General features: G+C 30.2%; 32 protein-coding genes and 1 pseudogene (2 of these 33 running past the window's edge). 15 read left to right on the plus strand and 18 right to left on the minus strand.

Going from position 1 to position 57671, the window contains the following annotated elements:
* Together KI686_RS11130 and KI686_RS11135 are read left to right on the plus strand one after the other, a co-directional pair.
* A protein-coding gene (locus KI686_RS11130; protein WP_237589364.1) for a hypothetical protein crosses the window boundary here: on the plus strand, window positions 1-778 show its 3' portion. Its footprint begins 614 nt before the window's first position; only the last 778 of its 1392 coding nucleotides appear in the window; its start codon lies beyond the left edge, outside the window; it ends in the stop codon at window positions 776-778.
* A gap of 133 nt (window positions 779-911) precedes the next feature.
* Window positions 912-2732 (plus strand): DEAD/DEAH box helicase, encoded by a 1821-nt coding sequence (locus KI686_RS11135; protein ID WP_237589365.1) that lies wholly within the window; start codon window positions 912-914, stop codon window positions 2730-2732.
* Between the two features lie 87 nt (window positions 2733-2819).
* Here KI686_RS11135 and KI686_RS11140 read toward each other — a convergent pair whose 3' ends face one another.
* Together KI686_RS11140 and KI686_RS11145 are read right to left on the minus strand one after the other, a co-directional pair.
* Window positions 2820-3635 (minus strand): lysophospholipid acyltransferase family protein, encoded by an 816-nt coding sequence (locus tag KI686_RS11140; protein WP_237589366.1) that lies wholly within the window; start codon window positions 3633-3635, stop codon window positions 2820-2822.
* A 52-nt stretch (window positions 3636-3687) separates the two neighbouring features.
* The gene (locus KI686_RS11145; protein WP_237589367.1) at window positions 3688-4317 is read right to left on the minus strand and encodes an NUDIX hydrolase; all 630 of its coding nucleotides are present in this window, start codon (window positions 4315-4317) and stop codon (window positions 3688-3690) included.
* A gap of 92 nt (window positions 4318-4409) precedes the next feature.
* Here KI686_RS11145 and KI686_RS11150 point away from each other — a divergent pair, with 92 nt between their 5' ends.
* Entirely contained in the window at window positions 4410-4691 is a 282-nt protein-coding gene (locus KI686_RS11150) for a hypothetical protein (RefSeq protein ID WP_237589368.1), read from the plus strand.
* Here KI686_RS11150 and KI686_RS11155 read toward each other — a convergent pair.
* The 8 genes from KI686_RS11155 to KI686_RS11190 form a co-directional block, all read right to left on the minus strand.
* Window positions 4688-4999, minus strand: coding sequence for a DUF6787 family protein (locus KI686_RS11155; protein WP_237589369.1), 312 nt, complete (start codon window positions 4997-4999; stop codon window positions 4688-4690). The genes KI686_RS11150 and KI686_RS11155 overlap by 4 nt on opposite strands.
* A 40-nt stretch (window positions 5000-5039) precedes the next feature.
* Window positions 5040-8810 (minus strand): DUF8693 domain-containing protein, encoded by a 3771-nt coding sequence (locus tag KI686_RS11160; RefSeq protein ID WP_237589370.1) that lies wholly within the window; start codon window positions 8808-8810, stop codon window positions 5040-5042.
* Window positions 8811-8904: 94 nt separating this feature from the next.
* Window positions 8905-9726 (minus strand): prolipoprotein diacylglyceryl transferase, encoded by an 822-nt coding sequence (lgt, locus tag KI686_RS11165; protein WP_237589371.1) that lies wholly within the window; start codon window positions 9724-9726, stop codon window positions 8905-8907.
* Window positions 9727-9833: 107 nt separating this feature from the next.
* Window positions 9834-10067 carry a membrane protein insertion efficiency factor YidD gene (yidD, locus tag KI686_RS11170; RefSeq protein ID WP_237589372.1) on the minus strand — a complete coding sequence of 78 codons (234 nt, stop codon included), beginning with the start codon at window positions 10065-10067 and terminating at the stop codon, window positions 9834-9836.
* Between the two features lies 1 nt (window position 10068).
* Window positions 10069-11547, minus strand: coding sequence for a cysteine--tRNA ligase (gene cysS / locus KI686_RS11175; RefSeq protein WP_237589373.1), 1479 nt, complete (start codon window positions 11545-11547; stop codon window positions 10069-10071).
* Window positions 11548-11648: 101 nt separating this feature from the next.
* Window positions 11649-13055 (minus strand): hypothetical protein, encoded by a 1407-nt coding sequence (locus KI686_RS11180; protein ID WP_237589374.1) that lies wholly within the window; start codon window positions 13053-13055, stop codon window positions 11649-11651.
* The gene (locus tag KI686_RS11185) at window positions 13036-13608 is read right to left on the minus strand and encodes a hypothetical protein (protein ID WP_237589375.1); all 573 of its coding nucleotides are present in this window, start codon (window positions 13606-13608) and stop codon (window positions 13036-13038) included. Before KI686_RS11185 ends, KI686_RS11180 begins: the two co-directional genes overlap by 20 nt.
* Window positions 13592-14080: an RNA polymerase sigma factor gene (locus tag KI686_RS11190; RefSeq protein WP_237589376.1), complete on the minus strand. Its 489-nt coding sequence runs from the start codon at window positions 14078-14080 to the stop codon at window positions 13592-13594. The genes KI686_RS11185 and KI686_RS11190 overlap by 17 nt, the downstream gene beginning before the upstream one ends.
* Before the next feature lie 224 nt (window positions 14081-14304).
* On the opposite strand from KI686_RS11190, the gene KI686_RS11195 reads away from it, so the two are divergent.
* Complete coding sequence (locus tag KI686_RS11195) at window positions 14305-15456, plus strand: MFS transporter (RefSeq protein WP_438617008.1); 1152 nt, start codon at window positions 14305-14307, stop codon at window positions 15454-15456.
* 102 nt (window positions 15457-15558) lie between these two features.
* Here the strand turns inward: KI686_RS11195 and KI686_RS11200 are convergent.
* Window positions 15559-16446, minus strand: a pseudogene (locus KI686_RS11200) (NAD(P)-dependent oxidoreductase); the annotation flags it as partial.
* 445 nt (window positions 16447-16891) lie between these two features.
* Between KI686_RS11200 and KI686_RS11205 the strand changes: the two are divergent.
* The 4 genes from KI686_RS11205 (at window position 16892) to KI686_RS11220 (ending at window position 23243) form a co-directional block, all read left to right on the plus strand.
* The gene (locus KI686_RS11205) at window positions 16892-17314 is read left to right on the plus strand and encodes a hypothetical protein (RefSeq protein WP_237589379.1); all 423 of its coding nucleotides are present in this window, start codon (window positions 16892-16894) and stop codon (window positions 17312-17314) included.
* A gap of 161 nt (window positions 17315-17475) precedes the next feature.
* On the plus strand, window positions 17476-18552 hold the full coding sequence (locus KI686_RS11210) for an efflux RND transporter periplasmic adaptor subunit (RefSeq protein WP_237589380.1): 1077 nt from the start codon (window positions 17476-17478) through the stop codon (window positions 18550-18552).
* Window positions 18553-18574: 22 nt separating this feature from the next.
* Window positions 18575-21814, plus strand: a complete 3240-nt coding sequence (locus KI686_RS11215; protein WP_237589381.1) for an efflux RND transporter permease subunit — start codon at window positions 18575-18577, stop codon at window positions 21812-21814.
* Window positions 21807-23243, plus strand: coding sequence for a TolC family protein (locus KI686_RS11220; protein ID WP_237589382.1), 1437 nt, complete (start codon window positions 21807-21809; stop codon window positions 23241-23243). The genes KI686_RS11215 and KI686_RS11220 overlap by 8 nt, the downstream gene beginning before the upstream one ends.
* 60 nt (window positions 23244-23303) lie before the next feature.
* Here KI686_RS11220 and recG read toward each other — a convergent pair whose 3' ends face one another.
* Window positions 23304-25400, minus strand: a complete 2097-nt coding sequence (gene recG / locus KI686_RS11225) for an ATP-dependent DNA helicase RecG (protein WP_237589383.1) — start codon at window positions 25398-25400, stop codon at window positions 23304-23306.
* Window positions 25401-25805: 405 nt separating this feature from the next.
* Here recG and KI686_RS11230 point away from each other — a divergent pair, with 405 nt between their 5' ends.
* Complete coding sequence (locus KI686_RS11230; protein ID WP_237589384.1) at window positions 25806-26084, plus strand: hypothetical protein; 279 nt, start codon at window positions 25806-25808, stop codon at window positions 26082-26084.
* 986 nt (window positions 26085-27070) lie between these two features.
* Complete coding sequence (locus KI686_RS11235) at window positions 27071-34072, plus strand: T9SS type A sorting domain-containing protein (protein WP_237589385.1); 7002 nt, start codon at window positions 27071-27073, stop codon at window positions 34070-34072.
* Between the two features lie 81 nt (window positions 34073-34153).
* On the opposite strand, the gene KI686_RS11240 is transcribed toward KI686_RS11235, so the two are convergent.
* The 3 genes from KI686_RS11240 to KI686_RS11250 form a co-directional block, all read right to left on the minus strand.
* The gene (locus tag KI686_RS11240) at window positions 34154-35062 is read right to left on the minus strand and encodes a retropepsin-like aspartic protease (protein ID WP_237589386.1); all 909 of its coding nucleotides are present in this window, start codon (window positions 35060-35062) and stop codon (window positions 34154-34156) included.
* Window positions 35063-35087: 25 nt separating this feature from the next.
* Window positions 35088-35321, minus strand: coding sequence for a hypothetical protein (locus KI686_RS11245; protein ID WP_237589387.1), 234 nt, complete (start codon window positions 35319-35321; stop codon window positions 35088-35090).
* Between the two features lie 206 nt (window positions 35322-35527).
* Complete coding sequence (locus KI686_RS11250; protein WP_237589388.1) at window positions 35528-44818, minus strand: DUF8693 domain-containing protein; 9291 nt, start codon at window positions 44816-44818, stop codon at window positions 35528-35530.
* A 367-nt stretch (window positions 44819-45185) separates the two neighbouring features.
* Here KI686_RS11250 and KI686_RS11255 point away from each other — a divergent pair, with 367 nt between their 5' ends.
* The 5 genes from KI686_RS11255 (at window position 45186) to KI686_RS11275 (ending at window position 55944) form a co-directional block, all read left to right on the plus strand.
* A complete protein-coding gene (locus KI686_RS11255) occupies window positions 45186-46397 on the plus strand; it encodes an RsmB/NOP family class I SAM-dependent RNA methyltransferase (RefSeq protein WP_237589389.1) in 1212 nt (403 codons plus the stop codon).
* Window positions 46398-46451: 54 nt separating this feature from the next.
* Window positions 46452-48641: an endonuclease gene (locus KI686_RS11260; protein ID WP_237589390.1), complete on the plus strand. Its 2190-nt coding sequence runs from the start codon at window positions 46452-46454 to the stop codon at window positions 48639-48641.
* Window positions 48642-48704: 63 nt separating this feature from the next.
* Entirely contained in the window at window positions 48705-50789 is a 2085-nt protein-coding gene (locus tag KI686_RS11265) for an endonuclease (RefSeq protein ID WP_237589391.1), read from the plus strand.
* 161 nt (window positions 50790-50950) lie between these two features.
* On the plus strand, window positions 50951-54628 hold the full coding sequence (gene purL / locus KI686_RS11270; protein ID WP_237589392.1) for a phosphoribosylformylglycinamidine synthase: 3678 nt from the start codon (window positions 50951-50953) through the stop codon (window positions 54626-54628).
* A gap of 92 nt (window positions 54629-54720) precedes the next feature.
* On the plus strand, window positions 54721-55944 hold the full coding sequence (locus KI686_RS11275) for a threonine/serine exporter family protein (RefSeq protein WP_237589393.1): 1224 nt from the start codon (window positions 54721-54723) through the stop codon (window positions 55942-55944).
* A 121-nt stretch (window positions 55945-56065) separates the two neighbouring features.
* On the opposite strand, the gene KI686_RS11280 is transcribed toward KI686_RS11275, so the two are convergent.
* The 3 genes from KI686_RS11280 to KI686_RS11290 form a co-directional block, all read right to left on the minus strand.
* A complete protein-coding gene (locus KI686_RS11280) occupies window positions 56066-56812 on the minus strand; it encodes a head GIN domain-containing protein (protein ID WP_237589394.1) in 747 nt (248 codons plus the stop codon).
* An 84-nt stretch (window positions 56813-56896) separates the two neighbouring features.
* Window positions 56897-57358: a hypothetical protein gene (locus tag KI686_RS11285; RefSeq protein WP_237589397.1), complete on the minus strand. Its 462-nt coding sequence runs from the start codon at window positions 57356-57358 to the stop codon at window positions 56897-56899.
* Window positions 57349-57671 carry the 3' portion of a hypothetical protein gene (locus tag KI686_RS11290; RefSeq protein WP_237589398.1) on the minus strand. Its footprint extends 241 nt past the window's final position, so the window shows 323 of its 564 coding nt (coding positions 242-564); the start codon falls outside the window, past its right edge; the stop codon is at window positions 57349-57351. The genes KI686_RS11285 and KI686_RS11290 overlap by 10 nt, the downstream gene beginning before the upstream one ends.

The following is a 57671-nucleotide window of genomic DNA, read 5'->3' on the forward strand; positions in this document are numbered from 1 at the left end:
ATTTCCTAAAACAAATAAAGACTTTTATAAGCACAGAAAAATTGTTGATATTAATAATGATACTTTAATGTATTATTACCCTTACTCTAAATATATAAGTAATTTTTTATACAATACCACCTACTCTCTAGGACACAAACCTATGGATAATGAGTATTCTTCTAAATTTACTATAGATTTATTAAACACTACCAGCAATAAAATTAATTCTTCTGTTTCTAGAGATGCTATTTTAAAACAAACGGTTTTAGAGCATTTTTATAAAAGATCTAACTGTGATTTGTATGATGATGTTTTTAATGAATTTTTTAAATTATCTGAAAACGAACAAGATAAAGAACATCTTACAAAGCTTTTAAACGACAGTAAATCTGTTCTTAAAAATGAAAAAATAGTAGATTTTGTAATTACTGATTTTAATAAAAAAGAACATTCTATTAAAAATATTATTAGAGGTAAAAACTCTTTTCTATTTTTTTGGAATCCAGAATATTCTTCTCCTATATATATATCTTCTAGAATTAATTATTTGAGTAGAAAATTTCCTGAAGTTAAATTTGTTATTATAAGATCTGGCGAAAATAGCAACAAAAAGATTAAGAAATTAAATATTAAAACGCAGTACTACATAAATGAAGAAAGCAAAGCTAACAACTTCTTAACTAGTAAAATGCCACGTGCAATAATAATCAATAAAAAAGGAATTGTTACCAACGGATATGCCTCTATTTCTTCTAACAAAATATTTAAACAATTAAAAGAATTAGCTAAAAACTAATACTTCGCTACCAATCAATAAATTTATTGTATATTTGCACGATTTTTATTTTGAGTATAACTCATTAATAATCAGGTCGAATTTATAATCGGGTTTGCAGGTCGGCGTTCTGTGAATCCAAAAAAACACAGTAATGTCAACATTTTTAGAATTAGGTTTAAAAGAACCGATTAACAGAGCACTAACGGATTTAGGTTACGAAAAACCAACCGTTATTCAAGAAAAAGCAATCCCGCAAATTATTTCTTCAACAGACGATTTAAAAGCATTTGCACAAACAGGAACAGGAAAAACAGCAGCTTTTAGTTTACCAATATTAGAGCTTTTAGATCCTACAAACAGCAATGTACAAGCAATTATTTTATCACCAACTAGAGAACTTGCTGTTCAAATTGGTAATAACATTAAAGATTTTTGTAAATATATTAAAGACATAAAAGTAACTACTGTTTATGGTGGTTCTAGTATGGAAGATCAAATAAGATCTTTAAAAAGAGGCTCTCAAATTGTAGTTGGTACTCCAGGTAGAACTGTAGATTTAATTAACAGAAGAGCTTTAAAATTAGGTAACGTTCAATGGTTAGTCTTAGACGAGGCCGATGAAATGTTAAATATGGGTTTTAAAGATGAATTAGATAATGTTTTAGATGCTACGCCAGACTCTAAACAAACTTTATTATTCTCTGCAACATTTCCTAGAGAAGTAGAAGCTATTGCAAAAAACTACATGACAAAACCAGTAGAAATTACTTCTGGTGAAAAAAATCAAGGTTCAGACAATGTAAGTCATGAGTATTATTCTGTAACAGAAAGAACTCGTTACCCTGCTTTAAAAAGAATTGCAGATTTAAACCCTGATATTTATGCTATTATCTTTTGTAGAACTCGTAGAGAAACACAAGAAGTTGCAGATAATTTAATTAAAGACGGATACAATGCAGATGCTTTACACGGAGATTTATCTCAAGCTCAAAGAGATTCTGTTATGGGTAAATTCCGTAAGAAAACAATTCAAATTTTAGTTGCAACAGATGTTGCCGCTCGTGGATTAGATGTAACTGAATTAACACATGTTATAAACCATAAATTACCAGATCAAATAGAAAACTACAACCACAGAAGTGGTAGAACAGGTAGAGCTGGTAATAAAGGTATTTCTATTGTTTTAGTTAACGGAAAAGAAAAAGGGAAGTTAAGACCAATAGAAAGAATTATTAAAAAGAAATTTATTGAAACAAAAGTGCCTTCTGGTAAAGAAATTTGTCAGAATCAATTAATGCACTTAATAGATAAAGTTCAAAATATAGAGGTTAACGAATCTCAAATAAATGAGTTTTTACCTAATATTTACGAAAAATTAGAAGCTTTAGATAGAGAAGAACTAATTAAAAAGTTTGTTTCATTAGAGTTTAATACTATGTTATCATATTATGAAAATGCTAAAGATTTAAACGATTTATCTTCTAGAGACAACTCTAGAGCAAGAACTGTTAATGAAAACATGACACGTTTCTTTATCAATATTGGTAGAAAAGACAGTTTAAACCCTGCTAAATTAATTGGTTTAATTAACGACCAAAATATAGGTGATAAAATAGAAATTGGTGCTATAGATATTCTAGATACTTTTTCTTTCTTTGAACTTGACAAAAATTTTGAAGACAAAACATTAGAAGCTTTTTCTAGTAACAGACCAGATTTTGATGGTAGATCTGTAAATATAGAAATTACTAAGAAAGAACGCTCTGGTGGTTCTGGTGGACGAAGAAGAGGTGGAAAAAAACCTTTTGGTAAAAAAGATGGAGGATTTGGAAGACGTAGAAGTTCTGAAGGATCATCTAAAAGAAGTGATGATAGCGGTAGAAGATCTGAAAGACGTTCTTCTGATAGACCAAAAAGTACAGGAGGAGATAGAAAATCTAGCGGATTTGGAAGAAGACGTAGAGAACGTTAATTCTTACCTTAATTATAATAAAAAAGCCTTATCAAATTTGATAAGGCTTTTTTATTATTTATATATTTTTTAAAGATACTTTATAAACTAACTCCAAAAAGCTCTCTTTTTATTTAACTCTTCTTCTTCTTTAGTTAACTCTTCTAATTCTTTTACAGATAAAACCTTTAAAAAAGAAGGATGTTGCTCTATTGCATATTCTATCATATTAACAATATCAGAAATATCATCATTTTCATAATCAATTTTTAAAGGCTCTTTAATTACCATAGATTGCAAAACATTACGTTTTTTAATACGTAATCCTTTTTTATCAAAAGAACGTCTAAAACCATCAATAACAATAGGCACAACTATTGGCTTAAAAGTTTTAATTAAATGAGCAGTACCTCTTCTAATTGGTTTAAAAGGTGTTGTTGTACCTTGCGGAAATGTAATTACCCAACCATCTTTAATAGCTTTACCTATATTAGAAATATCAGAATTTTTTACTTGTCTTTTAACATCTTTACCAGCACTTCTCCATGTTCTTTCTATAGATACAGAACCTGCATAAGCAAAAATTTTAGGTAAAAGACCCGCTCGCATAGTTTCTCCTGCAGCAACAAAATAAATATTCAATTTAGGATTCCAAATATATCCTACATTTTTAATAGAATCATCTCTACCACTTAAAGAAGCGTTAAAAACATGAAACATTGCAGCTACATCTGCAAAATAAGTTTGATGATTTGATATGAATAAAACCCCAGAGTCTGGTAAGTTCCTTAAGTGTTCTGAACCTTCTATCTGTAAATCATTAAATTTACGATATCGTCCGTGAGAAATAATTCCAAAAATTCTAATTAGCCATTTTTTTACTAACAAAATATGACCAAATGGATTCCTTTTTAATAAAGGCATTCTAAATTTGTTTTATACTAGTTTATACAAATTTACAAAAACATTTAAGAAGTTACTCTTTTAGAAGTTCTTTAATTTCAGACAACATCATAGCGGTTGCACCCCAAACTACATAATCATTTAATTTAAAGCATGGTACTTCTATATTTTTCATATAAGATGTGTTCATTTTAACAGAACTAAGACTCGTATCGCTTAATAAATCACTTAATAAAACTTCAATTATTGTATCTACTTCATAATTTAAGTTAAAATTTGGTCTTTGATTTACAAAACCTAAAAACGGACTTACTAAAAAATTACTTGGTGGTATATAAACATCGGTTAACTCTCTAACTAAATTAACAGAAGATTCTAAAACACCTACTTCTTCATAAGTTTCTCTTAAAGCAGTATTTTTAAGACTTTTATCTAAAACATCTAATTTACCACCAGGAAAACTTATTTGTGAAGAATGTTTGCCATTATAACTAGCTCTTTTTGTTAAAAGAATACAAGCTTCTTTGTTTTTATTAGGATAAATTAAAGCTAAAACCGCTGCTTTTCTTGGATTGTTTTTTGCTATTTGTTCGTCATTATATTTTAAACGAAGTTTTGGTGCCATTTTAAATTGTGCTTCTAAACCACCTAATTCTTCTTTTTTTAGTTTATCAATTTTTAATTGAAATTTTTTAAAACTCATTTTTTATAATTACTTTAAACAAACTTATCATTTTCTAAAATCAATAAATATTTTTTGGCAAGAATTTTGATATCTTAAACATAAATAAAACTATGAATAAAAAATACAAAAAATTAATTTTAAGCATTATTTTAGACGTTATTGGTTACTTAACCATTATACCTATTGATATTGTATGGGCACCTATTTCTGGTTATTTAATGACTAAAATGTACAAAGGTAGCAAAGGAAAAATTGCAGGTATTGTTAGTTTTCTAGAAGAGATTATTCCTTTTTCTGATGTAATACCAACTTTTACAATTATGTGGTTTTACACCTATGTTTTTAATAAGGATAAAGAAGAATCAGAAAAAATTGATGTACTTAAAAATTAACTTTTTTCTTTAAACAGAAAACCAAGTCCTAATCTACTTAAAAACTTTTTTTCAAACGTCCAAAAGAATTTAAACTGTCCAAACAACCAACCAACAATTGGTAGTGTAAGCTGATATATAGGAAATATTAAAAGGATTCTTAATGGCCAATAAATTATAGGGTGAATCGTTTCTGAAGATAATCCTAAAAAACTTGTTACTGGTTTTGCTACCCAAGCTGCAAATGAGCCATTAATTGCAAAAACAATAAAAATAGCCACTATAGACCAGTTATTCTCTATTCCCCAACGTTCTTTTAGTTTTTTCATGATGTAACAAATTTACAATTAGAAAAGCATAAAATAAAATCTAGTTGATAATTATTTTCTTACTAACAGTCCCTTTATCTGTTTCTATTTTTACAATATAAATTCCTGCAATTAAATTATCTCTTATAAGTTTTAATTTTAGAGATTTATCTGTATTTATTTTACTTTTTATTTCTTTTCCTAACAGATTAAAGATAATTACTTTACTTATCAATAGAGAAGAAGACTGAATTGTTATTTCTTTTTTGTCATTAAAAATTAAAATCTCATCAGAAATAAAATCATCAATATTACTTAACCTATCATTTTTAAAAGTGATAAAAAAACGATCGTTATAATCTCCTTGTATTAAATTTAATGTTTTAGGTTCTGTTGATAAGTTAAAATACAGATCTAAAACGGCATCGTATAGATAAACATTTTCATCTAAATCAAATGAATCAACCTTAAAAGTTACCTCTCTATTTGTATTTGCTCTTACTTTTAAAGGGATAATTATAGATGGATTAAAATCTTCTATACCTGTTATAACAAACGGATTATTATTATTGTTATCTATTTTTAAAGCTAAATCTGTAGGATTATAATCCCACATTTCTGCCTCATAACCATTTTCATAATTATTAGTAAGTCCTCTAAAACCAACTGCTACATTTCTATGATATTTATTTTCATCAATAAATGTTTCAAAACCTAATCTTAAAATAGGGAAACTATTTTTCTCTTTTGTTTTATTTTCTTTGCTAAAAAAATTGGTATCAGTCTCTAAAACATCAAACACTCTTTGTGCATTATTAAAAGTAATAGCGCCTCCCGTTGCAGATGCTTTTACAAAAAAGCCTTGAGCAATATCTATGTTTTGTCCTGGTACTTTTCCTGAACCATTAAATTCTGCTGCTGCTGTGCCAAGGCCAATAACTCTTGTTGCATAACCTCCTGCGTAATCGCTAGATTTGTGTGAAGTTGATGCAGATTGATAAAAATAAAGAGTACCTTCTATGCTTTGTGCAGATAAAGCATTATCTGTAATAAAAAGATCTGCATCTATTGGTGACGGATAAGGATTACCGAGTAAACTATATGTTCCGCTACCATAAGCATCTATACTATGTATATAATCTCCATCGTTTGGTTTCCCTACAAAAGTATAATTTTGACCATTTGAGTTACCTGTACTTTTAAAATTAAATCCAACTCCTGGGTTTATCAATTCTGTTGATGGATCAATTCCTTGATTCCATGAAAAAGTATTTATATATGTAGATAACCAGTATTTACTTATGCTTATTGGTGTTGTTGTATAACTGCCATCATAACCATTTACAAATGAAATATTTAAAAGAGAACTTATTTCAGATAAAGGTATACTTCCATCTTTTAAAACTCCGTTTATGTTATATGTTTCTCCGTTAGTGGTAACTGGTGATGATAAATAACCAGAATCATATATAGAACTTAAATTACTTTTTACATCTTTAAACAAATATCCATCTCCAGAAACATTTTTAACGCCACTATGTGTTTGTTTTAATTGGGAACTACCTAAAAGTCTTAAATCTCCTATTAACTCTAAAGATCCAGAAACATTTAATTCTAAACCTGTTGCTACGGATAAAGTGTTTCCTGCTTCTACATTTAAGCAGAAACAATCTACATTTTCTATTAAAGTAACATCTGTTTGAACAAGAACTCCTTTAGCTGCATCTGCTATTGTCGGTTCCCCATTAGTTCCGCTTCCTCCAGACCAATTTCCGTTGTAAATTATATCGTCATAACAATTTATAAAGTTTACACCAACAAAATCTGAAAAACCTACTGCATTATTTACAGTTACTGCTGTAGATGAAGAAAAAGCTGCATCTGTAAAATTAAATACCAAATCGGCTACATCATCTATTTCTAAGTGAGATTTAGCAACTCCATCAAAAGAAAGTGTTGCTATTGTGTTTCCATTAGATAAAGTAAAAACAGGTATCAGACCTTCTGGTAAATTTGTAATAGAAAATTGAGTAACTTCATCAAGCAAGTTATCTCTATTGTTATCTGCAAAAGTATCTCCCGTTACGGTTACAACTAATTGGTTAGAAGTACTTATTGAACCATTATTTGTGGTTGACACTTCATGAAGAAACCCTTTCTTTAAATTAAATTCTTTTACATTATCATTTTCTAAACCCACTATATATAATTTAGAACCTATATCATCAAAAGTAATTCCTGTTATCCTTGATTCATGTGAAGAGATTAAGTATTCGTTTGTTAAAATGGGTGTTCTTGTTAAAAGATCAAAAGGTGTAATGAGTGTATATTCATAAACTTTATCATTTTCATCTCCGGTTACAAAAAATTTAGTACCATCATTTTTAAATGCCAAACCTGTAGGAGCATTATCATCAATATCAACAGAAAAACTACCTATGGGACCAGATGTAATGCTAGACAAATCGTAATTTGTAGAAAGTGAGTATACAATAATTCTATTTGTATTATTTCCTAAAAGAAATAACAAACTACCATCATTATTAAAGGTAAAACTTGATGGATTGGAGTCTTCTGAGTTTATATTATAACTACCTAAATGACTAACACTAGACGATAGATCGAAAGGTGTTGAAACTGAATATTCTTCAATATTATCAGACTGAGAACCAACAATATAAAATCTATCTCCAACATTATTAAATTGTATGCCTCTTATAAAGGTTTCTTGACTTCCTATAAATAATGCATCCTCGAATTCTATTGTAGAAATATCATAAGGAGTAGGTAAATTAAATTGTGAAACCGAATTTAAAGCATCTCCTGCAACGTACATTTTGGATCCATCCGTATTAAAAAGGACATCATGTATTGTAATTTCAATGGTTTCTAATTTATAACTATTTATATAAGTTACAGTGGATGTAAAATCAAAATTAGAAAATAAAGTATATTCATCTACATCCAAACCATCTGTTCCAATAACGTAAAATTTAGAACCTACATCATTAAAAATAACTTCTTGTGGTTCTGTTTCATTATCTTTTATAGAATATTTTGATGAATAAGTGGCAGAAGCTAAATTGTATTCATTACCAGATGAAAAAGTATAGATATTTATATCATCACCATTCATACCAATAACATATAATTCGCTTCCATCATTATTAAATGCAATTCCTCTTGGATTAGACTCTTGACTAGAAACATCTAACTCTGCAACAACTCCTGTAGTTGCAGAAGAAACATCATAAGCTGGGCTCAGATTAAATTCGTAAACCTTATCAGTATCTCTTTCTATGATGTATAGTTTAGAGCCATCATTATTAAAAGTTATACCATTAGGTCTTGTTGCCGAAGATCCATCATAAGAAAATATAGCTAAAGAAATATCAAAAGAATCGTTAACTACAGCAGAAGATACATCCCAATTTACAGGTAAATCGAACTCTATAATATGATCACCAAAGTCTCCAGTAATATACATTTTAGACCCAGATGAATTAAAAGTAATATCTTGGGCTAGTCTTTCTACAGCAGAAGATAAGTAATAATATTTATCTAAATGAGACATTGTTGATAAATCATAAGGAGTACTTAAGTTAAACTGACTTATAAAATCTCCACTTTGACCAACAGTATAAAATTTTGATCCAGAATCTCCAAATGCCATTCCATTTGGAGTTCTTTCATAAGAAGTAATGCCATTTGTTAAACCTACTAACTCTAATTCTGAAATATCAAAATAATTAGGTCCACTATACTCTAAACTTTGAGCATTAATAAAGAAGCGTAAAAAAATAAATATCGATAATGCAGTTCTTTTTTTCATAGCTTGTTAATTTAAGCATGAGAAAAAAGCTTACAATTACCTTATAAATATACTTTTTTTTTATTTAAGAATCAATTTAACTCTCTACGTCCGTTTATTTTTTCTTTCTAAACATTAGCCAAATTCCTATTAAAACTAACGGAATACTTAAAACTTGCCCCGTATTTAAAGAGTTAAAAACCCAATCTTCTCTACCATCTACTTGTGCCTCTTTCAAGAATTCTATAAAAAACCTTAAAGACCAAAGTACTACCATAAAAAGACCAAATAGAAAACCTGTTTGTTCTTTTTTATCTGTTTTCCAAAATAAGTACCACATTACAAAAAATAGTGATAAATAACTAAATGCTTCGTATAATTGTGTTGGATGTCTTGGCACAGTTTCTCCTGCAGCAGTAAAAATAACACCAAAGTTAGAACCTGTTTCTTTACCGTAAATTTCTGAATTAAAGAAGTTACCAAAACGGATGAAAAAACCTGCTAAAGCAACCATAATTGCCAATCTATCTAAAATAAATAACCAAGGTTTTTGTAAATGTTTTTTAGCATAAAAATACATTGCTATAGGTATTGCTATTGCTGCACCATGACTTGCAAAACCTGTAAAACCTGTAAATTTCCAAGAGCCATTTACTTGCTTAAATGGTAAAATAATTTCTAGCAAATGATCTTGATAATAATCCCAACTATAAAAGAAAACGTCTCCTAAACGCATCCCTATTAACATAGATACAAATGTGTACATAAACAAAGTATCTAATTTTTCTGTTGGCGTTCCGTCTTTAATGTATATCTTTTTCATTAAATGTAACCCCAATAGAAAAGCGGTTACAAACATTAAACTATACCAACGTACTACAAAAAAACCTAAATCTATTCCTAATGATGGGTTCCACTCTATTGCTAAAAAACTCATATTTTTAATTCTAATTGTATGTCTGGTCGAGCGCAGTCGAGACCTAATTAATATCAATAATTTATAATAAAACCTCTCGACTGCGCTCGAGGTGACAATTTTTAATTTTATTCTTTTTTATCCGGTACAGGATCATAACCACTTCCACCCCATGGATGACAACTAAATATTCTTTTTAAAGCCAACCATCCGCCAGAAAATAAACCATGTTTTTGTAATGCTTCTATTGTATAATTAGAACATGTTGGGCTATATCTACAAGTTGCAGGTGTATAAGGTGAAATTGCCGTTTGATAAAAACGAACCAATAATATAAATGGGTATGATAGTATTTTTTTCAAACTAATTTATTGAAAAAGTTGTTCCTTCTTTTCCGTCTTTTAACTGAATTCCTAACTGAATTAATTCGTCTCTAATTTGATCTGATAAAGCCCAATCTTTGTTTTCTCTTGCTTCTTTTCTTAACTTGATTAATAGCTCTACAACGCCATTTATTTTTTCTGAATTGTCTTGAGAGTTTTCACTCATCAACCCTAAAACATCAAAAACAAAAGCATTAATAGTTGCTTTAAAATCTGCTAAATCTTCTGCTGTTAAACTTGCTTTATTTTCTTTAATTTGATTAATAACTTTTACTGCATCAAATAAATGTGCTATTAAAATTGGTGTATTAAAATCGTCATTCATTGCTGCATAACAATTCTCTTTCCACTCTAATACGTTAAAAGTAGATGTTTTCTTTGCTTCTATCTTTTCTAAAAAGTTTACGGCTTCCATTAACTTAGAATGTCCTTTTTCCGATGCCTCTAAAGCTTCTCCAGAAAAATCTAAAATACTTCTATAATTGGCCTGCATATTAAAGAAACGAACAACACTTGCAGAAAATGCTTTAGGTAAAATTTCATTTTCTCCTGATAAAATTTCATTCGGTAAAATAAAATTTCCTGTAGATTTAGACATTCTTTGGCTGTTTAAAAGCAGCATATTTGTATGCATCCAATAATTTACAGGTGTTACACCACTACAAGTTTTAGATTGTGCAATTTCACATTCGTGATGCGGAAATTTTAAATCCATTCCACCACCATGAATATCAAAAGTTTCTCCTAAGTATTTTGTACTCATTACAGAACACTCTAAATGCCAACCCGGAAAACCATCTGACCAAGGAGAAGGCCAACGCATTATATGCTTTTCGTCTGCTTTTTTCCAAAGAGCAAAATCTTGTGGGTTTTTCTTATCAGACTGTCCGTCTAAAGTTCTTGTATTGTGTATTAAATCTTCTACTTTTCTACCAGAAAGAATTCCGTAATTTTCTTTTTTATTGTACTCGTGCACATCAAAATAAACAGAACCATTTACTTCATAAGCAAAACCTTTTTCTATGATTTCTTTAATCATTTCTATTTGCTCTACAATATGCCCTGTTGCTGTTGGCTCTATACTTGGTGGTAAAAAATTATAATTTTTTAAAACATCATGAAAATCTACAGTATAACGCTGTACAACTTCCATTGGTTCTATTTGCTCTAAACGAGCTTTAATTGCTATTTTGTCTTCACCTTCATCTGCATCATTTTCTAAATGACCAGCATCTGTAATATTACGTACATAACGGACTTTATAGCCTAAATGAAGAAAGTATCTATAAACAACATCAAAAAACATAAAGGTTCTTAAATTACCTAAATGCGCATTGCTATAAACGGTTGGTCCACAAACGTACATACCTACGTATCCGTCTGTTATAGATTTAAAACTCTCTTTTTTCTTAGTTAAAGAGTTGTATACTTTAAGTTGATTTTCTTTGTACAGTTCCATTAAAAAATTGCCTATTTACAACCGATAAAGATAGACACTTTAAAAAGAATAACGAAATGGAATTTGTTAGAAATTTTGTAAAAAATTAAGTAGTTTTTTTGCTATAGAATTTCTCTTTCAATTGTTAGTTTACTATTTTTTCCGTTGATAATAAAAGATTTATTAGTTTCTAATGTTTGTATTGATCCATTAAACACTGATGTTTTTTTGTTAGAAGATGTATTTTTTGGCAAATAAACATTACTTGCTCTTAATTTAAACGTATCATTGGCTGCAGATAGGTGTAAAAATGCATTAGAATTATTTAAAATTAATTGAAACATTTTGTGTTTTGGTATGATGTTTAGAATATTTAATTCGCCAAACTTATTTACAATCTTAACATTCTCATTTATGTTTGCTATTTTTAATTCTGATGAATTATTAGATAATTCTGTATTTGTAATTGATGCTATTTTAGCATCAATTACATTGTTTAAAAATAAAGTACAGCCATTTAAAGTGTTAATGGTAACTTTAGAAAAATCTATATTTAACCTTCCTCCTGTTAAATTATCTATATCAAAAGAACCATATTTTATATTCCCAGAAGCTACTGTTTTTGGTAATTTTATTTTAGAATGACGTGTATTTAAATTAAAAGTAGCCTCTTTTGGTACTTTAATTTCTAGACGTTTTTTTATGTTTATTTTCTTTCCGTTTATAATTAAATCATCTGAGTTAGATTTAAAATCCATTCTCATTTCCATAATTTGTTTTTTAGCTTCGGCTAAACTCTTTTTAATTTCTTCTTTATCAATTTTTTGAAACTCAATTTTTGCTTTTTCTAAATCTTCTTTTATTTTTATTCTAGACTTTTTAAGTTCTTCTTTTAACTTTTTCTTGTTAAAAGTCATCTTTTCTTTTAGCTCTTTATACTTTTTAGTTTTCTTAAAAGCTTCCCAATCTTCTTTAGATTTAATCCATATTTTTTCTCCATCGTGTTCCCACTTAAAAGAAAAGTCATTATCTCTATACATATCTTCTTCAAGATCATCAAAATTAAAATCGAAGTCAAAATCAAAGTCAAAATCGAAATCAAAGTCAAAATCAAAATCCATATCAGGAATTATAATTGAATCAAAATCTGGTAATTGAATATCTGGCATTTCAAAATCTATATTTTCATGAAAAATAAAATCGTTTCTTAATCCAGAAAAACCTTTTTCTAAAGAGGTAATTTTCACTTTTGTTTTATTACCTAAAGCTTCAAAATTCCAATTTTTAAAATATTTTTCTGCTTCTTCTTTAGACATTCCTTCTACTTCTATAAAAGCGTCTATTTGCACTTCATTTTTATCCCAATTTGTTACGTTAATTTCTGTGTTAGATGCATTTATTACAACCTCTACATCTTTATTAACAGTAAATTTTTCGGTAAACTTTTTATCATATTTTTGTGCAAATGTGGTTCCTAAAAAACCAATAGCAAAAAACATTATTAAACCTTTATATAACTTGTATTTCATTTTGTTTTGTGTTTAAATTTTTAAGTTGTTTTATTTGCTTTTTCAAGCGTTTTAACAGCTGTAAACGTAATTGTAAATTACTAATCAATGCATCTATTGTTACATCATTAATACCATTTATATTGAGCTCTTTGGTTAATGATTTGTATTCTTTGGTAAGTTCTGCTACTTTTAATAAATAGTCATCAACAATATCTTTGTTTTCTTCTGATAAATCTAACTGACTAATTTCTAAATTAATGCTATTTACATAATAACTTTCTATTGTTTGAAACTCTGGAGAAATACTACCTAAACTTATTTCTTTTTGTACGGGTTTACTTTCTATTTTTATAGGTGTTTCTATATTTTTAGAAGGATAAAACTTAACAGCCAAACTAATTAATAACACAACCGAAGCGGCTATTGAAAGCCATTTATAATTTTTCTTTTTTTGTTTTGGTTGATGCATTTCTTGTTGTAATAATGCCTCAAACTTTTTGGTATGATTAGTAGATAACTCTACACCTTCTTCTTTATATTCTTTTACTAAATCTCTAATATCCTTCTGCATAACTCATATTTTTTAACTGCTCTTTTACTAATTTTTTACCTCGTAACAAATGGGTTCTAGAAGTGTTTTCAGTAATATTTAATACTTGTGATATTTCTTGATGATCATAACCTTCTAATAAATATAAAGTTAAAACCAATCTATATTTTTCTTTTAGATTATTAATAACTGTAATAATTTCATCAACAGAGATTGTACTTTCTACTTGCCAATCATCTTTTTCTATTTTTGTAACTACCTCTTGGTCTATCTGTATTAATTCTAATTTATTTTTCTTTAAATAATCTATACTTTGGTTGATCACAATCCGCTTTAACCAAGCACCAAATGCTACTTCATTTTTATATTTTTTAATATTCTTAAACGCTTTTATAAATGCTTCTTGCATTACATCTTCTGCTAAAAACCGATCTTTAACATATCTAAAAGCTACTAAAAACATAGCTTTACAATACAAATTATATAACTGCATTTGCGATTTTTGGCAGTTATCTTTGCATTGGTCAATGATTGGCTGGTGTAGTTGTTTTGTTGATTTCATTGAAACTGTCTTACCTTAAAGACGAGTGTTTTTTAGCGTTGTTGCAAAATTGACAAATATTTATCGATTTTAAATAAATCTTTACACTTAGATTTTATTTAAAAACATTACAAACAGTACTTTTGCGCAACCAAAAGATAATTAAAAACTTTATGATTAAGAAAAATTTATTATCATTAGCTCTAGGAACATTTGCTATTGGAATGACAGAGTTTACAATGATGGGTATTTTACCAGACATTGCAAAAGACTTAAATATTGATATTCCTTCTGCTGGTCATTTAATCTCTTTATACGCATTAGGTGTTGTTATTGGTTCTCCTATCTTAGTGCTTTTTACGGCAAAATACTCACCAAGAAAAGTATTAATTTTTCTAATGTTATTGTTTGCTGTATTTAATGGTTTATTTGCTATTTCTCCTATATATAGTGTTTTACTAATTTCTAGATTTATGGCTGGTTTACCTCACGGAGCATTTTTTGGTGTAGGCTCTGTAGTGGCTGCTAGTTTTGCAGAAGAGGGAAAAAAAGCACAAGCAATTGCTATTATGGTTACTGGTATGACAGTTGCTAATCTTATAGGAGTTCCTTTGGGTACTTATGTTGGTCATCATTTTTCTTGGAGATATACTTATTTACTAATAAGTCTTTTTGGTTTATTATCTATGCTTTCTATTTACTTCTGGATTCCTAAAATGCAACCGCTTACAGAAGTTAGTAAAAAAAGTCAGTTGGCTTATTTTAAAACTAAAAAAGCTTGGGTAATTATTGCTATTATTTCTATTGGTACAGGTGGTTTATTTGCTTGGTTAAGTTATATAGCTCCTTTAATGACAGAAATTACAAAAGTTAGTGAAGATGGAATACCATTTATCATGGTTTTAGTTGGTTTAGGTATGATTATAGGAAATCTATTAGGTGGTAAATTAGCAGACATTATTACGCCCCAAAAAACAGTAATTGTTTGTTTTATTTTTATGTTGCTTTGTTTATTGGTGGTTTATTTTACAGCTCATATTCCTTTTATGAGTTACTTAATGGCTTTTACAACAGGTATTGCTGGTTTTAGTTGTTCTTCTCCTATACAAATGCTTTTAATAGATTCTGCAAAAGGTTCAGAAAGTATGGCTGCAGCTGGTGGTCAATCTAGTTTTAATTTAGGTAATACAATGGGCGCGTTTTTTGGAGGATTACCTATAACTTACGGATTTGCCTACAACTCTCCGCTATTAATTGGAGTTGCAATGGTAACTATTGGTATTTGTTTTTCTTTTTATTATTTAGTTTTACTTAAAAAAACAAACTAATTACAGATTTAAAATTAAACAATAAAAAACACAAGCACTTTATAGTACTTGTGTTTTTATAATATCTATTTTTAGCTTTTTTATAAAAACTAAAAAAATTAATTATTTTTTTAACTCTGTAAAATAATCAAAAATTTCTGGTACGTTAGCTTGTCCCATACCTGCATCTAAAGCAGTTTGTAAATTGCTAGATGTCGCTTTTGCAATATCAGAAACAGTACCTAAATCATCCATCATTTGTACAAAATACCCTAAATCTTTATTTGCATTTGCAATTGAAAAACCTAAATCACTTACGTTATCTACAGCGTAATGCTTACAAAATTTCATAAATGGAGAGTTTGATGGACCTGAAGACATGATATCAAAAAGTTGCTGACCATCTACACCTGCTAATTTTGCAGCTGCAAAAGCTTGAGACATTGCTACAACAGTAGTCATTCCCATAAAGTTATTAATTAACTTTGTTGTGTGTCCTGCTCCTAAACCTCCTAAATAAAATACATTTTCTCCTTGCTCGTCAAGAACTGGTTTTACTTTTTCAAAAGTTTCTTTGTCACCAGCAGCCATTATATTAAGTAATCCATCTTTTGCGTGAGCTGGTGTACGCCCTAATGGTGCATCAATCATACCTGCTCCTTTTTCTGCAAGATCTTTACCTATCTTTTTAGTAGATTCTGGTATAGATGTTCCAAAATCTATTACAACAGCACCTTCTTTAATACCTGCTAAAATACCTTCTTCTCCGTAAACGATCTTTTCTACAACAGCAGAAGTAGTTAAGCAAAACATAACAATATCGCTTTTTTCAGCTAATTCTTTAGGTGAAGCTGCTTCTGTAGCATTACCACGAGCAATAACAGTTGCAACTGCATCTTTATTAAGATCCATTACTGATAATTCGTAACCTCTTTTTTGTAGGTTTTCAACCATATTTGCTCCCATAAGGCCAAGACCGATAAATCCGATAGTAGGTTTTTTCATTTTTGATTTATTTTTTAATTTTTTATTATTTGTACAAAGATATGCATCTGTTACTTAAAATAAAGTTTCACACAGAAAAAAACAAAATTCTAACAAATAAATAGGGATATTTAACATAATCCTTACATTTTACCTGTCTGTAAAATTTAAATAAGTGAAACAGATAAAGAACATAACTTTTAAGTTTGATATAAATAAATTATAACCTCAAAAAATGATTTAAAATCGAGTAGTATTTGTTTTTAATTAATAATTTAAGTACTTAAAATAGCATATTTTTAAATTTAAGTCAATCAATTTACTTGAAAGTTGATAACAAAAATTATACAAATTTATTATTTCTCTTTTTTTTATATTAAAAAAATACATTATTTGTAAACTAACCTATTATACAAACTTAAAAATGAAGTTTGTTTGGTAAAATTATAGAATTGATATAGTTTTGCCTCCGATGAGGAGTAAATTTTATAAACATTTGTTTTTAGCATGGGTAATTCTATTAAGTAGTATTGTCCATTTATATGCTGGTACAACAAACAACACTCATTTTTCTCCGTCTAACACCACTACCAAGAGTAGTATTTATGCTTCTTTTACTCAATTTAACAAAACTATCTTTAAACCTACTTCTAATTCTAGAAAAGAGATTTTAGTTATTGAAGAAATTAGTCTTGAAAATGAAGAAGAAAATGAACCAAATTCTATCAAACATAAAAATAAATCTCTTTTTGGTAATTTTATAAATACTCTTTCCTACAAAAATCTTCTTGAAAACGTTTTTTTCAAAACCAAAGAATTAGCATCTTATCAAAATTTTAATAGAAGAAACACTTCTTTAAACTTGTACATAAAATTTGAAGTATTTAGAATCTGATTTCTAAATAAAAACAGACACACTTACTTACTAATGTCTGTTAAAAAAATTCACTAACAACCACTATTATTTAATTGTAGAAGGTAATCCTCTGTCTTTTTTTTGAGGGTATTTTCTATGCTAATTTATTTTTAAAAACCAATATTTATATTATGAAAACTATGAAAAAAATTTTCATTGTGCTGTTTATTGCCTTAATTTACGTAAGCTGTAAACACAAAGAAGAAGAAAAACACGAAGAATTTAAATACCTTATAACAACCCCAATAACAAAAGACACCATAATCACAAAAGATTATGTAAGTCAAATTCATTCATTTAAACACATAGAAATTAGAGCCTTAGAAAAAGGCTATTTAAAAACAATTTCTGTTGATGAAGGTCAACATCTTAAAAAAGGTCAAAAAATGTTTAACATCATGCCAAACATTTACAGATCTGAACTTAACAAAGCTAAAGCTGAAGAAAAAGTTGCCGAAATAGAATATTTAAACACAAAACTTTTGGCAGATGAAAATGTAGTTTCTGAAAATGAATTGGCAATGTCTAAAGCTAATTTTGATAAAGCAAAAGCAGAAGTTTCTTTAGCTCAAACTCATTTAGATTTTACAGATATAAGAGCCCCTTTTAATGGTATTATGGATCATTTACATGTTAGAGAAGGTAGCTTATTAGATGAAGGAGAATTACTTACAACTTTATCTGACAATAGTAAAATGTGGGTATATTTTAATGTGCCAGAAGCAGAGTATTTAGATTACATAACAAGTACAAAAAAAGATAAAAAGCCAGAAGTTAGTTTGCAAATGGCTAATAACAAACTTTTTAATCAAACAGGAATTGTAGAAACCATAGAAGGAGATTTTAATAGCGAAACAGGTAATATTGCTTTTAGAGCTACTTTTCCTAATCCTAATGGAATTTTAAGACACGGAGAAACAGGTAATATTATTATGAACATCCCTTTTAAAGACGCTATTATTATTCCTCAAAAAACCACTTTCGAAATTTTAGATAAAAAATATGTTTTTGTTGTTGATGAAAACAATGTTTTAAGACAACAAGAAATTGAAGTAAGTGCAGAATTAGAAAACATTTTTATAGTAAGTAAAGGGCTTACAAAAAATGATAAAATTTTATTAGAAGGTTTAAGAAAAGTTAAAAATAACGAAACCATCCATAGTGAATTTGTAGCACCAGATTCAGTTTTATCAAACTTAGCACTTTACGCAGAGTAATACGAATTTAAACTACAAAAAAATGTTTAGTAAATTTATAAAAAGACCCGTTTTGGCCATTGTCATTTCTGTGATAATCGTTTTTACTGGCTTGCTTTCCATAAAGCAATTACCAATTTCTCAATTTCCACAAATTGCACCAACTACTGTAAATATTTTTATTGCATATCCTGGTTCTAGTGCAGATGTTTTAGTTAATTCTACTTTAATTCCATTAGAAACTGCCATAAACGGTGTGCAAGGAATGCGTTATATAGCTTCGGATGCAACAAGTGCTGGTGAAGGTACTTTGCGTGTAATATTTGAACCTGGTACAGACCCTAATCAAGCTGTAGTTAGGGTAAAGACCAGAGTAGACCAAGTAATGCCTTTATTACCAGAATTGGTGCAAAGAGAAGGTGTTATTATTACACCTGTACAACCTAGTATGTTAATGTATGTAAACCTTTTTAGTAAAGAAAAAAACAACGACGAAAAGTTTTTATACAACTACGCATACACCAAAATAATACCAGAAATACAACGTATAGATGGTATTGCTAGTGCAAAAATTTTAGGAAGTAGAAAATATGCAATGAGAGTTTGGTTAAAGCCAGATAGAATGAGAGCATATAATATTTCTGCGGAAGAAGTTTTAGAAGCTATGGAAGACCAAAGTATTTTGGCAAGACCTGGTAGATTGGGTAGAAGTTCTGGTAAAAAATCACAGTCTTTGGAATATGTACTTACGTATGAAAATAGATATAATAAACCAGATCAATACCAAGAAATCATAATTCGTGCTAACGAAGAAGGAGAAATTATAAAATTAGAAGATATTGCTGATGTAGAATTAGGAAGTGAGTTTTTTGATATTTATTCTAATTTAGACGGAAACCCATCTGCATCTATAGTTTTAAAACAAACTTTTGGTAGTAATGGTAGTGATGTTATAGAGGCTGTAAAAGAAAAATTAACCGAGTTAGAAGAAGAACTTCCTGCTGGTACAGAGTTTCAAATTAGTTACGATGTTTCTAACTTTTTAGATGCTTCTATAGAACAAGTAATAGACACTTTAAGAGATGCTTTCATCTTAGTAGCTTTTGTAGTTTTCTTGTTTTTAGGAGATTTACGTTCTACATTAATACCAATTATTGCTGTTCCGGTTTCTTTAATAGGTGCTTTTTTTATCATGCAATTATTTGGTTTATCTATCAACCTAATTACCCTTTTTGCATTAGTTTTAGCTATTGGTATTGTGGTAGATGATGCTATTGTAGTGGTAGAAGCTGTCCATGTAAAAATGGAAGAAAAAAATCTTACTCCTTACAAAGCGTCTTACGAAGTTTTAGGAGAAATTGGTGGAGCAATTATAGCTATTACTTTAGTAATGGTTTCTGTGTTTATTCCTATTTCTTTTATGTCTGGTCCTGTTGGGGTTTTCTATCGTCAATTTTCTATAACAATGGCAGGCTCTATAGTTATATCTGCAATTGTAGCCTTAACATTAACACCTGTACTTTGCGCCATGATGTTAAAAAACAATCATGGCAAACCTAAAAAGAAATCTCCAATAGATAAATTTATAGATTGGTTTAACAGAGGTTTTGAAAAACTGACTGGTAAATATGTAAAGGTTATCAATAAAATTGTTGCTAGAAGAGTAATTACTTTTGGAGTTTTAGTAGCTTTTTGTGCAGGTATATTTTTTACAAGTAAAGTTTTACCTGCTGGTTTTATACCTAATGAAGATCAAGGGATGATTTATGCCATCATCCAAACTCCTCCTGGTGCAACTTTAGAAAGAACAAATGAAATTGCAAAACAATTGCAAAAAATTTGTGAAGAAAACGAAGGTGTTGCTTCTGTAACTTCTTTAGCGGGTTACGAAATTATGACTGAAGGTAGAGGATCTAATGCTGGTACTTGCTTAATTAACTTAAAACCTTGGTCTGATCGTGAGCATTCTGTACATGAAATTATGGAGGAATTAGAAGAGGAAACCAAAGATTTAGGTGCTATTATAGAGTATTTTGAACCACCTGCTGTTCCTGGTTTTGGTTCTTCTGGTGGATTTTCTATGCGTTTATTAGACAAAACAAACTCTACCGATTATCATGAATTTGAAAGAATTAATAACGAATTTATTGAAGCTTTAAGTAAACGCGAAGAACTAACAGGTTTATTTACCTTCTTCTCTGCAAACTATCCGCAATTTAAATTAAAGATAGATAATAAAAAAGCAATGCAAAAAGGGGTTACTATTGGTAAGGCAATAGAAAACCTTAATATTTTAATTGGTAGTACTTACGAGCAAGGTTTTATTCGTTTTGGTCGATTTTTTAAAGTATACACACAAGCTGCACCAGAATACAGAAAATTACCTACAGATTTAGAAAAACTATATGTTAAAAATGAAGAAGGAGAAATGGTACCTTATTCTGCATTTATGTCGATAAAAAAAGAATTAGGGCCTAATGAAATTACTCGTTATAATTTATATAATTCTGCAGCTATTAGAGGCTTACCTGCAAATGGATTTACAAGTGATGACGCAATAAATGCTATAAAAGAAGTTGCAGCTAAAGAATTACCAAGAGGTTATGATATTGCTTGGGAAGGCTTAAGTTTTGATGAAGCTAAAAGAGGTAATGAATCTTTATATATTTTTATTGTTGTACTAATTTTCGTATACTTAGTTCTAGCTGCTCAATACGAAAGTTTCCTACTTCCGTTTGCGGTAATTTTATCACTACCAATAGGTATTTTTGGCTCTTTAGCCTTGTTAAAACTAATGGGACTTGCCAATGATGTCTATGCCCAAATTGGTATAATTATGCTAGTTGGTTTACTAAGTAAAAATGCTGTTTTAATTATAGAATTTGCTGTACAAAAACGTAGACAAGGTGCTACCATTTTAGAGTCGGCTATAGAAGGTGCTAAAGCAAGATTTAGACCAATTTTAATGACTTCTTTTGCTTTTATTGCAGGATTAATTCCTTTAATTATTGCCTCTGGGGCAGGTGCTATTGCCAATAAAACAATTGGTGGTTCTGCATTAGGTGGTATGTTAATTGGTACTTTATTTGGTGTTTTTATCATACCTGGATTGTATTTTATTTTCGCTAAAATGATAGATGGTAAAAGCTTAATTAAAGACGAAGCTACTTTGCCTTTATCCGAAGAAATAATGGAGAATTTTGACGACGCAGATCAAGAAACAAAACTTAAAAGAATTACAAATCTTTTAAAAAAATTAACCAAAAGAAAAAACAATGAATAATATAAAAATAAATGATTTAAAATACTTTGTGGCTGCATGCATAGGAATACTTTTGTATTCCTGTGTACCTACACAAAAGGTTAGAGAAGAAAACAAAACAGTACCTAAAACCTATGCAAATAACAACGTAGATACTCTAAATACAGCAAAAACAAATTGGAAAAACTTTTTCTCTGATATTAATTTAATTTCTTTGATTGATACCGCATTGGTTAACAATCAAGAAATGAACATAATGCTTTTAAAAGTTGATATGTTTAAAAATAAAATTAAAGCTAAAAAAGGAGAATATTTACCTTTTGTTAATTTTTATGGAGGTGCAGAAACAGAAAAAGTTGGCGCATATACAAGAAACGGCTCTGTAGAAGAACAATTAAAAATTGATGATGAAGAATTTCCAGACCCTCTGTCTAATTATTCTTTAGGCATTTCTGCTTCTTGGGAATTAGATATTTGGAAAAAGTTAAGAAACGAAAAGAAAGCTGCAGTTTTCGAATATCTTTCTTCTGTAGAAGGTAAAAAATTTATGACCACAAATTTAGTTGCAGAAATTGCCGATACTTATTACGAATTATTGGCTTTAGACAATCAATTAGATATTGTAAACCAAAATTTAGAGATTCAAAAAAATGCTTTAAAAATTGTAAAACTACAAAAGCAAGCCGCTAAAACAACAGAGTTAGCAGTTAGAAGGTTTAAAGCAGAAGTTCTAAAAAACCAAAGTGAAAAGCTAGAAATAGAACAACAAATTGTAGTTACAGAAAATAAAATTAATTTTTTAATCGGTAAAACTCCACAAAAAGTAACTAGAAAATCAGATGATTTTTTAGCGACTGCAATAGACTCTATTTATGAAGGTGTTCCATCACAATTATTGCAAAACAGACCAGATATTAGAAAGGCAGAATATGAATTAGCAGCAGCAAAATTAAATACAAAAGTAGCTAGAGCTAATTTTTATCCTTCTTTTGGTATAAAAGCAGGTGTTGGTTTAGAGTCTTTTAAAACTAAGTTTTTAACAAATACTTCAGAATCTTTAGCATACTCCTTAGTTGGTGATTTTGTAGGGCCTTTAATCAATAAAAATGCGATTAAAGCTGCTTACAAAAATGCTAACGACATGCAACTACAATCTATTTTTGAGTATGAAAAAACAATTTTAAGTGCTTATATAGAAGTTTCTAATGAACTTTCTAATATAAAAAATCTTAAAAATATTTATGATCTAAAAGAACAAGAGGTGGATGCTTTAACAGAATCTATACAATTGTCTACACGATTATTTAAAGCTGCAAGAGCAGATTATTTAGAGGTTTTATTAACCCAAAGAGAAGCTTTAGATGCTAAAATAGAATTGGTAGAAACTAAAAAAGAGCAATTAATGGCAAATGTTGCTGTTTATAAATCTTTGGGTGGTGGCTGGAACTAAAAACCACTTTTAAAAACGAATCTAAAAACCATTTCTTTTTTCAGGAATGGTTTTTTTATTTTAACTAATATTAGACCAAATTTTAGAATCTTTAGACAATGCTAAATAGGCTTTTTTAATTTTAGCATTTTCTGGTTTCGATAAGTTACCATCTTCTTGTAAAACAGCAATTGCAGTATTTCTGGCTGCTACTAAAATTTTAGAATCTTTAACAACATCGGCAATTTTAAGATTTAAAACACCACTTTGTTGTGTACCCATTAAATTTCCTGGTCCTCGTAATTTTAAATCTACCTCAGCAATTTTAAATCCATCCGTAGTATCAACCATAGTTTTTAAACGTGTTTTTCCTTCTTCAGATAATTTATAACTAGAAAGTAAAATACAATAACTTTGGTCTGCTCCTCTACCAACTCTACCTCTTAATTGATGCAATTGCGACAAACCAAAACGCTCTGAACTTTCTATAATCATAACACTTGCATTCGGTACATTTACACCAACTTCTATTACTGTTGTTGCTACCATAATTTGAGTTTCACCGTTTACAAACCGTTGCATTTCGTATTCCTTATCCGCAGGTTTCATTTGTCCGTGTACAATACTTATTTGGTATTTTGGCGATGGAAATTCTCTTGACACACTCTCATAACCATCCATTAAATCTTTATAATCCATGGCTTCAGATTCTTGAATTAAAGGATAGACAATGTACACTTGTCTTCCTTTTTCAATTTCATCTTTCATAAATTTAAAAACAGACAAACGGTTGCTATCAAAACGATGTACTGTTTTTACTTCTTTTCTTCCCGGAGGTAACTCATCAATTACAGAAATATCTAAATCGCCATAAACAGACATTGCTAAGGTTCTTGGTATTGGTGTTGCTGTCATTACTAAAATATGTGGTGGTAAAGAGTTTTTAGTCCACAATTTAGCTCTCTGTGCAACTCCAAATCTATGTTGTTCATCAATAATTGCAATTCCTAAATTATCAAATTGTACTTTATCTTCTAACAAAGCATGTGTACCAATTAAAATATGTAAAGTTCCGTCTTCTAAATTCTGATGAATCTCTCTACGCTTTTTTGTTTTTACAGAACCAGTTAGTAAATCAACATTTATATTCATGTCTTTTACCATTTCTGATATTGCATGATAATGTTGCGTTGCCAAAATTTCTGTGGGTGCCATTATTGTTGCCTGGAAACCGTTATCTATTGCCAAAAGCATGGTTAATAATGCTACAATGGTTTTACCAGAACCAACATCTCCTTGTAAAAGACGATTCATATGTGCACCAGAAGCAACATCTTTTCTAATTTCTTTTAAAACTCTTTTTTGAGCGTTTGTTAAATTAAATGGTAAATAATTGTTGTAAAAATCATTAAAATAATCAGATACATGTTCAAACACAAATCCTTTTATTTTAGTCTTGTTAATGAGCTTCTTTCTTAATAATTGTAGTTGAATAAAAAATAACTCTTCAAACTTTAAACGAGCTTGTGCTTTTGCTAAATTTTCTTGACTTTTAGGAAAGTGAACATTTAACAACGCGTCTCTTTTAGGCATCAGTTTAAAACTGTCTATAATTTCTAGAGACAAACTTTCTTCTATAACTTCAAAAAACTGTTGTAATAAATTTTGAACATAGTTTCTCATCAATTTATTAGAAACGCCAGCATTTGTTAGTTTTTCTGTTGATGGATAAATGGGTTGCATTTTACTTTGCAACTTTTTTTTATAATCTTTAACTAACTCCATTTCTGGATGAGGAATGCTAAAATTGCCGTTATAATGATTCAATTTACCATAAACTACATAAGGTTCGTTTATTTTAAGAGAATCTTTAATCCATTTTTGCCCTTTAAACCAAACCAACTCCATAGAGCCTGTTGCATCTTTAAAAGTTGCTACTAACCTACTTCCTCTTTTTTGTGCTACAGATTTTATATGAACTACTTTACCAACAATCTGTACTTCAGAAGTATTTGGTTGTAAGTCTTTAATTGCATAAAAAGTGGTTTTATCTATATAACGATTAGGGAAAAAATTTAATAAATCATTACATGTTTTTATACCCAATTCTGCATACAAAAGAGCGGCTCTTTGTACACTAATTCCTTTTATATATGTAATTGGGTAACTTAAATTCAATTTTAAAAATATAAATAACGAAAATACAGAAATCTCTATTAAAATCTTATAATTTAAGTCAAATTGAATTTAAATTCTTTCATTTTTTATCATCTCATCATGTATAATGATGCTAAAACTAAAAACATCTTTCTATTAAAGAATCTCTTAAAAATAACCATTTAAATTTTAAAATTTAATCTTTATAGAAAGCGCTTTATAAATGAAAAATCATCTAAAATGACACTTATCTATTTTCAATTATTTTTATTTTCTAAAAAATATTGACATGTAAATACCATATTCTGTAGATACTCTTTTTTTTGTGAATAAAGTATGCCATTTTGTTAAAAACTATTATGAAAATATATGGATAAAAAGCGGTAAATTTACTTAATAACTAGACTATTACCCATAATAACATAAATGAATTTAGAAAAATTACACATATTGTTATGCATTTATATTTTGCTTGATGCCCTTTTATCGAGTAAATGTATGGTCTGTCTTTTTTTGATTACAAATGGAGTTAAAAACGCAAGTAAAAATTTAAATTCTAAAACTATATTAACACCATTATTTTCACCACAAACCACTTTGCAAAAAAAGCAAGTTTCTATGGTTTCAATTTATAAAATAAAAGCACTTTTTAGACCTTTTAAAAAGTTTGATTTTTTCTTAAATCATATTTTTTTCAACACATAAATCCAACAAAAAAGAGATAAAAATCAAAAGGATTTTTATGAATAAAAGCGCAAAAATGGTTGATTTTTGCGCTTTTTTGGCCCATATGCGTCCGTATGCAACTTTTATCGCGTCTTGACGCAGTTGTAACTGCATCAAGACGGAGTAAAAACTCCATCAAGATGCATTTTCAAAAGCATAAATAAACCTAAATATTTGCTTTTTGGGTAAAAAAAACACTTTTCACAAGGCTTTTTCTCCTTTTTTTCCGGTCAAAAAAAGCTTAAAAACAGCCTAATTAAATATCAAAAAAAGTAAAAAAAGAGGTGATTTATTTGAAAAATAAATTGAATTATTGTGATTAAAAAGCACATTTTTTTCAAGCTATAAACTACCTTTTACAAGACATTAAAAAGAATAAAATGCCACTAAATAATGTAAAATTCATCAACTTTTATAAAAGCTTAACAGTACTCTTTTTTTTAAAAAAAAACAAGAAATATAATATCTTAAACAATTGATATATAGGTTTAAAAAATATTTTAAAAAAAGATTGTGTTATTCTATTTTAATATTAAATTTGTAGCAATTAGAACAATATTTTACCCCCAAAAATATTTAAAACAGAAAAGCATTTATGGGAAAAATATTATTTAATAATTTAAGAAAGAAAGATCAAACTAATTTTATTTTTGTTTCTTATTGGCTTTTGTATTTTACAATAAATAAAAGTTACCTCCCTCAAACAAATATAGTACAGACCATTAAAAATATTAAGTTAAACGTTAATCACTTTAAATAGAAAAGGTGTTAATGCAGTACTACCCCCCTATTTCATCTTGCATTTAGCATTTTCTTATGCTCTTATTATAAATAGGTTTTAAGAGTTATTAATTCCCCCACTATATTTTTTTACAATCGTAATTTGATGAAACCTTATAAGTTTCAAATCTTTTACATGTAGTTAAATAAATTAAAAAATAAGTTAGGTTATTAAATAGAAAACAATGTCTAAAAATCAAAAAAAATTAAAATTATTTGCAAAAATAATTGGGTTAAAATTTTATGTATCTCTTTTATTCTTCTGTATTAATTTAAATACACAAGCACAATCCAATTTAAATTGCAGTAATTATGATTATACTATTAATACAAATATAACTGGTAATTATACTTTTCAAACAGGGATAACTCGTATTATTGGTGATGTAAGCTTTTCAAATGCCAATGTTACATTTCAAAATGATGCCATAATTTGTATTGCTAATGGAAATTCATTAACATTTAGTAACTCAAGTAATTTTCAGACCAACTCCGGATCTAATCTATCTTTTGAGTTAGGTGGAGCATTAAATTTTACTAATAACCCTAATTTTAATAACAACGTAAATATAACTACAAGTATTTCCGGAAGTTTAACAACATCCAATTCCATTAGCTTTAAGGGTAATAATACTTTTTTTAATGAAGGAACTATAACTGTGGGTGCGGGTGCATCTATAGAGTTTACTGCTAATAGCGTTAATGAATTTGATAACCTTGGTACTGTAAATATTTCAGGACAAATTAATGGGTCTAATATGGGGGCTAGTAGTTTTAGAAACCAAAACTACATGTCTGTTAACAATAATTTTAATATTAGTCCTAATACAATTTTAATAAATTGTGGTACGCTTGATTCTGGAACAGCTTTTAATACAAATGGAGGAAGGGTTGTAAATACAGGAGAATTTAACATTTTAAGCGGAAGTTTAGACATGACCAAATCTAGCGGTTTATTTCAAAACTATGGAACATTTACATCTTCTGGAAATGTAAATATATCCGGAGGAGAATTTTATACAGAAGGATACTCTAATATTGGTGATAAAATACAAGGTACTGGATATGTAACAGGACCAGAATCAGACTCAAAAACAGGATATATAAAATTAACAAATAAAGCTGATGGTTTTAATGGTAATGTTGGACCAAATTTAAATATTGATTTTACTTTTAATGGCGCCCCTTTTCCAAGCTCTACGGTAGATAGTACTGTTACTTATAATTGTACAGGCACGGGTTGTACAAACCCAATGGATACTACAGAAGTTTGTGCTAATTTAGATGGAACCATAGATCCAGAAATAGGTATAGATTCTGATGGAGACGGTATACCAGATAGTGAAGATTTAGATGATGATAATGATGGTATTCCAGATTATCTAGAAGAAAATTGTAGTATAGATGTAGACCCTATAGGTACAAAACCTACAACAGAAAGCGGTGTAAATATTGTAGACGCCCTATATACAGACTATAATGGTTTTTGGCAATCTTCTGCCTCTTCTTACAATGCCACAAAACCAGACAATCATTTTAATTTATTGGCATTTTCTGTTGGAGCCAATTCATACGCAACTGGGGTTGCAAACGATCGCTTAATAGATAGCGATAATAACGGATTATATGATGGAATAGACACCAATAATGATGGAACTATAGATGTTACACTTACCGAAACAAGTTGGAGTAACTTACCTCCTACAAACCCAATAACAAATGGTGTTATATTAGAAGCAGCTCTTTTAGATGGAGATGCATCTAATGCTAACGGGCCTCTACTTACAAGCTTATCTGGTCCTTATAATCCCTACTTATCTCAGGGTACAAGAGGTTTTAATATGGCATACGGTGTTGCAAACCTTAACAGTACTTTTTATTTTAATTTAGAATCTATTACTAACGGAGCTATTAGTGACGGAGAGCCAGACATCTTATTAACTCAAATTGCTGTACCCTCTACTAGCACTAGTAACCCTACAAGCAATACCCTGTATCTTTTAGATGAAGAAGGTAACTATCTTGGACAAGGGGTTAATATTAATTGGAGAAATGTAGCACCAATGGGAGAGTACATTGTAGACCAATATGCTCAAAATGGTAGTAATACTCAAGCAAACGCAACAAAACCTATTAGAATGTTAGCCGTAGAATTAAGTGAATTTAATTTAACTGCTAGTGAACAAGTTAAAGTAGCTACTTTAAGAGTAGATATTTCTGATACTGCCGATGTTACTTTTTTTGCAACTAATGATAATTCATTTTCTAGTAAATGTTTTGATAAAGATACCGATGGTGACGGAATTCCTAACAGATTAGATTTAGACTCAGATAACGACGGGATTCCTGATATTGTAGAAGCTGGCGGAACTGATATAGATGGTAATGGTAAAGTAGATAATATCAATGCAGATGGAACATTAATTAATGATGTAAACCAAAATGGTTTAGATGATTTGTATGATGCATCTATTGGTGGTACTGATATTACAAACCCAGATACCGATAATGATGGAATACCTGATAGTTTAGATCTAGATTCTGACAACGATGGAATACCAGATGTTGTAGAACTTGGTGGTACAGATACTAATGGAGATGGTAAAGCAGACAATTTTGTAGATATAGATGAAGATGGGTTTAATGATGTTGTAGATGGAGATGTTGGTAATGATGGAACATCAGAAAACACAGCTAATGCTTTAGTTATAACAGGAGCAGACACTACCGGAGACGGAGCTCCAGACAATTATCCAAATGGAGATTTTGACGGAGACGGTATCTTAAATCATTTAGATTTAGACTCAGATAATGATGGAATATTAGATGTTGTAGAAGCCGGAGGAACGGATGATGATAGAGATGGAAAAGCAGATAGTTTTATAGATGCAGATAATGATGGTTTTAATGATACGGTAGACGGAGACCCAATAAATGTATTAGATCCTGGTTATGACGGTTCTGGATCTAACACTAACAATGCTTTAATTTTAACCGAAGCTGACGCTAATGGAGATGGTACACCAGACGGCTATCTTAATGGAGATACTGATAACGATGGTTATTTAGATTATATAGATATTGATGCTGATAACGATGGAATACCAGACAATATAGAAGGACAATCAACAATTGGTTACACTCCTCCATCTGGTCTAAATATCACTGATAATAATAACAATGGAGTTGACGATAATTATGAAAATGGAGCTATTCTTGGTTTAGAGGTTGTAGATACTGATTCTGATGAAACCCCAGATTATTTAGATTCAGATTCTGATAATGATGGTATTTTAGATATTATAGAAAATGGAGATACCGACAATTCCGTTTCTGGAAATGATTCTGATGGTGATGGTTTAGATGATGCTTTTGATGATAATAATAATGCTTTAATTGTAAGCAACACTGTTAATGATGGTTTAGATCCTAATAATACAGTTACAGACATAAACTCTTTAATAGCTTCTTTTGGAGACGAAGACAATAATGCAACAACAACCGGAGATGTAGATTACAGAGATGCTTTAGATACTGACCAAGATGGGATTCCTGATTTGGTTGACATAGATGATGATAATGACGGTATTTTAGACACAGAAGAAGGATGTGGAGAATTAATTGTAAATGGTAGTTTTGAAGTGCAAGACTTTTCAGATACAACAGAATTTCCAGATGGTTTTACAGACGCTTCAGGTACATTTATAGGTACAAGTTATAATACAAACACATTAACAGGTTGGTCTTATACTCAAAACTTAGATGGTTGGGTTGGCGATCAATCACCTAGTTGGACCAATTCAATTACTTTTGCAAGTGCTTATCATGGTAATCAATACATAGATGTTATAGGTAACAACGACCAAACAGGTGGTGTAAGTAATATTCTTTCTCAAAATATAAATACCATTCCAGGTAACAGCTATACTATTTCATTTTATTGGGGAGAAGATGTTGGTCATGAAGTTGATCAAGATGTTACTTTAGATGTTGATGTTTTAGATTCCTCAAACACCTCTATTTTTAATGAAACTCTAACAGCAAAAGCAGAGGGGAATGTAAAAGGTATTGTAGGACCTAAAAAATGGTATTATTTTTCTCAAGTTTTTACAGCTACAACATCAGAGACTACCATTCAATTTGTGGGTACACCTCCACCAACAGGATCATTAGGTGCAGGAGTTGATATAGATTATGTAAGTGTTACATCAAATACATGCAGAGACACAGACCAAGACGGTATTCCAGATAGTTTAGATTTAGATTCTGATAATGATGGTATTCCTGATAATATAGAAGCACAGTCAACTATTGGATATCTACCTCCTACAGGTCTTGATTCTGACAACGACGGTTTAGATAACGCCTATGATATAACACCAAATGGTGATGAATTTGGTACAGGATCTCTAGGATTATCTCCTGTTAATACAGATGAAAATGCAAATACTGGTTCAGATGAAGTTCCTGATTATTTAGACTTAGATTCAGATGGAGATGGTTTTTATGATATTGTAGAATCTGGTAGTAATTTAGCTAATGATGGCAATGGTATGGTTACCGGTAATGTAGGTGTTAATGGTTTAGTGGATACTATTGAAACAGGAGATACAGACCTAGGATATACAGATGTAAACGGAGAGTATGATGATACTCAAGCAGATAATTTTACTGATGAAGATGGAGATGCATTAACAATTGGTGATGTAGATTATAGAGATACAACTTTAGATGGAGTGCCAATGATTACTCAGGTGTATCAATTTGAAAATGAGCGTTGGATAGAAGTAACAAATGTTAGTAAAACCTATAGTATTGGTGCTGATCTTATTTTAATTCAATATTATAATGATCAAGTAGGCGATTTATCTGGCATTATACCAACAGCCAGTTACCAAGTTACAAATTCTCTAAATCCTGGTCAATCTGTAATTATCGGTAATACAAACAATTCTATTACTAATATTAATAGTGGCGCTATTTCTATAACAGATGATAGTTTAACAAATTTTGAAGGAGCAAACGATTTGATTACTTTATCAAGAACATCAGATGCTACTTCTTATGCAAATAGATATGATGTTGTAGCATCTTTTGCAGACAAAACTTCTTATGTAAGAATTGATGAAACATTAGTACCTAATAAAGATTATAATGTAGATGAATGGGTGGTATTTATAGATGATGCAATTGTTTCTTATGAATCAGATTCAGACGATATTTTATCAAGTACAATAGTAAGAAGACATCCACATGATCCTTTAATATCAGAAATTGTAAATTCTTCTGACAATGTAAATACACAATTAGGTTTACATAACATAGATATTACAACAAGATTAAGTAATAATACTTGGTCTAATGGAGCTCCAGACAGATCTCGTTTTGTAATTATTAATGAAAATTACAACCATACAGATAGTCGTTTTAGCGCTAGAAAGTTAACTGTTAACACTTCAAAAAAATTAGGAGTAACAGACCAATTATTAGTAGTTACTAACAATATTGTTTTAGATGGACAAATTAGGTTAATTAGTTCTGACAATACAAACAAAGCACAATTGGTACAAACTCATACTTCTACAAATCAAGTTACGGGCTCGGGCAAATTGTTAATCGATCAAAACTCAGAAGTACCTAGTTTGTATCGCTATAATTATATGAGTTCTCCTGTTAATACAGCAGAAAACTCTTATAAATACACTATAAGAGACGTTTTAAAAGACGGGTCAAATCCATTATCATACGATGGTTTAATTATTAATACAGCTAATGGTATCGCTAGAGATATTACATTTATTAGTGGTTATGATGGAGATAAGACTACAACCCCTATTTCTTTAGCAGATTACTGGATGTATACTTTTGCACCAAGTACCGATGGATATTCTAATTGGGAACACAAATGGAATGATGGTTTTATTGGAAGTGGAGAAGGCTTTATTTTTAAAGGACCTGGTCAAGCCCAAAATTATACCTTTTTCGGTTCTCCTAATGATGGTATCTTTAACACACCTAAAGCACTTACAGGAAATCAAGAATATTTAATAGGTAACCCTTATGCTTCTGCACTTAATGTTAATAAATTTATAGAAGACAATATAAACACAATAACAGGCTCTCTTTATTTCTGGGAACATAAAGAAAGTGCTTTGGGAGAAGGTGTAGGAATTGATGGACATATTTTTGCAGGATATATTGGTGGTTACGCTGTTAGAAATAGCGCAATGGGCTTAGCTGCTAATAGTGTAAATAATTCTAGTAATGACAATAACGGTACTTCTGGAGTTGGTGAAAACGAAAACTACCAAACACCAGGACCTTACGTAGCTATTGCACAGGGCTTTATGATTGTTGGGGATAGTGATGGTGGTACTATTGAGTTTAACAACAGTCAAAGAGAATACGTTACAGAGGAAGATGCTAATCAATCTGTTTTTTATAAAACAGGAGAAACAACAGGCAAAACAGCCACAAAAAACACTTCTGATTTATTACCAATCTTAAAATTAGGTTTTGGCTATAAGAACAAAGAAGAATTACAGTTACACCGTCAAATAGGTATTTCGTTTAAAGCAGGTAATTCTTTTGAATTTGACAAAGGATATGATGCTACCATATTTGATATTGGAACCACAGATATCTATTGGAAGTTTTCTGATGATGAAGCAAAATATATAATTGCAGGAGTACAAGAAATTTCGGTAGATTTAGAAATTCCATTAGAAATTGTAATGGATTATTCTGGTGAAATTACATTAACTATTGATGAGCTACAAAATGTACCTGAAGAGGTATTTATTACAGATAAATTAACAGGTATTTCTTATCCAGTAATAGACAATGTGGTTCACTTAACTTTAGATACTGGTGTTTATTCTGATAGATTTGTATTAGCTTTTAAAGAAGAAAGTAGTTTAAATAGTAATAATGATATTTTAGATACGTCTTTACGTATTTATGCAGACAATACAAATAATCAAATTGTTATAAATAAACAGATCGATTTATTAATTAATAGTGTACAATTGTATAATATTTTAGGTAAACAAATAAGTACTTGGCAAATAACAACACAAGAAAATGTTTATCAATTAAATGTAGCAACACACTTACCATCGGGTGTTTATGTTGTAAAACTAAACAGCAATCAAGGAACTTTTAATAAAAAAGTGGTGATAGAATAAATAACATTTTAATTCAATTTAAAAAGAAAACCGTTGAAAAATAGTCTTTTTTTTCAACGGTTTTTAAGTTTTAACTAGTTTTTATTTTCTTTTTTCTAGGTAGATTGTTTTCGTATTTAAAAGGTATGTAATATTAAAATCTAAAAGCATTTGTTGCCCTATTAAACCATCAGCTTTCCTTTTTGAATTTTTATTCAGTGGGTCAACTTCAAAAATAGCAGGAATATTTTTCCATTCTACTGAAGCAAATTTAGCTGATGATATTTTACCTTTTAAATTACTTGTAATTGTAGCATCTGCGCCAAACCCTTTTCTTATTTTATATTTTTTCTTAGGTTTAATTAAATTGTGTTTAATAACAGCATTATTGTGGAATGTTAAATAGTTAGGAGCACCTGTATCAATTTTTACAATCAATGTTATACTTTTTTCACTTCCTTTCGGTATTATTTCTATTGGCAAGCCAAAATGATTTGATTCAAGATCTATAAGCTTTAGTGATTTTGCATTGCCTTTATATTTATAATTAGCTTCTTTAAAAAGCTGTATTTCCATCAAATCAATGTTGGTTTCTACAATGGCAAGTTTTAATAAGTCGTATCCTATAATGCCATCAACATTAACTTTTAAATGTTTGCTTATGTGACTTAAATCCATTAAAAACAACGAAATGTCATCTGTTTTAAAGTTTTTACTGAACTTTAATTTATTTAATGAAGACTCTTTTGTTTCTATAGTTTTACCTGAGGTTCCTATTCTTGTAGTTGCAGAAATATTTAATTTAAGCCTATTAGCAATTTTAGTATCAATTACAGTAACTCCTGCTCCCGAATCGAACATAAAGTTCAAAGGTTCTTTCGAATTATTAATATGTAATTTAAAAAAGATTAAATTATCAACTAATTTAAAAGGGAGTTTGTCAATTAATTCTTGAGAAAAAACAGAAATGTTTGTCAGAAATAATAAAACAATTAAAATAAGTTTCTTCATACTGCATTTAGTGTTAAAGTTACCTTTAAATTTTCCTTTTTGTTTTCTCTAATTTTAATTTCAATTCCTGAATTTCAGCATTTTTATCTTTCACCTCCATTTGAAAATATTTTAAACTTGTAAACAAATATATTAGTACAAAAATATTTCTGTATTCTATCAAATTATATTTCGCCAAGAAATTAAATTTGCACGAAATCCATAAAACTACAAATAATCCAATTGATACTATAGAAATTATTTTTAATGTTTTTTTCATTTCATTTTAAGTTAGACTGCGTTCTTCTAGTAAATAACAAACACTTTTATATATCTGTATGTATAATTTATATTCAAAAAAAAGGTTTTATAACTAAAATACAGAAATCTCTATAAATATTTTAAAGTGTGATTTCTTTTAATAAAAAAAGCCTATTAAATTTTAAAATAAATTTAATAGGCTTTTAAAAAACTATTTTTAGAAACTTATTCTACTAATATTTTTTTAGAAACTTTTCCTTTATCCGTTTCTATTTTTATGATATAAACTGTATTTACAAGGTTTCTTGTTTTTAACCTATTTTCTTTTATGTCTAAATTTAAATCAGACCATTGATCTACTTTCTGACCTAATAAATTAAATAATTGTACTTTTTTAAGTTCTAAGTTACTAGTATTATTTATAACTATTTCTTTAGTGGTATTATCTAAAAATACATAAATATTACTTTCTAAAATATCATCATCAACATTTAAACTACTTTCTTCTTTAAAAGCTAATACAAATCGATCTGTATATGCTCCTGCATCTAAATTTAAAGTAACCATAGATTCTTTTATATTGTAAAATGTATTTGTTAATTTATCTACTATAAATATGTCTTTAGATACATTTTGTAACTCATCAATCATTAAACTTATTTCACCTGAATAATCCATTACAATAGCTAAAGGAACTTCTAATTCTGTAGAAATCTCTTGCACTCCTGCAATTACATATTTTTTTTCATCATTAGTAAACTTCCAATACATATCTGTAGTTCCAATATCAAAAATTTCTGAATCGTAACCTTTGTCAAATTCAAATGAATTATTTGCTTTAAAAGAAATACCTATTTGACGATGTAATGACAAGTTATTTTCATTCTTAAATTCGAACCCTAATTTAATAATTGGTAATAAATCTGTTGTTTCTTTAGATGCAGTTTTACTTGTTATTTCTCCTGATTTAAAGAATACAGAATCATCTCCTTCTGTTATATATGCTCTTTGACTATTATTAAACTCTATATCTCCACCGTCTGCATCTCCAACAACCATAAAACCTTGACCAATTGGAATATAAGCTCCTGGTGTTTGATAGACACCTGTTCCTATACCAGAAATTCCTTGATAATCTTCACATGTTGTTACTGCAGACAATGTCATAGGAGCAGTTATTACAGCGTAACCACCTACATAACCAGCAAAAGTATGTCCAGCAATTCCTGTATCTTCTCCTTCTCCTAAAGCACTTTCATGATGCTCCCAGAAATATAGAGAACCTGTAAGAGATTCTTCATTATCTTCTATAAACTTTCGTGCATTAATAGCTGATGAATACGGGTTACCAATTAAGTATTCTTCATTTGAACCAATTTCTGATGGTGTGGTAAAACTTCCATCATTTGGAACACCCATAAATGTATAATTCTGTGCTCTACCAGGTCCTTTAAATATAAAACCTTCACCTCTACCTATATCTCCAAATTCTCTAGCCTGAAACCAATTAGAATACCCCGCTGTACTAGGTGCAAATGTGTATATCCAATAACCTGCTAAAGATATTGGAGAGGTTGTATCACCATCATATCCATCAATCCAATTAATATCTTTGGCTATATCAGATTTAATAGTTCCTTCAAAACTAGTAGGTTCTGTACCATCTTTAAAAATAGCTTCTACAGTATATTTTAAAGAGGAAGCATCTGGTATAACAGGAGAACTCATATAGTTGTATCTATACAAACTTGGCACTTCTGAGTTTTGATCTACTAATAATTTTCCGTTACCAGAAATTTTACTTTCAGAAACATGTGTTTGTACTAATTGTGCTTTATTAGTATTATCGGTGCTTATCAATCTAATTTCTCCCTCAAGAACAATATCATTAGTTACTACAAGTAAATTATCTGTAACTCCTAATTTCTTATCTTCATTGATTGTTAATTTTCTTGCACTAAATCTTATATCTCCATTATAATCTTCATCAATTACAACAAAACGAGACCTGTCTGGAAAACCATTAGACCAAGAATTATCTATTCTGGTAGTAATAGCTATTCTATGTAAACCTAATAATGTATTTGCTTCATTTTCCGAAGATTCTATCTCAGAAATTAAAGGATCGTGTGGATGTCTAAATTCTGATGATGTACCTTCACTTTCCTCTCCTACGGTTAAAAAAGTTGGAATTGCATCATCTATAAATATCACCCATTCATCTGCGTTATAATCTTTATTTGGCACTAATGTTTCATCAATTCTTACATAAGAAGTATTATCTGCAAAAGATTCAATAACATCATACCTATTTGCATAAGAGGTAGCATCTGTTGTTCTTGATAAAATAATTAAATCATCTGCACCCTCTATGTTTGTTAAATCATTATTAATTTCAACAATAGCATTATTATTAATATTGGTTATACGATTAGTACTATTTTTAATAAGTACAGATTGACCAACTGCTAACTCTTCTGTAACAGTATAAGTTACATCGGGTGCTACATCTGTTTGATCTCCTGTCTTAGAATTGTATAATTGGATGTTAATTAAATTAGCTGGAATACTAATATCGCTAATATTTGTTACTTCAATCCATCTTTCTGTATCATATTGATATACTTGCGTAATCATTGGTACTCCATTCTCTACTGTATCTCTATAATCTAAATCTCCAATTGTTGTTGCGTCATTGTCTGCATCTCCAAAAGAAGCTATCAAAGAATCAATATCACTAACCGTATTATTTGAGTCTAAACCATCATTAACAGTGTTTCCAACAATTTCTAGATCATCATTATCATCAAAAGCATCATCTAAACCATCACCATCTGAATCCTCTTCAAGAATGGAATCAGCGGCATGTCCATTTTCTTCAATATCAAGGGTTCCATCATTATCAGAATCTATATCTAAATAATCCGGAGTCTCATCAGAATCTGTATCTACAACCTCTAAACCAATAATAGTTCCGTTTTCGTAATTATCGTCAACTCCATTGTTATTATTATCAGTGATATTTATACCAGAAGGAGGAATGTAACCAGTTGTTGATTGTCCTTCTATATTGTCTGGTATTCCATCATTATCTGCATCAATATCTAAGAAATTTAAATGACCATCTATATCAAAATCACCATTCGGATAAGAGTTTGGTCTTCCATCCTGATTCGCATCCGTATCTGCTCCCGTAACAATTAAAGCATTGTTTTTATTAGATCCAGAACCGTCAAAACCAGTATCTAATACATTTGTTGGATCTCCGTCTACCACATCATTAAAACCATCATTATCTTCATCTATAAAATTATCTGCTTTTCCATCTCTATCATCATCCGTACCTCCGGCTTCTACAACATCTAATATTCCATCATTATCTGAGTCTAAATCTAAATGATTTAAGATACCATCATCATCAAAATCTCCGTTTTCATATCTTTCAGGAATTCCATCGGTATCTGTATCGGCTCCTGTAACAATTAAAGCATTAGCTGTGTTTTCTGATGTTCCATCATTACCAGCATCTCCATCTACAACATCATTAAACCCATCACCATCGTTATCTATATAGTTGTCTGCTTTACCATCTCCGTTAGCGTCTGTACCACCCACCTCTACAACATCTGGTATTCCATCGTTATCGGAATCTAGATCTATATAATCTGGTATTCCATCTCCATCTGTATCTGGGTTTGTGATATCAGTACCACCGTTTTCTGAATCATACAAATCATCTAAACCATCAGTATCTGTATCGTTAATTAATACTCCGTAATTATCACCATCAATATTATCTACTAAACCATTACCGTCTGTATCTACTCCGCCAGCTTCTACAATGTCTGCAATACCATCATTATCGGAATCTAAATCTAAAAAATTAAATACGCCATCATTGTCTGAATCTATAGGGATAACAATACCAATACCATCTGTACCAGCACTACTTGGCACTCCTTCTGTGGTAATCGTTGTACCTACCTCTCCGTCTGCTTGTCCGTCATTATCCTCATCAACTCCTCCAGACTCTATTACATCAGGAATACCATCATTATCTGAATCTAAATCTAAACTATTGATAATACCGTCGTTATCTGCATCTATTGACTCATTAGAACATTGTAGCATACCAAAAACAATATTATCTACCCCAAAATCATTACCTGAAATTCCGTTTGGCTGATCATTTATAATTACTACATCTACAGAGGTTACAGTTGATGTAAAATTTAAAACAATTCTTCTCCAAGTATCATCATTTTCTATACCTAAACCATTAGATGAAATTACTTCTAAAGTTTCTCCGTTAGAACTATCTTGAATTTCTAAACGAAATATTGGTAAATCTGTACAATTATCTCCTGTACATAAACTTGCTACATCTACTCTAAACCTATAATCTGCACCAACGGTTAAATCATTTAATGTACGACGATAAAAAGGTACATCATCCCCGTCATTACCTAAATTTATAGACAAATATCTACCTGCATTACTACCACCATCTGGACCCGAGTCTTGATCTATATTTGCATCTAAATCACTATTAGCTTCTGTTCTATTCCAAATTGCTAAACCAGGAGATAATGAAGAAACTACCGCATAATAACCATCTGGTATATCTCCTTGGCTGTCATATTTATGATTTACAATATAAGGATTAGAACCTCTTGCAGTACCTGTACCAAAATCTTCACTCAATAATTCTATAAATTCTTTTTTATCTTCTATATTACAGCTACCATTTTCTGCAACATCTAAAATTCCATCATTATCATCATCTAAATCAAAAGTATCTATAACACCATCATTATCTGTATCAGTTAAATTACACGCTTCTGAATATACACTACTTGTAACCGCAGATAATGTACCTGTATAACCATCTACACCTTGTACAACTCCATTTTCATCTACAATTCCATCAATTTGTCCATCTCCATCAGTATCTGTAAAACGAGCTTCTATTGCATCGCTACACCCATCTTCATCTGAATCTGTATTTAAATAATTTGGTTTACCTATAGTGGTTTCTATTGGCGTTAAACCAATACCAGAACAATTATTAGTAGAAGTATCTACCTCTACACCATAAATTCTAATATTGTTACCACTATAATGAGCGATCCTTATATATTGAGTTTCGTTTTGCACAGTAACAGTGTATGCTGTTTTACTTGTACCTGAAACATTAATATTACTTATTAATTGACCATTAGTACCTGATGCATTAGAATGATACACCTCTACAGCTGATGAACTAGAACTGTTTGTGTTTGAAGCATAAATGGTTACAATAGAATTTTCTGCTATTAACTGCCCCATATTTAATATTAAATTAGAAATACCAGAAGCAGACCTAGCAAAACTTGTTCCAGGGTCTCCTACAGCATTAGAAGGGTTATTAAAAGTAGAGGCTGATGCCGCTGCAGTTGCATTTATTATTTCTCCCGTAGAAGAGTCTGAACAACTACTATCGTAAACATCTGCTAAACCATCTTGGTCTAAATCTTCTAAATTATCTACAATACCATTATTATCAGAATCTAAACCGCCTGCTTCTAATAAATCGTAAATACCATCGTTGTCTGAATCTAAATCTAAATGGTTGGGTATACCATCTCCATCAAAATCTTCTGTAGTTTCATCTACATCTAAAATACCATCATTATCATCATCTATATCTATAGAATCTATAATACCATCTCCGTCTGTATCTGTATCATCACAATAAGCTATACTTGCATCTGTTACAGCAACGTTTGTACCTGTATAACCATCTGTATTTTGTACAACTCCGTTAACATCTACACCATCGCCATCTATTTGTCCGTCTTCATTAGCATCTGTAAAACCTGCTTCTATAACATCATAACATACATCTCCATCAGAATTTATATTCAGAAAATCTGGTGTGCCGCTTGTAGTTTCTATCGGTGTTAAGCCTATACTAGAGCAAGTACTACTATCATCACCCATATCTACTTCTATACCATAAATTGCTATATCGTCCCAATAAGCAGCAACCCTTATATATTGTGTATCATTTTTTGTTGTTGTTGAAAAAGATGTGATGGTAGAGCCTGAAACTTCAAAATTACTCAAATAAGTCATTTCCGTTCCATTAACATCTGACTCACGAATTTGTCCACTATTTTTACCTCCAGTTGCATGAGCTGCATAAAGTGTTATTGTAGATCCTGCGGGTACTACTTGTCCCAAATCTAAAACCACATAAGAAGTTCCTTCCGCTGTACTAATAGCTGCCTGCGTATCTGAAAAACCTGTTGTACTTGTAGCATAACCTGGGTTAGTGAATGAACCTTGGGTTACCGTTGCACTCACTGCATTTATTACTCCGCCTGAACAAATATTATCTGATACTCCGTCGTCATTAGCATCTACAAAATTATCTACTAAACCATCATTATCGTCATCTGTACCACCTGCTTCTACAATATCATAAATACCATCGTTGTCTGAATCTAAATCTAAATGGTTTGGTACGCCATCTCCATCAAAATCGCAACGCAATGCCTCTAAAGCAATATCTTCTGCAGACCAAGTGGTACTTAAAGAATATCTTGCCGCATCCATTAAACCTGAGTAATTAATATTACTACCACTAATTCCTGCCGAGTTTCCGCCAAAATCTCCACCAATACCACCATTACTTGTGTGAGGTGATATAGAACTATGACCATCACTATAATCTATACTTTCTGCAACACCATTTAAATATACTGTTAAAACACCTGCATTAAAAGTAATTGCTACATGTTGCCATGTATTTAATACAACTGCTGTAGGATGTGCTACATTATATTGATTACCACCACTTTTGGTTGTGTAAGTAAGAATATTGCCATTTAACCACAAGATAGAACCATGTGTGCCACCACCTTCTTCGTATATAATTCTAGTACCTGTTAAATTATCGGGTTTAATCCATGCTGAAAAATTAATTGCTATATAATTCCCCTCCATAAATCCACTATCTACACTATATCTTATTTGATGAGAAGTACCATTAAAACTTGCAGAATGTGTACCTTGTACTGCATCTGTAGAAAAATCAGGTATGCTACTATCATCTGATATTTCGTTATAATTGTTACCAGAAATATCATCGGTATTATTATCTAAAGACCAATAAGCATCTGCATTTGTTACAATATTTATATCGCAGTTTACCATTTCATCAGTATCTAAAATACCGTCGTTATCATCATCTAAATCTGTACTATCTGGTATGCCATCTTTATCTGTATCCACAAAAGTACAAACGTTTATAGAATTATCTGTAACAGCTGTCTTTGTACCTGTATAACCATCTGTATTTTGTACAACTCCATTATCATTTACAGTACCATCTCCATCTATTTCTCCGTCTCCGTTAGTATCTGTAAAATATGCCTCTAAAACATCATAACATCCATCTCCATCTGAATCTAAGTTTAAATAATCTGGTGTACCACTTGTAGTTTCTATAGGGGTTAATAATGTACCTGAACAATCTGTAGTTGATGAGCCACCTGAAGAACTTGTACTGTAACTTACCCCATAAATAAACAAATCCGAATCAAAAGCTTCTGCAATAAAAGAAGTGTTTTCATAATCTATTGTAAATGTAAATTCATTAGTTTCTCCAGGTTGAATATAACCAGACTTAAGATTTTTAAACCAAGTATCTCCCGACTCATTTCCAAAAGTCCAATAAACTTGAAATTCCATAGCATAGTGTTGATTATTTTTAGAATATACTGTTATTTCAGTACCAGCCGGTAATGTTTCTGGAAAACCTAAGGTTAATTTATTACCACTTGCGTTAGATTCTGCATATGTAGTACCAGGTTCATTAAGTGCATTAGAAGGATTGGTAAAGCCACTTGATGAAACTACCGAAGTAGCATAACCTAAAGAAGAAGTACTTGTACAACTATCATCATAAATATCTGCTAAACCATCTTGGTCTAAATCTGTAAAATTATCTACTAAACCATCGTTATCTGCATCTGTACCACCTGCTTCTACAATATCATAAATACCATCATTATCAGAATCTAAATCTAAATAATTTGGTACTCCGTCACCATCAAAATCTCCTGTACCTTCTACAGAATCTAAAATACCATCGTTATCAGAATCTAAATCACAAATATTGTTAATACCATCGGCATCAGGATCGTTAGCTGTAACAACACCCTCGGTAGCTCCATTAGTACATTCGTATACAATTCCAAAATTTACAGTTTTTAAAACAGTTCCAACAGATACAGAAATAACACCATTTGCAGTACCATCATCACCTGTTGCTTCTCCCTGACTTTCTCCTGTGTTTACCCAGTTTTCTGGTAAATTAGCTGTTGTACTGCCGATAGAAGATGTGTGTAAAACTAGATTATAATTTGTATTTTTACTAACCTCTATTAAAAACTCATAACTACCATCACTTTCTACTTGTGTAGTAGATAAAATATTATTTGAATTATCTAATAAACTTATATATAATTGTGTACCTGATGGGCTGTAAATTGCATCACCATCTACAGAGTTATCATCTAATTGATCAAAATCTTCAAAAACATTACCAATAATTCCTGGCACATTTGGATTAGTAGGGTTATTAGTAAAGGTATCATCAGAAATACCATAAAATTTAACATCAGCTTCTCCATTATTATCAATTCTAAACCCATAAATAGAAGAAGAGGAATTAAACAACTCTACATCTACTACAGAAAAATATTGAGGTTGACTCGCTTGATATCCTGCAGAACCATACCCAATATTCCAATCGTATTTTCTACTTCCATTTCCTGAAGTACTTCCTGCACCATTATTAGGTCCATTTACAAAACCAAAACGCAATTTTCTTGCAGAAGTAATAGGATTTCCATCGATATCTAAAGGTGTTACTGTAAAATAAGTATTCCCAAACCTTTCACTTACCACAAGATGGTCTGCATCAGTTAGAGCTTTTTTAAATAAAATATCAAAATCATCAGCACTTGGAATATTAGATACGCCATCATAATATAAATAATGAAGTGCATTTTTACTATTTGCCATATCTTGCATAGCATTTTCCCATTCGGCTACCCCGTCTTTAACTTCAGTTTTAACACCTTCATTATAAACACCGACTCCTCTGGCAGCTGTTGTAAAATTATTATTGGTTACAAACGTACCAAGAACATTGTAAAAATTTAAGGTTTTGGTCTCACCTTCTCCAATATCAACCTTAATATAATTCATTAAAACAGGAAGCGAAGTTCTATTTGCGTTAGGAGCATTAGAAGTACCGTAACCTTGTGTTTGAGTAATTGTATTTCCATTAAAATCGAACTGTACTTCTGTTACAGGAACATTATCTGTACCTAGAACAACATCGTATGTGGTTTGCGATACACTAGATAACGATATAAATAAAAAAATAAAAAGTAAAGGGAAATGTAAATTGAAACAAAGTACTCCCCCAAATAACCTTGTTTTTTTTACACATTTTTTCATCGTAAAAATTTAAAAACAAAATTAATATTTTATTTATTATATCTTCTTATTTTCAACACTTTAAGCAATAATCTGTTTAAATTTATCTTATTTACAACAAGCCGATAATTTTATTAAAAAAAATGCAATTTCAACATATGTTTTTTAAATTAAATAAATTAAAAGTTAATAAATTTTACGACTTAAATTATTAAATATGACATTTATCATATTTTATTAAAATTATTAACACAGGTTTTATTCTTAGAAGTTTAGTTCTTTTTACTTATATTAACAATAAACTCTAAATCGTTTCTTTTAAATATAGTTTAAGAGAACAATATTACTTTTTATTTGATGTATATTTGCACTCCATTACAATATACAAATGAGACTACATAGAAACTTAACTTTTGCTGTAATAGACAGTATTAGAGATATTTTTAACGAAGGTGTTTACGCAGACAAAGCGGTAGAAAAAGCCCTTAAAAGAGATAAACGTTGGGGAGCAAGAGACCGTAAATTTGTTGCAGAAACTATTTACGACATTGTTAGATGGAATAGATTATACGCAGAAATTGCAGAAGTTAAAGTACCTTATGATAGAGATAATATTTGGAGACTGTTTTCTGTTTGGTGTATTTTAAGAGGAATTCCGTTACCAGATTGGAACCAAATTGGCGATGTACCAGAAAGAAGAATTAAAGGTAGATTTGCAGAATTATCTAAAACAAGAAAGTATAGAGAATCTATACCAGATTGGATGGATGAAATTTGTGTAGCCGAATTAGGTGAAGAAGTTTGGACCAAAGAAATTGCTGCTTTAAACGAGCAAGCTAAAGTAATTTTAAGAACAAATACTTTAAATATTACTAAAGAAATTCTGCAAAAAAAGTTACGATCAGAAAACGTAATTACAGAGTTTTTACCAAATCATCCTGATGCTTTGCTATTGCCAGAAAGAGCCAATGTTTTTAAAACAGAAGCCTTTCATAACGGTTTTTTTGAAGTACAAGATGCTTCATCGCAATTAGTAGCCGCTTATTTAGATGTTAAACCAGGTATGAAAGTGGTAGACACTTGTGCTGGTGCTGGTGGAAAAACATTGCATTTATCTGCTTTAATGCAAAATAAAGGACAAGTAATTGCTATGGATATTTACGAAAGTAAATTGCGTAAGTTAAAAGTACGTGCCAAAAGAAACAAAGCACATAATATAGACATGCGTGTTATAGACTCTACAAAACCTATTAAAAAATTACATTGTAAAGCAGATAGGGTTTTAATTGATGCACCATGTTCTGGTTTAGGCGTTATCCGTAGAAACCCAGATTCTAAATGGAAATTACAACCAGAATTTATAGATAATATTAAAAAAGTACAGCAAGATGTTTTACAACAGTATTCTAAAATGGTTAAACCAGGAGGAAAAATGGTGTATGCAACTTGTTCAATACTTCCTTCAGAAAACCAAGACCAAGTTAATACTTTCTTAACATCGGAAGCAGGAAAAGACTTTACTTTTGTAAAAGATAAAAAAGTATTGGCACATATTTCTGGTTTCGACGGGTTCTATATGGCTTTATTAGAAAAAAAATAATATTTTAATTGCTGAAAAAGAAAGTATTTATTTTTTAATTTAAACAATATCTAAATGATAAAAAAACTACTATTTCTACTTTTAATTACATTTACTACTATTGGTTTTTCTCAAGAGCAATATTATTTTAATGTAGATTTAACTTTAACAGGCATTCAACTTAAAGATGAATTAGCTGCAAAAGTTATAGCAACTCACACAAGAACATTAGAATATACAAGCGGAGGCCCAGATGTTTGGGATGCTACTAAAGCTACAGATGAGTATTCTTCTAATACAGATGAAGTTGTTTTATTTTATGGTTGGGAAAACGGTACCGACCAAGATATTACCAATGATTATTCTCGTGATAAAGACTTACAAGACGGTGGTTCTGGAGCAGAGTTTGTTTGGAACAGAGAACACGTTTTTCCTAAATCTTTAGCAAATCCTGTTTTAGATACAGATGTACCTGGGCCATCTACCGATGCGCACCATTTAAGAGCAGCAGACAGAACACGTAATTCTACAAGAAATAACAGAAAATATGGTAAAGGTTCTGGTAATTCTAATTTTTCTACCGATACTTATAGTGGTTTAGAAGGTGCAAATACACCTGCTTGGTACCCTGGTGATGAATGGAAAGGTGATGCTGCAAGAATGATTATGTATATGTACCTGCGTTATGGAGAGGTTTGTTTGCCTAGTGCTGTTGGTATTGGTAGTAGCGAATTTACACCTGATGACATGATTGATTTATTTTTAGATTGGAATGCAGAAGACCCAGTTTCTGACATAGAAATTGCTAGAAATAATTACCATGAAGATACCAGAAATTATGCCGCACAAGGTAATAGAAACCCTTTTATAGACAATCCATATTTAGCAACAAGAATTTGGGGAGGAACATCTGCAGAAGACAGATGGGGAATCTATACGGGTAGTGATACTGAAGCTCCTACTACACCAACCGACGTTACTATAAGTAATATTACTTTAACTAGTGTAGATATTTCTTGGACAGCTTCTACAGATAATGTTGGTGTTGTTGGTTATAATATTTATGTAAATGATGTTTTAACAGCACAAACAGACAATACAAACACAACAATAAATAGCTTAAATACCAACACAACCTATAATTTTACAGTTGTTGCAAGAGATATTATAAACAATCTTTCTGATGCTAGTGAAGTGGTAAGTATTACTACATTACAAGATACAGAAGCACCTAGTATTCCTGCAAATGTAGTTACTAGTAATATTTCTGACTCTTCTTTTAAAGTAAGTTGGGATGCTTCTACAGACAACAATGCCGTAGCTAGTTATGATATTTATGTAGACGAAAATTTAAGTGCATCTACAACAGATCTTTCTTATACAATAGTTGGTTTAAGCCTTTCTACAACATATACGGTAGAAGTTTTAGCAAAAGATATAGATGGTAATGCCTCTGCTAAAAGCACAGCAATTAATGTAACCACAACTGATGGCTCTTCTAACGGAATTACAGAGTTATTTATTTCTGAATATGTAGAACCTGGTGCTGTAAATAATAAAGCAATTGAAATTGTAAATTTATCTAGTTCAACAATTAGTTTAGCGGGTTATAGTATCCAAAAGCAATCTAACGGAGGTTCTTGGGTAGATGATTTTAAATTAGACACTGGTGATGTAAAAAGCATTGTACCTAACGACGTTTTTGTAATTACACATTCTGATGTTTCTGATGAGCACCTTATTGCAGAATCAGACTTATCGGGTCCTATTAGTAATGAAGATACAAGTTACGGTTCTCCTATGAATTTTAATGGTAATGATCCTGTTGGTTTGTTTAAAAATGGCGTTTTAATTGATATTATTGGTGAAGAAGGAAATTCTAGCGATCATATAATAGATGCTACATATAGAAGAAAAAGCACTATCTCTGTGCCAAACACTACATATACTGTAACAGAATGGGACAAGTTCCCTGCAGACACTTTTGATGGTATTGGTAGCCACAGCGCTACATTAAGTAATGCTACTTTTACTTTTGAATCTTTTAAAATGTTTCCAAATCCAACAAACGGAAACAACGTTTACTTTAGTGTCACAGAAGATGCTACTATTAATGTTTACAATGTTTTAGGTAAATTAGTTAAAACTACAGAAGTTACAAAAAGTAAAAACAATATTGATATTTCTAATTTATCAAAAGGTATCTACTTAATCAAAATTAATTCTGGTAAACAATTTATTACCAAAAAATTAATAAAAAACTAATACAAAATACTCTAACTTAAAGCGATTCATTTTTAAATGAGTCGCTTTTTAATTATTACAATTATGAAAAAAAATCTACTTTTTTTATCACTTTTTTTAACTACCATAATAAGTTTTGCGCAAGAGCAATATTATAATGGTGTAGATTTAACCAAAGAAGGTTTAGCTTTAAAAGAAGAATTAGCAACAAAAACAATTAATGCACACATTAACTTTTTAAGTTATACTCCTGGCGTTTGGGAAGCTTTAAAAGTAACAGATCTAAATCCGGAAAACAACCAAGAAGTCTTATTAATATACGGATATGAAGATACTACATCTGGCTTAACAGCAAGAAGAAGAGGTGTAGACGATAATAGTGGAGATCAAGGAGATTGGAACAGAGAACACACTTATGCAAAATCCTTAGGAACACCTAATTTAGGTTCAACTGGGCCAGGCGCAGATGCACATCATTTAAGACCTTCGGACGTTTCTTATAACAGCCAAAGAGGAAATTTAAAATTTGCAGACGGTTCTGGTAATTCTGGTAGCGTTTCTGGTGGTTGGTATCCTGGTGATGAATGGAAAGGTGATATTGCTAGAATGATGATGTATATGTACATCCGTTATGGAGACCAATGCTTACCTAGTGGAGTTGGTATTGGTAATAGCGCTAATGCTGGTGATGATATGATTGATTTATTCTTAGAATGGAATGTAGAAGACCCTGTTTCTGATTTTGAAAGACAAAGAAATACATACCACGATTCTAACGCAACGTATGCACAAGGTAACAGAAATCCTTTTATAGATAACGCGTATTTAGCAACAAGAATTTGGGGAGGAGAACCTGCAATTGATTCTTGGGGAATTTATATTACTTCTGATGATGAAGCACCAACTGTACCAACAAACGTTTCTTTAAGTAATATTACAACATCTACTATAGACGTTTCTTGGACAGCTTCTACAGATAACGAAGCGGTATCTAAATATGAAATTTATGTAGACGGAACTTTAAATGGACAAACTTCTGATATTAATTATACAATTACAGATTTAACACCTAATACAACTTATGCAATATCTGTATTAGCAAAAGATTTGGCAAGTAATAAATCTGCACAATCTACAGCTGTAAATGGAACAACTACAACAGATACAACAGCACCAACCATACCTACAAATATTACTATTAGCAATATTTCTGGTACTTCTTTTAAAGTAAACTGGAGTGCATCTACAGACGATACTGCCGTAACAAGTTATGATATTTATGTTGACGATACTTTTAACGGAAGTACAGAAGAAACGTTTTACACAGTTTCTAATTTACAAATATCCACTACTTATAATGTAACTGTTTTGGCTAAAGATGCATCGGGTAATCAATCTGAACAATCTATAGCTATTAATGCAACAACAACTGATGGTTCTGCCGTTACAAATGAAATATTTTTCTCTGAATATGTAGAAGGTGGTAACTATAGAAAAGCTATAGAAATTGCTAATCTTACAGGTGATGTTGTAGATTTATCTATTTATTCAGTTGCCAGACAATCTAATGGATCTTGGGAAACTCCTTTAGTTTTAAGTGGTTATTCTATAGGTATAGATGATGTTTTTGTTATAACTAATAGTAACACAACAAATCAAACATTAATTGATGAAAGTGATTTAGGAATACCAAATTCTACTCCTATGACTTTTAATGGAGATGATAGAGTTGGTTTATTTAAAAATGGTGTTTTAATTGATATTATCGGTGATTTAGACGGTACTTCAAGCTTTGCTCAAGATGTTACACTTAGAAGATTATTAACTATAACAAACCCAAACACTACTTACACAACTAGCGAATGGGAAGTTTTACCTAAAGATACAGTAGACGGAATTGGTATTTACAACTCTTCTACCGCTAGTACAGATACATCAATCTTTGATGCTTTTAAAATGTTTCCAAATCCTGTAGAAAACAAATTAAATTTTAGTACTACAGAAAATTTAACCGTAACTATTTATTCATTAATAGGTAAATCAATTCAAACATCAGAAATTACAACTATTAATAATACAATTGATGTTTCTAACTTAAAAAAAGGAATTTATCTAGTTAAAATACACAATGGTAATCAGTTTACAACTAAAAAAATATTGAAGAAATAATTTTTATAAAGTAAATTCTTACAAAAAGACTGCTTCGGCGGTCTTTTTTTAGTTAATAAACAAGTGAATAACTAAAAAATTTCGGTTAAATAATTATTAAGTTTTAAATTGAAAAAAAGTAAATTTGCATTTTAAAACAAACGCTAACACACAACTCAATAATGATTCATTTCTTTGGAAACAAAAACAGTAAAGTATATGCTGTTCAAACAACAAAAGAATTAACTACAGAAACCATTGCAAAATTAACTTGGCTTTTTGCCGATCAACCAAAAATAGAAGCAACTTCTATTGATGCATTTTTTGTTGGCCCAAGAGCTGCAATGATTACTCCTTGGAGTACAAACGCTGTAGAAATCACACAAAATATGGGTATTTCAGATATCATTAGAATAGAAGAATTTACTTCTGTTGCTAAAGATTTTTCTGATTTTGATCCAATGATTTCAGAAAAATTTGCAACATTAAATCAAGAATCATTTACTATTGATATAAAACCAGAACCTATTTTAGAAATAGATGATATTGATGCATACAACCAACAAGAAGGCTTATCTTTAAGTGATGAAGAAGTTGCTTATTTAGAAAGTGTTGCAGAAAAAATAGGAAGAAAATTAACAGACTCTGAAGTTTTTGGCTTTAGTCAAGTAAACTCAGAACACTGTAGACATAAAATATTTAACGGAACTTTTGTGATTGATGGAGAAGAAATGCCTACTTCTTTATTTAAGTTAATTAAAGAAACTTCTCAACAAAATCCTAATGACATAGTTTCTGCATACAAAGACAATGTTGCTTTTATAAAAGGACCAATTGTAGAACAATTTGCCCCAAAAACAGCAGATAAACCAGATTTTTACGAAACAAAAGATTTTAAATCTGTAATTTCATTAAAAGCAGAAACACATAACTTCCCTACAACTGTAGAGCCTTTTAATGGTGCTGCAACTGGTTCTGGAGGAGAAATTAGAGACAGGCTTGCAGGTGGTAAAGGTTCTTTACCTTTGGCAGGAACAGCTGTTTACATGACTTCTTATTCTCGTTTGGAAGAAAAAAGACCTTGGGAACAAAAATTTGAAGCAAGAGATTGGTTATACCAAACTCCTATGGATATTTTAATAAAAGCATCTAACGGAGCGTCTGATTTTGGTAATAAATTTGGCCAACCTTTAATTACTGGTTCTGTATTAACTTTTGAACACGAAGAAAATGCAGCTTCAAGTGATGCTGCTGCAAGAAAATTAGGTTTCGATAAAGTAATCATGCAAGCTGGTGGTATTGGATACGGAAAAGCAGAACAAGCTATAAAAGATGCACCAAAAGCAAGTGATAAAATTGTAATTCTTGGTGGTGAAAACTATAGAATTGGAATGGGTGGTGCAGCAGTTTCATCTGCTGATACTGGTGAATTTGCTTCAGGAATTGAACTAAACGCTGTACAAAGATCAAATCCAGAAATGCAAAAACGTGCTGCAAATGCTGTTCGTGGAATGGTAGAAAGTGATGAAAACTTTATTGTTTCTATTCACGATCATGGAGCTGGTGGACATTTAAATTGTTTATCAGAATTGGTAGAAGAAACTGGTGGTAAAATAGATTTAGATAAATTACCTGTTGGTGATCCTACGTTATCTGCAAAAGAAATTATCGGTAACGAGTCTCAAGAAAGAATGGGATTGGTAATTGCTGATGAACATTTAGAAACTTTGCATAAAATTGCTGATAGAGAACGTTCTCCTATTTATGATGTTGGTGAAGTTACAGGAAATGACAGATTTACTTTTGAGTCTAAAACTACTGGAGAAAAACCAATGGATTTAGCTTTAGAAGACATGTTTGGTTCATCACCAAAAACAATAATGACAGACAAAACTGTTGTAAGAAAATACAAAAATCCACGTTACAAAACTAAAAACTTACAAATCTATTTAGAACAAGTTTTGCAGTTGGAAGCTGTTGCGTGTAAAGATTGGTTAACAAATAAAGTAGATAGATGTGTTGGTGGTAAAGTTGCCAAACAACAATGTGTGGGTCCTTTACAAATTCCGTTAAATAATGTTGGTGTAATGGCATTAGATTATAACGGAAAAGAAGGTGTTGCTACTTCAATTGGCCACGCTCCTATTTCTGCATTAATTAATCCAGAAGCAGGTAGTAGAAACGCAATTACAGAAAGTTTAACCAACATTATTTGGGCTCCTTTAAAAGACAATTTAGCATCTGTTTCTTTATCAGCAAACTGGATGTGGCCTTGTAAAAACGAAGGTGAAGATGCAAGATTATACAAAGCTGTAAAAGCAGTTTCAGAATTTTCTATTGATTTAGGAATCAATGTTCCTACCGGAAAAGATTCTTTATCAATGAAACAAAAATACCCTGATGGAGATGTAATTTCTCCAGGAACGGTTATTATTTCTGCTGCGGGTAATTGTAATGAAATTAACAAAGTTGTAGAACCTGTTTTACAGGTTGATGGAGGAAATATTTATTACATCAACATTTCTCAAGACGAATATAAATTAGGTGGAAGCTCATTCAACCAAGTATTAAATACCATTGGTAATGAAACTCCAGATGTTACAAACCCTTCTTATCTTAAAAAAGCTTTTAACACTGTTCAAAAATTAATTAAAAAAGATAAAATTACTGCCGGACATGATATTGCTTCTGGTGGATTTATTACTACTTTATTAGAAATGTGTTTTGCTGATATTAATTTAGGAGCAGATTTTGATATTTCTGATTTAAACGAAGAAGATTCAATTAAAGTTTTATTCTCAGAAAATGCTGGTATTGTTTTTCAAGCAGATGCTTCTATAGAAAAAGAACTAGAAGATGCTGGTGTTGCTGTTTTTAAAATAGGAACTGCAAACAATTCTGGTATCATCAATATTAAAAATAATGAGGATGCATTTACTTTTGATGTTGCTAAATTAAGAGATGTTTGGTACAAAACATCTTTCTTATTAGATCAAAAACAAACGGCTAATAATTTAGCTCAAGATCGTTTTGATAACTATAAAAAACAACCTTTAACATATAAATTTCCAGCCAATTTTACTGGTAAATTGCCTGTCACTTCGAGCGCAATCGAGAAACCAAAAGCAGCAATTATCCGTGAAAAAGGTTCAAATTCTGAAAGAGAAATGGCAAATGCCATGTATTTAGCTGGTTTTGATGTAAAAGATGTACACATGACCGATTTAATATCTGGTCGAGAAACTTTAGAAGACATTCAGTTTATTGGAGCTGTTGGTGGTTTTTCTAATTCTGATGTTTTAGGTTCTGCAAAAGGTTGGGCAGGTGCTTTTAAATACAACGAAAAAGCAAATACTGCATTAAAAAACTTCTTTAAAAGAGAAGATACTTTATCGGTAGGTATTTGTAATGGTTGCCAACTTTGGATGGAATTAGACTTAATAAACCCAGAGCATAAAGTGCATGGAAAAATGGTACATAATGATTCTCAAAAACACGAAAGTTCTTTTACATCAGTAAAAATTCAAGAAAATAATTCTGTTATGTTATCTTCTTTAGCGGGTACAGAATTAGGTGTTTGGATTTCTCATGGTGAAGGAAAATTCAGTTTACCAGAAGCTGAAGAAAATTATAATATTGTTGCAAAATATGGTTATGAAGGTTACCCAAATAACCCTAATGGTTCTGATTTTAACACAGCAATGATGTGTGATAAATCTGGTAGACATTTAGTAACTATGCCACATATAGAGCGTTCTACTTTTCAATGGAATTGGGCAAACTACCCAGCAAATAGAAAAGATGAGGTAACGCCTTGGTTAGAAGCATTTGTAAACGCTAAAAACTGGTTAACAAAATAATTTTGCCCTAAAACTATATAAAAAAAGGGCTTTATAAAGCCCTTTTTTTGGCTTTAATAAAAAGTAAAATAACACTATTTAATAAGCAAAAAATGAAAGTTCCAAAGAAATATCAATTCATTGTAGACATAGGTAAAGCCTTACATATTTATGGTATTCCGTCTTATAAAATACTATCTTATTTAACACAAGTTGCCAATACTAAAGGCATTACAGGTAGTTTTATGGATTTACCTACTTGGATAAATTATGTTTTTTATGAAGATAAAAACTCTTATAATTACATTGAATCTATAGCACCAGGATCTTTAAATTTAGGTGCTTTTTCTAGAATTGATGAGTTAACTAATAAAGTTATTGATAACAAAATTGAACCAGACGAAATAGACAAAGAATTAAAGATTATTCATGCTAAAACAAAAGAAGTCAACCACTTTATACTAACACTCGCTTATGCTTTTGCTGCAGGTTCATTTAGTTTAATGATTGGTACAAACTGGCTTTCTTTTAGTTTTGCTTTGTTGTTAGGTGCACTTACTTATCTTTTTGTGTATTTAGCCACTAAATCTAAATATATAGAAAACGTATTCGAATCTTTAAGTGCTTTAGTGGTAACCATTATATGTTGCTTTTTAACCTTTATTTTTCCAGATTTCAATTTAGGATTAACCATATTAGCATCTATAATTATCTTTATTCCTGGATTGGCAATTACTACTGCTCTAGAAGAAATAACTTCTAAAAATTTGGTAGCAGGAGGAGCAAAACTTTTTGATGCTATGGTTGTTTTATTTAAACAATTTTTTGGAGTGATACTTGGTTTGGGTTTAATGACTTCTTTATTGGATATTGATTTAACTCATTATGCTTCTGATATGCCAAAATGGACTTTATTTTTAGCAATTCCTATATTTTCTATTACAGTAATACCAATATTTCAAGTGCGTAAAAAAGACATGTTTTTTGGTGTTTTAACAGGCGTTTTGGCTTTTTTTATTACTGTTTTTTTATCATCTGGTTTAGGCATTTTAGTAAGTACTTTTATTGGAACTTTATCTGTTGTAGGTATTAGTAGGTTGTTTGGGCGAATTTCTAAAACCCCAAAATCTGTTTATTTAACCCAAGGTATTATTATGTTAGTGCCAGGTAGTAAATCTTTTATGGGATTAAGCAATTCTTTTTTTAATCCTTCTATTACTGCTTCAGCAAATTTATTTGAAGAAGTTGCCTTTATATTAATGGCTATTATTGGAGGATTACTTTTTGCTGGTACCTTTAAAGAAAGAAGGCCAAAAAAAGTTAAAAAAACAAATTAATAAACTTAAAAAAAACAGCTTTTAGAAAATTCTAAAAGCTGTTTTTTTTATTGTGTGTAATTTTTATCAAACTAAAATAGAAAAGCTAAATGCTTTTTCAAAAGTCTAAATATTAAAATTATTATTGAATTCTTTTAATTTTAGATTCTCCAATAACAAGTCCTTTTTTTAAATCTGCATTTCCTTTATAAAGAACGGTTGCCTCACCATATGCAGTTACCTTAATTTTTTCTGATGCATTTACTTGAAAAACACCATCTCCATAAGCAGTCAACTTTATTTCTTGTGAAACAACATCTGGCGCCATTATTTTACTTGCACCATAAGCGGTTAATTTTTGTTGATTCGCAATTCCTTTTTCTATTTTTAAGAAGCTTTCTCCATAAATAGAAACATCTAACTTATTAACATTAATTGTATTAATTACCACTTCCGATTTACCATAAACTCTTAGTTTACAATTATTTTGAACAATAGGAGAATCAAACGTAATTTTTTCTTCACCTCTTAAAGAAAAGGTATCAACATCTGTATAAGTAATAATCAACCTAACAACTCTATTATTGTATAGAGGTACTTTAGTCTCGTAGTTATTAACTTTTATCTTTTTATTTTTTGTGTAAGTTTTTGCGCCTTCTAAATACACCTGTAAAGTCCCTTTTTCTATTTCGTACAAAAACTTTTCTCTATCAACAATAATATCATCAATTTCAATTTTAGCCTCAGAACCTTTTTTTAAGACAACTTCTATATGCGGGCTGACTATAATTTTATTAAAATTCTGATTAAGCTTTATGGTTTCTTGTGCTTGTATACTTGTACTTATATTTAATAAGAATAAAAAGAAAATAGATAATTTTAATTTCATGTTTTTTTTATTTTTAGTTAGTTTTAAAAATGCTATTTCTACACAAAAGACTTTCTATTTTTTATTTTGTGACTCTTTTAAAACTTATTTATTATTTTTCTTTTTCATTCTAGATCTCATTTGCCTTCTTAACAACAAAAATCCGTTACTAATTCTTCTATTTTTCTTTAAAATAGGTATACTTAAAGTTACTAATAAAGCAATACAAGCCGCAGACCCTAAACCACCACCAAAACCATTAAAATAAGTACTTGTATTAAAATAAATAATTGTAAAAATTACACCAGAAATACCTATTAAAAAATGATTAGATACTACTTTAGAAGAAACCATACCTATAAACGAAGCTCCAAAACATACTAACGGTATATTTTCTGTTAAGTATGTTGATAATATTTTTGGAAACAGTAAAACCGATACACTTGCTATTACACCAACTATAGCAGAAGACCTAACAGGACTTTGTTTCCATTTTATTTGTAAAACAAAAGTTGCTACCGCAGAGCCTCCTCCAATAATTAATAATAATAAAAACTCTAAATCCATTGAGAAATTAAATAGGTTATAAAAAAAGCAATAGCAACACCTCCAAAAGCTAAAGTACCTAACTTACCTCCAAAACCATGAAAAGTATCTTTTGTACCCACCAGCATAAAACCTGTTATAACACTTGCTAATGCAATAAAAATATAATCTGGTGCTATACTAGCATTTGTCATTCCTACAAAAGTACCACAGTAAACAGCTGTAGGCATCCCTTTAATAAAAGCATTATCCTTAAAAAAGTTAGGTATAAAACTAACAAATAAGCCAACAGAACTAGCTGCTAAAACTGTATTAATCCCCAATGAAGTACTTA

The organism is Polaribacter sargassicola (genome assembly GCF_021991835.1).
GTDB classification, from domain to species: Bacteria; Bacteroidota; Bacteroidia; order Flavobacteriales; family Flavobacteriaceae; genus Polaribacter; species Polaribacter sargassicola.

Excerpts from the sequence above, each read along its gene's own strand:
- KI686_RS11285 (WP_237589397.1), bottom strand. The coding sequence starts at position 57,358 with ATGGATTTAGAGTTTTTATTATTATTAATTATTGGAGGAGGCTCTGCG.
- KI686_RS11190 (WP_237589376.1), bottom strand. The coding sequence starts at position 14,080 with ATGCAGTTATATAATTTGTATTGTAAAGCTATGTTTTTAGTAGCTTTT.
- KI686_RS11185 (WP_237589375.1), bottom strand. The coding sequence starts at position 13,608 with ATGCAGAAGGATATTAGAGATTTAGTAAAAGAATATAAAGAAGAAGGT.
- KI686_RS11255 (WP_237589389.1), top strand. The coding sequence starts at position 45,186 with ATGAGACTACATAGAAACTTAACTTTTGCTGTAATAGACAGTATTAGA.
- KI686_RS11275 (WP_237589393.1), top strand. The coding sequence starts at position 54,721 with ATGAAAGTTCCAAAGAAATATCAATTCATTGTAGACATAGGTAAAGCC.
- KI686_RS11140 (WP_237589366.1), bottom strand. The coding sequence starts at position 3,635 with ATGCCTTTATTAAAAAGGAATCCATTTGGTCATATTTTGTTAGTAAAA.
- KI686_RS11135 (WP_237589365.1), top strand. The coding sequence starts at position 912 with ATGTCAACATTTTTAGAATTAGGTTTAAAAGAACCGATTAACAGAGCA.
- purL (WP_237589392.1), top strand. The coding sequence starts at position 50,951 with ATGATTCATTTCTTTGGAAACAAAAACAGTAAAGTATATGCTGTTCAA.
- KI686_RS11145 (WP_237589367.1), bottom strand. The coding sequence starts at position 4,317 with ATGAGTTTTAAAAAATTTCAATTAAAAATTGATAAACTAAAAAAAGAA.
- cysS (WP_237589373.1), bottom strand. The coding sequence starts at position 11,547 with ATGGAACTGTACAAAGAAAATCAACTTAAAGTATACAACTCTTTAACT.
- KI686_RS11150 (WP_237589368.1), top strand. The coding sequence starts at position 4,410 with ATGAATAAAAAATACAAAAAATTAATTTTAAGCATTATTTTAGACGTT.
- KI686_RS11205 (WP_237589379.1), top strand. The coding sequence starts at position 16,892 with ATGAGGAGTAAATTTTATAAACATTTGTTTTTAGCATGGGTAATTCTA.
- KI686_RS11155 (WP_237589369.1), bottom strand. The coding sequence starts at position 4,999 with ATGAAAAAACTAAAAGAACGTTGGGGAATAGAGAATAACTGGTCTATA.
- KI686_RS11230 (WP_237589384.1), top strand. The coding sequence starts at position 25,806 with ATGAATTTAGAAAAATTACACATATTGTTATGCATTTATATTTTGCTT.
- KI686_RS11210 (WP_237589380.1), top strand. The coding sequence starts at position 17,476 with ATGAAAAAAATTTTCATTGTGCTGTTTATTGCCTTAATTTACGTAAGC.
- KI686_RS11215 (WP_237589381.1), top strand. The coding sequence starts at position 18,575 with ATGTTTAGTAAATTTATAAAAAGACCCGTTTTGGCCATTGTCATTTCT.
- KI686_RS11235 (WP_237589385.1), top strand. The coding sequence starts at position 27,071 with ATGTCTAAAAATCAAAAAAAATTAAAATTATTTGCAAAAATAATTGGG.
- KI686_RS11250 (WP_237589388.1), bottom strand. The coding sequence starts at position 44,818 with ATGAAAAAATGTGTAAAAAAAACAAGGTTATTTGGGGGAGTACTTTGT.
- KI686_RS11160 (WP_237589370.1), bottom strand. The coding sequence starts at position 8,810 with ATGAAAAAAAGAACTGCATTATCGATATTTATTTTTTTACGCTTCTTT.
- KI686_RS11280 (WP_237589394.1), bottom strand. The coding sequence starts at position 56,812 with ATGAAATTAAAATTATCTATTTTCTTTTTATTCTTATTAAATATAAGT.
- lgt (WP_237589371.1), bottom strand. The coding sequence starts at position 9,726 with ATGAGTTTTTTAGCAATAGAGTGGAACCCATCATTAGGAATAGATTTA.
- KI686_RS11180 (WP_237589374.1), bottom strand. The coding sequence starts at position 13,055 with ATGAAATACAAGTTATATAAAGGTTTAATAATGTTTTTTGCTATTGGT.
- KI686_RS11220 (WP_237589382.1), top strand. The coding sequence starts at position 21,807 with ATGAATAATATAAAAATAAATGATTTAAAATACTTTGTGGCTGCATGC.
- KI686_RS11265 (WP_237589391.1), top strand. The coding sequence starts at position 48,705 with ATGAAAAAAAATCTACTTTTTTTATCACTTTTTTTAACTACCATAATA.
- KI686_RS11240 (WP_237589386.1), bottom strand. The coding sequence starts at position 35,062 with ATGAAGAAACTTATTTTAATTGTTTTATTATTTCTGACAAACATTTCT.
- KI686_RS11260 (WP_237589390.1), top strand. The coding sequence starts at position 46,452 with ATGATAAAAAAACTACTATTTCTACTTTTAATTACATTTACTACTATT.
- KI686_RS11245 (WP_237589387.1), bottom strand. The coding sequence starts at position 35,321 with ATGAAAAAAACATTAAAAATAATTTCTATAGTATCAATTGGATTATTT.